General features: G+C 43.0%; 49 protein-coding genes and 6 tRNA genes (2 of these 55 running past the window's edge). 32 read left to right on the top strand and 23 right to left on the bottom strand.

What is annotated here, in order from left to right; genetic code table 11:
* From tssF to R7Z49_RS04415, 9 genes are all read left to right on the top strand, one after another.
* On the top strand, window positions 1-822 hold the 3' end of the coding sequence (gene tssF, locus R7Z49_RS04455; protein ID WP_017820213.1) for a type VI secretion system baseplate subunit TssF. Its footprint begins 1,002 nt before the window's first position; 822 of the gene's 1,824 nt are visible here — the last part of the coding sequence; its start codon lies beyond the left edge, outside the window; it ends in the stop codon at window positions 820-822.
* On the top strand, window positions 819-1,784 hold the full coding sequence (gene tssG, locus R7Z49_RS04450) for a type VI secretion system baseplate subunit TssG (protein WP_005375963.1): 966 nt from the start codon (window positions 819-821) through the stop codon (window positions 1,782-1,784). Before tssF ends, tssG begins: the two co-directional genes overlap by 4 nt.
* A 10-nt stretch (window positions 1,785-1,794) precedes the next feature.
* Window positions 1,795-4,362 (top strand): type VI secretion system ATPase TssH, encoded by a 2,568-nt coding sequence (gene tssH, locus R7Z49_RS04445; RefSeq protein WP_017820212.1) that lies wholly within the window; start codon window positions 1,795-1,797, stop codon window positions 4,360-4,362.
* Between the two features lie 208 nt (window positions 4,363-4,570).
* Complete coding sequence (locus R7Z49_RS04440; RefSeq protein WP_005375967.1) at window positions 4,571-5,050, top strand: Hcp family type VI secretion system effector; 480 nt, start codon at window positions 4,571-4,573, stop codon at window positions 5,048-5,050.
* 49 nt (window positions 5,051-5,099) lie between these two features.
* Entirely contained in the window at window positions 5,100-6,935 is a 1,836-nt protein-coding gene (gene tssI / locus R7Z49_RS04435; protein WP_186585264.1) for a type VI secretion system tip protein TssI/VgrG, read from the top strand.
* An 11-nt stretch (window positions 6,936-6,946) separates the two neighbouring features.
* Entirely contained in the window at window positions 6,947-7,237 is a 291-nt protein-coding gene (locus R7Z49_RS04430; protein WP_005375969.1) for a PAAR domain-containing protein, read from the top strand.
* Window positions 7,238-8,077 (top strand): hypothetical protein, encoded by an 840-nt coding sequence (locus R7Z49_RS04425; RefSeq protein WP_054578967.1) that lies wholly within the window; start codon window positions 7,238-7,240, stop codon window positions 8,075-8,077. It abuts the gene before it with no gap.
* Between the two features lie 358 nt (window positions 8,078-8,435).
* Window positions 8,436-9,569: an exonuclease SbcCD subunit D gene (locus tag R7Z49_RS04420; protein WP_186585265.1), complete on the top strand. Its 1,134-nt coding sequence runs from the start codon at window positions 8,436-8,438 to the stop codon at window positions 9,567-9,569.
* Between the two features lie 9 nt (window positions 9,570-9,578).
* On the top strand, window positions 9,579-12,635 hold the full coding sequence (locus R7Z49_RS04415) for an AAA family ATPase (protein WP_115386666.1): 3,057 nt from the start codon (window positions 9,579-9,581) through the stop codon (window positions 12,633-12,635).
* A gap of 58 nt (window positions 12,636-12,693) precedes the next feature.
* Here R7Z49_RS04415 and R7Z49_RS04410 read toward each other — a convergent pair whose 3' ends face one another.
* A complete protein-coding gene (locus R7Z49_RS04410) occupies window positions 12,694-13,074 on the bottom strand; it encodes a cystatin domain-containing protein (RefSeq protein WP_005387498.1) in 381 nt (126 codons plus the stop codon).
* A 307-nt stretch (window positions 13,075-13,381) separates the two neighbouring features.
* Between R7Z49_RS04410 and R7Z49_RS04405 the strand changes: the two genes are divergently transcribed.
* Window positions 13,382-13,915 (top strand): lipocalin family protein, encoded by a 534-nt coding sequence (locus R7Z49_RS04405; protein ID WP_017820207.1) that lies wholly within the window; start codon window positions 13,382-13,384, stop codon window positions 13,913-13,915.
* Between the two features lie 207 nt (window positions 13,916-14,122).
* On the opposite strand, the gene R7Z49_RS04400 is transcribed toward R7Z49_RS04405, so the two are convergent.
* The 5 genes from R7Z49_RS04400 to R7Z49_RS04380 all read right to left on the bottom strand — a co-directional run bounded on the left by R7Z49_RS04400 (window position 14,123) and on the right by R7Z49_RS04380 (window position 18,915).
* Window positions 14,123-15,118, bottom strand: coding sequence for a succinylglutamate desuccinylase/aspartoacylase family protein (locus R7Z49_RS04400; RefSeq protein ID WP_258641607.1), 996 nt, complete (start codon window positions 15,116-15,118; stop codon window positions 14,123-14,125).
* 110 nt (window positions 15,119-15,228) lie between these two features.
* Window positions 15,229-16,761, bottom strand: a complete 1,533-nt coding sequence (yfcC, locus tag R7Z49_RS04395) for a putative basic amino acid antiporter YfcC (RefSeq protein ID WP_005387492.1) — start codon at window positions 16,759-16,761, stop codon at window positions 15,229-15,231.
* A 212-nt stretch (window positions 16,762-16,973) separates the two neighbouring features.
* Window positions 16,974-17,294 carry a c-type cytochrome gene (locus R7Z49_RS04390; RefSeq protein ID WP_017633643.1) on the bottom strand — a complete coding sequence of 107 codons (321 nt, stop codon included), beginning with the start codon at window positions 17,292-17,294 and terminating at the stop codon, window positions 16,974-16,976.
* Window positions 17,295-17,372: 78 nt separating this feature from the next.
* Window positions 17,373-18,377 carry a low-specificity L-threonine aldolase gene (ltaE, locus tag R7Z49_RS04385; RefSeq protein WP_025767724.1) on the bottom strand — a complete coding sequence of 335 codons (1,005 nt, stop codon included), beginning with the start codon at window positions 18,375-18,377 and terminating at the stop codon, window positions 17,373-17,375.
* A gap of 22 nt (window positions 18,378-18,399) precedes the next feature.
* Window positions 18,400-18,915 carry an NUDIX hydrolase gene (locus R7Z49_RS04380; protein ID WP_005375979.1) on the bottom strand — a complete coding sequence of 172 codons (516 nt, stop codon included), beginning with the start codon at window positions 18,913-18,915 and terminating at the stop codon, window positions 18,400-18,402.
* A gap of 269 nt (window positions 18,916-19,184) precedes the next feature.
* On the opposite strand from R7Z49_RS04380, the gene R7Z49_RS04375 reads away from it, so the two are divergent.
* The 6 genes from R7Z49_RS04375 (at window position 19,185) to dld (ending at window position 25,932) form a co-directional block, all read left to right on the top strand.
* Window positions 19,185-20,846, top strand: coding sequence for an ATPase RavA domain-containing protein (locus tag R7Z49_RS04375; RefSeq protein WP_005375980.1), 1,662 nt, complete (start codon window positions 19,185-19,187; stop codon window positions 20,844-20,846).
* 9 nt (window positions 20,847-20,855) lie between these two features.
* Window positions 20,856-22,310 carry an ATPase RavA stimulator ViaA gene (gene viaA, locus R7Z49_RS04370; protein ID WP_005375981.1) on the top strand — a complete coding sequence of 485 codons (1,455 nt, stop codon included), beginning with the start codon at window positions 20,856-20,858 and terminating at the stop codon, window positions 22,308-22,310.
* Window positions 22,311-22,514: 204 nt separating this feature from the next.
* A tRNA-Cys gene (locus tag R7Z49_RS04365) sits at window positions 22,515-22,588 on the top strand.
* Between the two features lie 37 nt (window positions 22,589-22,625).
* Window positions 22,626-22,701 (top strand) — tRNA-Gly (locus R7Z49_RS04360).
* 239 nt (window positions 22,702-22,940) lie between these two features.
* A complete protein-coding gene (locus tag R7Z49_RS04355; protein ID WP_017633645.1) occupies window positions 22,941-23,843 on the top strand; it encodes a LysR family transcriptional regulator in 903 nt (300 codons plus the stop codon).
* Window positions 23,844-24,225: 382 nt separating this feature from the next.
* On the top strand, window positions 24,226-25,932 hold the full coding sequence (gene dld, locus R7Z49_RS04350) for a D-lactate dehydrogenase (protein WP_318111380.1): 1,707 nt from the start codon (window positions 24,226-24,228) through the stop codon (window positions 25,930-25,932).
* 140 nt (window positions 25,933-26,072) lie between these two features.
* Here dld and R7Z49_RS04345 read toward each other — a convergent pair whose 3' ends face one another.
* The 4 genes from R7Z49_RS04345 to R7Z49_RS04330 form a co-directional block, all read right to left on the bottom strand.
* Window positions 26,073-26,381 (bottom strand): AzlD family protein, encoded by a 309-nt coding sequence (locus R7Z49_RS04345; protein WP_005375985.1) that lies wholly within the window; start codon window positions 26,379-26,381, stop codon window positions 26,073-26,075.
* Window positions 26,378-27,109, bottom strand: coding sequence for an AzlC family ABC transporter permease (locus R7Z49_RS04340; protein ID WP_005375986.1), 732 nt, complete (start codon window positions 27,107-27,109; stop codon window positions 26,378-26,380). The genes R7Z49_RS04345 and R7Z49_RS04340 overlap by 4 nt, the downstream gene beginning before the upstream one ends.
* Window positions 27,110-27,420: 311 nt before the next feature.
* A complete protein-coding gene (gene alr / locus R7Z49_RS04335) occupies window positions 27,421-28,650 on the bottom strand; it encodes an alanine racemase (protein ID WP_005375987.1) in 1,230 nt (409 codons plus the stop codon).
* Window positions 28,651-28,851: 201 nt separating this feature from the next.
* A complete protein-coding gene (locus R7Z49_RS04330; RefSeq protein ID WP_005375988.1) occupies window positions 28,852-30,483 on the bottom strand; it encodes a methyl-accepting chemotaxis protein in 1,632 nt (543 codons plus the stop codon).
* A 549-nt stretch (window positions 30,484-31,032) separates the two neighbouring features.
* On the opposite strand from R7Z49_RS04330, the gene R7Z49_RS04325 reads away from it, so the two are divergent.
* From R7Z49_RS04325 to R7Z49_RS04310, 4 genes are all read left to right on the top strand, one after another.
* Window positions 31,033-31,119: transfer RNA gene (locus R7Z49_RS04325), tRNA-Leu, on the top strand.
* Window positions 31,120-31,155: 36 nt separating this feature from the next.
* Window positions 31,156-31,229, top strand: a tRNA-Cys gene (locus R7Z49_RS04320).
* 307 nt (window positions 31,230-31,536) lie between these two features.
* A complete protein-coding gene (gene amyS / locus R7Z49_RS04315) occupies window positions 31,537-33,060 on the top strand; it encodes an alpha-amylase (RefSeq protein ID WP_262638439.1) in 1,524 nt (507 codons plus the stop codon).
* Window positions 33,061-33,190: 130 nt separating this feature from the next.
* Window positions 33,191-33,445, top strand: a complete 255-nt coding sequence (locus R7Z49_RS04310) for a hypothetical protein (protein ID WP_005375990.1) — start codon at window positions 33,191-33,193, stop codon at window positions 33,443-33,445.
* Between the two features lie 74 nt (window positions 33,446-33,519).
* Here the strand turns inward: R7Z49_RS04310 and R7Z49_RS04305 are convergent, their stop codons facing one another.
* Window positions 33,520-34,308 carry a lipase family protein gene (locus R7Z49_RS04305; protein WP_005375991.1) on the bottom strand — a complete coding sequence of 263 codons (789 nt, stop codon included), beginning with the start codon at window positions 34,306-34,308 and terminating at the stop codon, window positions 33,520-33,522.
* Window positions 34,309-34,377: 69 nt separating this feature from the next.
* The gene (locus R7Z49_RS04300) at window positions 34,378-35,355 is read right to left on the bottom strand and encodes a CHAD domain-containing protein (RefSeq protein WP_250155741.1); all 978 of its coding nucleotides are present in this window, start codon (window positions 35,353-35,355) and stop codon (window positions 34,378-34,380) included.
* A gap of 253 nt (window positions 35,356-35,608) precedes the next feature.
* Between R7Z49_RS04300 and R7Z49_RS04295 the strand changes: the two genes are divergently transcribed.
* Together R7Z49_RS04295 and R7Z49_RS04290 are read left to right on the top strand one after the other, a co-directional pair.
* Window positions 35,609-35,695: transfer RNA gene (locus tag R7Z49_RS04295), tRNA-Leu, on the top strand.
* A gap of 36 nt (window positions 35,696-35,731) precedes the next feature.
* Window positions 35,732-35,805 (top strand) — tRNA-Cys (locus R7Z49_RS04290).
* Window positions 35,806-35,810: 5 nt separating this feature from the next.
* On the opposite strand, the gene R7Z49_RS04285 is transcribed toward R7Z49_RS04290, so the two are convergent.
* The 5 genes from R7Z49_RS04285 to rnk all read right to left on the bottom strand — a co-directional run bounded on the left by R7Z49_RS04285 (window position 35,811) and on the right by rnk (window position 41,197).
* The gene (locus R7Z49_RS04285; RefSeq protein ID WP_005376038.1) at window positions 35,811-36,803 is read right to left on the bottom strand and encodes an LLM class flavin-dependent oxidoreductase; all 993 of its coding nucleotides are present in this window, start codon (window positions 36,801-36,803) and stop codon (window positions 35,811-35,813) included.
* 235 nt (window positions 36,804-37,038) lie between these two features.
* Window positions 37,039-38,244 carry a GGDEF domain-containing protein gene (locus R7Z49_RS04280; RefSeq protein ID WP_226977227.1) on the bottom strand — a complete coding sequence of 402 codons (1,206 nt, stop codon included), beginning with the start codon at window positions 38,242-38,244 and terminating at the stop codon, window positions 37,039-37,041.
* A 133-nt stretch (window positions 38,245-38,377) separates the two neighbouring features.
* Window positions 38,378-39,364: an ABC transporter substrate-binding protein gene (locus R7Z49_RS04275; protein WP_005376042.1), complete on the bottom strand. Its 987-nt coding sequence runs from the start codon at window positions 39,362-39,364 to the stop codon at window positions 38,378-38,380.
* Window positions 39,365-39,591: 227 nt separating this feature from the next.
* Complete coding sequence (locus tag R7Z49_RS04270) at window positions 39,592-40,551, bottom strand: GGDEF domain-containing protein (RefSeq protein WP_025767735.1); 960 nt, start codon at window positions 40,549-40,551, stop codon at window positions 39,592-39,594.
* A gap of 238 nt (window positions 40,552-40,789) precedes the next feature.
* On the bottom strand, window positions 40,790-41,197 hold the full coding sequence (rnk, locus tag R7Z49_RS04265) for a nucleoside diphosphate kinase regulator (protein WP_005390213.1): 408 nt from the start codon (window positions 41,195-41,197) through the stop codon (window positions 40,790-40,792).
* Window positions 41,198-41,724: 527 nt separating this feature from the next.
* Here rnk and nirB point away from each other — a divergent pair.
* The 4 genes from nirB (at window position 41,725) to cobA (ending at window position 46,604) form a co-directional block, all read left to right on the top strand.
* Window positions 41,725-44,289 carry a nitrite reductase large subunit NirB gene (gene nirB / locus R7Z49_RS04260; protein WP_318111377.1) on the top strand — a complete coding sequence of 855 codons (2,565 nt, stop codon included), beginning with the start codon at window positions 41,725-41,727 and terminating at the stop codon, window positions 44,287-44,289.
* Window positions 44,290-44,302: 13 nt separating this feature from the next.
* The gene (gene nirD / locus R7Z49_RS04255) at window positions 44,303-44,626 is read left to right on the top strand and encodes a nitrite reductase small subunit NirD (protein WP_005387969.1); all 324 of its coding nucleotides are present in this window, start codon (window positions 44,303-44,305) and stop codon (window positions 44,624-44,626) included.
* Between the two features lie 194 nt (window positions 44,627-44,820).
* Window positions 44,821-45,672 (top strand): formate/nitrite transporter family protein, encoded by an 852-nt coding sequence (locus tag R7Z49_RS04250; RefSeq protein ID WP_033907034.1) that lies wholly within the window; start codon window positions 44,821-44,823, stop codon window positions 45,670-45,672.
* Window positions 45,673-45,845: 173 nt separating this feature from the next.
* A complete protein-coding gene (gene cobA, locus R7Z49_RS04245; protein WP_054575960.1) occupies window positions 45,846-46,604 on the top strand; it encodes a uroporphyrinogen-III C-methyltransferase in 759 nt (252 codons plus the stop codon).
* Between the two features lie 16 nt (window positions 46,605-46,620).
* On the opposite strand, the gene R7Z49_RS04240 is transcribed toward cobA, so the two are convergent.
* Window positions 46,621-47,061, bottom strand: coding sequence for a DUF4174 domain-containing protein (locus tag R7Z49_RS04240; RefSeq protein WP_017820187.1), 441 nt, complete (start codon window positions 47,059-47,061; stop codon window positions 46,621-46,623).
* 119 nt (window positions 47,062-47,180) lie between these two features.
* On the opposite strand from R7Z49_RS04240, the gene R7Z49_RS04235 reads away from it, so the two are divergent.
* Window positions 47,181-47,669, top strand: a complete 489-nt coding sequence (locus R7Z49_RS04235) for an NYN domain-containing protein (RefSeq protein ID WP_005387978.1) — start codon at window positions 47,181-47,183, stop codon at window positions 47,667-47,669.
* An 87-nt stretch (window positions 47,670-47,756) separates the two neighbouring features.
* Here R7Z49_RS04235 and R7Z49_RS04230 read toward each other — a convergent pair whose 3' ends face one another.
* Window positions 47,757-49,088 carry an anaerobic C4-dicarboxylate transporter gene (locus R7Z49_RS04230; RefSeq protein WP_005376060.1) on the bottom strand — a complete coding sequence of 444 codons (1,332 nt, stop codon included), beginning with the start codon at window positions 49,086-49,088 and terminating at the stop codon, window positions 47,757-47,759.
* Window positions 49,089-49,507: 419 nt separating this feature from the next.
* Here R7Z49_RS04230 and R7Z49_RS04225 point away from each other — a divergent pair, with 419 nt between their 5' ends.
* Window positions 49,508-50,245, top strand: coding sequence for a siderophore ferric iron reductase (locus tag R7Z49_RS04225; protein ID WP_318111376.1), 738 nt, complete (start codon window positions 49,508-49,510; stop codon window positions 50,243-50,245).
* An 89-nt stretch (window positions 50,246-50,334) separates the two neighbouring features.
* Window positions 50,335-52,506 (top strand): TonB-dependent receptor, encoded by a 2,172-nt coding sequence (locus tag R7Z49_RS04220; protein ID WP_017634648.1) that lies wholly within the window; start codon window positions 50,335-50,337, stop codon window positions 52,504-52,506.
* A 49-nt stretch (window positions 52,507-52,555) separates the two neighbouring features.
* Here the strand turns inward: R7Z49_RS04220 and R7Z49_RS04215 are convergent, their stop codons facing one another.
* Window positions 52,556-52,747, bottom strand: coding sequence for a DUF2986 domain-containing protein (locus tag R7Z49_RS04215; protein ID WP_005376066.1), 192 nt, complete (start codon window positions 52,745-52,747; stop codon window positions 52,556-52,558).
* Window positions 52,748-52,883: 136 nt separating this feature from the next.
* Between R7Z49_RS04215 and R7Z49_RS04210 the strand changes: the two genes are divergently transcribed.
* Both R7Z49_RS04210 and R7Z49_RS04205 read left to right on the top strand, forming a co-directional pair.
* Complete coding sequence (locus R7Z49_RS04210; protein ID WP_025767743.1) at window positions 52,884-53,393, top strand: GNAT family N-acetyltransferase; 510 nt, start codon at window positions 52,884-52,886, stop codon at window positions 53,391-53,393.
* Between the two features lie 14 nt (window positions 53,394-53,407).
* Window positions 53,408-53,797, top strand: coding sequence for a nitrous oxide-stimulated promoter family protein (locus R7Z49_RS04205; RefSeq protein ID WP_025767744.1), 390 nt, complete (start codon window positions 53,408-53,410; stop codon window positions 53,795-53,797).
* Window positions 53,798-53,846: 49 nt separating this feature from the next.
* On the opposite strand, the gene R7Z49_RS04200 is transcribed toward R7Z49_RS04205, so the two are convergent.
* Both R7Z49_RS04200 and trxC read right to left on the bottom strand, forming a co-directional pair.
* Window positions 53,847-55,007 carry an MFS transporter gene (locus tag R7Z49_RS04200; RefSeq protein WP_017634647.1) on the bottom strand — a complete coding sequence of 387 codons (1,161 nt, stop codon included), beginning with the start codon at window positions 55,005-55,007 and terminating at the stop codon, window positions 53,847-53,849.
* Between the two features lie 176 nt (window positions 55,008-55,183).
* On the bottom strand, window positions 55,184-55,618 hold the full coding sequence (gene trxC, locus R7Z49_RS04195) for a thioredoxin TrxC (RefSeq protein WP_005387991.1): 435 nt from the start codon (window positions 55,616-55,618) through the stop codon (window positions 55,184-55,186).
* A gap of 162 nt (window positions 55,619-55,780) precedes the next feature.
* Here trxC and R7Z49_RS04190 point away from each other — a divergent pair, with 162 nt between their 5' ends.
* Window positions 55,781-56,875 (top strand): ketoacyl-ACP synthase III, encoded by a 1,095-nt coding sequence (locus tag R7Z49_RS04190; RefSeq protein WP_053349917.1) that lies wholly within the window; start codon window positions 55,781-55,783, stop codon window positions 56,873-56,875.
* An 86-nt stretch (window positions 56,876-56,961) separates the two neighbouring features.
* Here the strand turns inward: R7Z49_RS04190 and R7Z49_RS04185 are convergent, their stop codons facing one another.
* A protein-coding gene (locus tag R7Z49_RS04185) for a DUF1501 domain-containing protein (RefSeq protein WP_132936433.1) crosses the window boundary here: on the bottom strand, window positions 56,962-57,671 show its 3' portion. It continues 616 nt past the right edge of the window; only the last 710 of its 1,326 coding nucleotides appear in the window; the start codon falls outside the window, past its right edge; its stop codon occupies window positions 56,962-56,964.

Genomic DNA, 57,671 nt, shown 5'->3' with positions numbered 1-57,671 from the left:
TACCAAGAATCTGAAAGTAATGAGGTTGTCTCAATTTCTGACGTAACGTTGAGAAACTGGAACAAAACGTACCACAATTTGCCATGTTATCACGCTGGTGAGCACACGCATTATACAAACACTAGTGAGATTTATTGGTTGATGAGACGTGAGGATAAGAACTGGGCTGGTGGGTATGATGAGCCAGGTAGAGAAACTTACATTTCTTTTGTTGATAAAAAACATCAATTGTTCAGCCCGGATAGCCGGGAAAACTGGTTAATGTACGTGGAAGCTGAGTGCTGTAACCGCAACTTAGCGCAGAAACTTCCATTTGGAGGTGGGCTGCCGCAAGTATCTTTACCGGAGGTAAATGACAATTTCGAATCTGTTCGTTGTTTAGTTTCTTTATCAGAAACTATTCGGCCAGAAATGGATGAAAGCACACGATGGCAGTTAACTAAGCTTTTAACTTTAAACCATTTTACCGAGGAAGATGGTTTAGCAACTTTGAAGCAGACCCTTAATCTCTATGCATTTTCTGGGACAGCAGAAACGAAAGCGGTAATCGATGCTTTAACTAAGTTAGAGTTTGAGCCTACTACAGGAAGAATTAGTCAGAAAGGCAAAGTTGGATTTGCGCACGGTATAAAAATTATTTTGACGGTTTCTGATCAAATTTTACCTAAAGAGCAGATCTTTCTCTTAGGTAGTGTTTTATCTGTTTACTTCTCGCAATATGCTGAAATTAACATTTTTACGCAGTTAGAAATAAGAATTAAGTCCACGGGAAAGTCTTTCCACCTATGGCCCGCATTAACTGGCGATAAGGTGTTGCTATGAGCGCGGAACAATTTTATCGAGAATTAAAGCAACATCCATTGTTTGAAGCGATTCATCTTATTGAACACGAAGTTCTGCAAGCAGAGGCGCAAATAGGAACAGATGCGTTACCGAAGCATGAAAAGCTAAACTTAAAGGTTAATCCATCATTAGGTTTTGAAAATGCTCAGCTTTGTGAACTGAAAAATATAGATGACAGCAAGTTAGAGATTGAGACCAATTTAATAGGCCTAACGGGTGAGCAAGGTGTGCTTCCCCAGCACTATAGTGAATTAGCTTTACATCGCCAAAAAGAAGGCGATACGGCTATGGTGGACTTCTACGATATTTTCAATCATCGCTTATTATCTCTTTATTATCGATGTTGGCAACTGAGTCAGCTGACTGTTCAGTCTCGTGCGCATGCGCAGGGCGCGCGTTCGCCGTTAGAAAGCTGTAAATCGGCATTAACTGGGAAAGGGAGTTCACTGTCCCGGCACTATGGTGGTGTGTTTGCTTCACCAGTGAGAAGTAAAGGTGGACTGAAAAGTATTCTTGAATGTTTATCTGGATGCCAAGTAAAAGTTCATGAATTTCAAGGACAATGGTTACACCTTACGAAAGAAGAGCAAACACGCCTTGCATCCCGAACTATGCCTGAAGGGCAGTTTGCTCAACTTGGTTTAGGAGCGTCTTTGGGTTCGAAAGCATGGAACATCAACGCGGGGACAACAATAGAATTTCTGCCAAAAGATAAACAGCTAGTTAGTAAATTGCTTCCTAACCAACCCAATATAGCAATCATTAAGAACGCTGCTTATGAGTTGATTGGAAAACATAAACAACTGAAGTGGCAGCTCACCACCAAACATAGTTTGCTACCACAAGCTTGTTTATCGAAACAGCAGGGGCAGTTAGGTATTGGTTCTGTGCTTAAAAAACACGAACGTACAAAAGATCGAACTATAACAATTACTATTTAAAGGAAATGTAATGGCTTCACTCTCACTTTCAGCGTTGGTCGAAAGATTGTCTCCTCAGGCTAAGGAAACACTTGAACAGGCAGCTGCGATGGCAAGCTCCCGAACTCATCACAGTATTGAAATGTCTCACTGGTTAATGATGATTATCCGCCATCCTGACGATATTTACTCTGAAGTTTTTGACGAATTTGATGTCGATAAAATCAAGGTTGAAACCGATATTCAAAAGGCATTAGAAAAATACAAAACAGGATGCCAGTCGGTGCCTGGGCTATCAGCTCATACGGTGACTGTTATGCAAAATGCCTTGTTGTCTGCAACCATTGAATTCAATCAAGAACAGTTGGGGTGCATCCATCTTTTATTTGCCTACTTGTCTGATGATACGTTAGTCAACATGGCTGGTTCGATTAGTCCTGAACTAAACAAGATAGAACCATCTCGCTTATTGAACTTTAAAGAAAGTAATGCGCCTCAATCAAGATCGAATGACTTAGCGCAGTCAAACGCGAATTCCGCCTTGAATCAATTTACAACAGACCTTACTGAGCAAGCTAGGGAAGGTAAAATAGATCCGGTGATTGGTAGAGATAATGAAATTCGCCTAATGATCGATATTTTATTAAGACGCCGACAAAACAACCCGATTCTTACGGGAGAAGCTGGTGTTGGAAAAACAGCCGTTGTTGAAGGTTTGGCGCAAAAGATCATTGATGGCGATGTACCTCCCGCTCTGCAAAATGTGGCAATTAAGTCTCTGGATTTGGCGTTACTGCAAGCCGGCGCAGGCATGAAAGGTGAGTTTGAAAACAGGCTTAAGAACCTTGTTAAGGAAGTAAACGACGCTCCACAGCCTATTATATTGTTCATTGATGAAGCTCATGGCCTAATTGGCGGTGGTGGGCAAGCGGGCCAAGGTGATGCGGCGAATATTCTGAAGCCAGCATTAGCGAGAGGTGAACTCAGAACGATCGCAGCAACAACGTGGGCAGAGTATAAAAAGTATTTTGAAAAAGATGCAGCTTTAACTAGGCGTTTTCAAGTCGTAAAGGTTGATGAGCCTGCCCCTGAACTCGCGATCGAAATGTTACGAGGCTTACTTGATGTAATGGCACAACACCACGATGTTCATATCACTAACCAAGCTCTCAATGCAGCGGTCCAACTGTCAGCTCGATACATTAATGGTCGTCAACTGCCAGATAAAGCGGTTTCTGTTTTGGATACGGCCTGTTCTCGAGTTGCGTTAAGTCAGTCATCTACACCGGGAGGCCTAGATGCGAAAAGAAACAAACTTAAAGCAAAGCAAGCTGAGTATGAGCATCTTAGCCAAGAGAGTCGGCTAGGAGCATCTCTTGATGTGCAGCTGCAAGGTGTCCGAAAAGAGATTGATGCGCTATCTAATGACATTATTGAATTAGAAGTACTTTGGGAAAAAGAAAAAGAATGGGTAAATGAAGCTAAGTCACTTAGAACCCAAATAATCCAGGAGGGTTCTGAAACTGCTAGAGACAAGTTACAAGAGCTTGAAAATAACCTTTCCGCTAACTCACAGCCCTTAGTTTTTTCGCATGTAAATGAAGCGCTAATCGCAGAAGTTATTTCGGATTGGACCGGTATACCGCTAGGTAAACTTCAGGATGATGAAATCCAAGCAGTATTGGGTTTGAAAGAAAGTTTGTGTAAGCGAGTTGTCGGGCAGGATCACGCTTTAGAGCTCATGTCTGAAGTGATAAAAACCGCGAGTGCGCAGCTCACGGATGAGACACGACCAAATGGTGTATTTCTCCTAACCGGACCAAGCGGAGTGGGTAAAACCGAATCGGCTTTGGCGATTGCAGAGAAAGTCTATGGTAGTGAAGAAAATGTCACGACTATCAATATGTCGGAATTTAAGGAAGAGCATAAAGTCTCATTGCTATTAGGTTCTCCTCCTGGTTATGTCGGTTATGGAGAAGGAGGTGTACTGACTGAAGCTGTTAGACGTAAACCTTATAGTGTAATTCTCCTCGATGAAATGGAAAAAGCGCACCCTGGTGTTCAAGATATTTTTTATCAGGTGTTTGATAAAGGCTCAATTAAAGACGGTGAAGGTCGAGATATAGACTTTAAAAACACTATTATTATTATGACCGCGAACACAGGGACCGAAACGACGATGTCTTTGTATTCTGATCCTGATTTATCTCCTGAGCCGTCAGCACTAAAAGATGCTTTACGCGATGATTTGTTGGTCGACTTTAAACCTGCATTTTTAGGGCGTGTGAACGTATTACCTTATTTGCCTCTATCAAGAAAAGTATTGATAGAAATAACAAAATTAAAGTTGGATAAAATTACGACTCGTATTCGTAAGCACTATAACGCTGACCTGTTTTTTGATGAGGAACTAATTAATGATATTGTAGACAATAGCAATGAGTCTGGCAGTGGTGCGCGTGTGGTACAAACAACCATAGAAAATACATTGCTTCCGAAGATTTCTCATGAAATATTGCATGCAATTCTTAATGATAAGACGTTTGATGAAATTATTGTTAAAGGTACAACTAGTGGACTTGATGTCTCAATAGTTTAACATCCTTTACACTCTCAATAATAATTGGGAGTTGGTTCATATTAACTATTATTTTTTATAAAAAACGCTTAAATTAAATCTTATTTAAAGATATAACAGGGCGTATTTAAAATGAAGTTTTTGATACATTAATCACTAATTATCACCAAACGTCAGATAATTAAATTACTACGATATATGTCAATTAATAATGCTATAGGAGATTAGCATGCAGTCTAATACGTATCTTAAATACGCAGATATTAAGGGTGAGGCAACAGCCGAGCAATACAAAGATTTGATTACACTACTATCTGTAGATTGGAGTGTAGGTCGTGAGATCTCATCATACACTGGTACAGCGATGGACCGTGAAGCGAGCGCTACTCGTCTATATGATTTGACTATCACTAAACTTCAAGACCGTTCTTCTCCTGACTTATTTAAAGAAGCGACGATTGGTAAAGGTAAACCAGCGGTTTTCCATATTACTAAGCAGGGTGAGAAGGTTGAAGAGATCATGAAGATCGAACTGACTGATGCGATGATTTCTAACTACTCAGTTTCTATCCAAGACGATCGTCCAGTTGAAACTATCACAATTTCTTACACAGAAATGATGATGACAGTGACTCCTACTGACGATAAGAACAACACTTCTGCTCCATTGGTATACGGCTACAGCGGTGTTAAAGGTCAACAAATGTAATTTTCATGCGGGGGAGTATTCCTCCGCATTTTTTTGAAAGAAGTATTTAATGAAAAGAGCAACTCAAGATAACAATTTCATCCGAATTTCTTCCCCATTCGGTAAAGATGCCATCATACTAAACTCGTTTGAGTATAAAGAAGAGATCTCAGAACTTTTTTCATTGCGTGCTAAAGCTTACTTTAATGATCAACGAAGTGAGTTAAACGAAATTATTGGTAAGGAAGTTACCATTACCCTTGAAAATAATGAGGATGTTTCTTCAAATCCTCGTTATATGCATGGTTACGTTTCTGCTGCAAGATTAGAAGGGAAAAGGGTTTCTAATACACATAAAGGCGAAAATTATAAAAACATAGAATTATTAATAGAGCCTAAATTACGTTTCGCTGAATATCGAAAAAATTGCAGAATATTTCAGCATAAAGATATAAAGGAAATTATCTCTGAAGTACTATCGGAGCATAGTGTTGCCTTTAGTTTTGAGCTAACCAAGTCCTATCCTAAATACACGTACAAAGTACAATATGAAGAATCAGATCTTGAATTTGTTCGACGTCTGTTATCGGAAGAGGGGCTATCATTTTTTTTTACACATACTAAGTCTGCCCATACGCTCAATATTTTTGATGACATCAGTTTTTATAAGCCGGGTACTGAGTTTTTAGTCGATTTTGATACAGGTACGGCGAAATCTAGCCACATTTCTTCTTGGCATGAAACGCAAATTCTGACTACTAAAGCGAGTCAAAAGTCAGGCTATAACATGCTCAAGCCTTCTTCGAATCCTAAAAATACTGCAAAGGGTGAAAGTGATTTTTTTACAGTGCCTGAAAGCGAGTATTTTGAATACATGGGTGAAATGGAGAGCAATGATCAATACGCACTGAGAAACACGCATGCAATAGAAGCACTACAGCAAAATGCATATTTGTGTCGTGGCGAGGCTACGTGCAGAACATTCAGCGTAGGCAAGTGCTTCAAGTTTAAAAAACATGAAGATAAATCTCGAGTTGGCAAAGAATATGTACTGTCTTCTGTTTTTTTGTCTGCTGCTGTTTATAACCAGACTGGTCAAGGTGGCACCGGTGCGCAAGGTGTCAAAGTCTCGTTTAGTTGTGTTGACTCAAAGACAATCCTTCGTCCTTCAGTTAACTATCCGAAACCTCAGATGAAAGGTTTGCAAACTGCAATAGTTACGGGGAACAAAGATGGTGAAATTTACATAGACAAACATGGCCGTATCAAAGTTCAGTTTCACTGGGACCGTGTTGGTAAATACGATGTAAATAGTTCATGTTGGATTCGTGTTGCGCAAAATATCGCAGGTAACGGATGGGGGTCGGTGTTTCACCCTAGAGTCGGACAAGAGGTCATCGTCGAGTTTGTCAACGGAGACCCTGATCAACCAATCGTTACGGGGTCACTATATAACGGTAGTCAACTCCCTCCTTACGCTTTACCAGAGCAAAGTTCTCAGAGTGGTTATAAATCACGCTCTGTACAAAAAGGTACATCCAATTTTAATGAGTTGCGCTTCGATGATAAGCCTGGTGAAGAGCACATTTATCTTCATGCTGAAAAACTGTTCCAAATGCTAGTTGAAGACTGTGTTGATATCGCCGTTGAAAACAGTAAAACCGAAAAAGTGACCAATGATGTTAATCAAGAGGTTGGTCAGAACGCGAGCTTGAAAGTAGGTAAAAACTTTTCGAATGAAACGGGTGAAGTACTGTCTTTTAATGCAGGAAAGAGCGTCGAGATCAAAGTAGGTGGTGCTTCTATTCAGATGTCTAGCTCTGGAGAAATCAATATCAAAGGTAATAAAATATCCATTAACGGCTCAGCTATTGCTCTTAAAGCTGGGCAAATTTCATTGAACTAAGGTGATTTAAAGTGGGTAAACCAGCCGCAATTTTGGGCAGCTTTCATCTTTGCCCTAAAAAAACAGGAAAGATACCGCATGTCGGTGGTCCCGTCGTTGTTGGTTCACCAAACGTAACGATTGGCGGGATACCTGCGGCAAGACAAGGCGACAAGCTTATTTGTATCGGTCCTCCGGATAGTATCTCAGCAGGTTCTTCTAGCGTAACAATCAACGGTAAACCAGCCGCAAGAGTCGGCGATTCAACGTCTCATGGTGGCAAAATTCTATCTGGTATGCCTACGGTTTTAATCGGAGGCTAGATGCCACTCGCATTTCAAACGCATCTTCTATCCTTTAATGGCCGTTCACACACCGTTCGCGAGATAGCTGATGATTCTTTTAGATTGTCCGAGGAAATCCGACCCCCTGACTTTGCTCAATCAATAGATGAGCATATATTAAGCCTCGTGCGCTCTGAGCGCGAGAGTCTTGAGCAAGTTGATATCAAAGGGAATCTCTGTGTTCTTTTACCATCTTCGGTAGACAAAAGCTTGCTTAAAGCATTGATAAGCGAGCTTTCTATTTTCGTTGGCCAAACTGTCAATACTGAAATTTACTTTTATCCTTATGGCCAAGCTGCATTTTTGATGGCACTAAATCGGATAAATCGTGAAGTTAATGAAACGCAAGCGACTTGGATACTGGCTATAGAGGTTACGAGCGATGTAGAAGGGCATGTCAAACCTCAAAGCTCTATCATTTTAACCAAGTGTTTTTTTCGACATTCAGGTCTTGTGCCTGATGTTGTTCGAATTGATTTAGATGCCAAACAACAACGCATCGCCGTGGACAAGGTGTTTAAGCAATTAGGAGTAAGTTGTGAACATCCACTCAGTCAATTGTATTTATCCGTTAATGAGGAAGAGCCGCAATGGTTAAACTCAATGCAATTCTTGTCTCCGTGGGTGACCGATCAAACTCAGTATCAATTTGTTGATATAAAACTTGGCGGATTGGGTGCATGTGGCGGAGTTTTAAAAGCGTTAGTGATTGATGAGCTTCAAAGAAGCAGCCCCTGCCCAGACTTTCACGTTTTGCAAGCCGACATCGAGCCAGATGGCTATGCGGTAGGAGTAATATACAATTGGCGTAGCGAATAGGTCTGGCTATTGCTTTTCCTTCTAGTAGCTGAGGTTTTAGTGATGCAAATGTTATGGGGGATTGACTCGAAACTGGCCCTTTAATGATGTTTGGAGAATGACTAGGCGCAGCTTGCTTTTCAAAATAGCTTTGCTCACCGCGTTTTTACAGTGTTCTTCTCGCTTTCTGATTAAATAGCCAGCCATAGAACACAAACCACATGAAAAGCTGTTCGACTCAAGATATCCTTACCGATATAAAATAACTTGAGTTTTGGCTTGTTCGAGATCCCACCCGTGACGCATTCCTTTTTATAAACGGTACATGGACTCTGACAGAAGCAAGCCTACTCATAGAATTGGCGGAAAGTGAATTCGAATGAAGTTTATCCACACCTCAGATTGGCATCTTGGTCGACAATTCCACAACGTATCACTACTCGAAGATCAACAAGCAGTACTCGAACAACTGATTAACTATATTGAACGCAACCCCGTCGATGCAGTTGTAGTGGCGGGAGATATCTATGACCGTTCGGTGCCACCAACGGTTGCAATAGAACTGTTAGATCGAGTCGTGAAACGCATTTGTACCGAGTTAGAAACACCAATGATATTTATATCTGGCAACCATGATGGTGCAGAAAGGCTAGGTTTCGGCTCAGAGCAAATGAAAAATGCAGGTCTCCATATTGTTAGCAACTTTGAAGATATGCTCACTCCCATCATCATAAAAACGGACTCTGCGGACGAGGTCGCGTTTTATGGTATGCCTTATAACGACCCTGAACAGGTCAGGTTTGCCTACAAAGCCTCGGTATCCACTCATGATGAGGCTCATCAATTGCTTGTTGAGCAAATTAAAGAGCGCTTTATCTCTAAGCAAAAGCGCGTGCTCGTGAGTCACTGTTTTGTTGATGGGGCTATCGAGTCAGACTCTGAACGACCATTATCTATTGGTGGTTCTGATCGCGTGAGTCATGAACACTTCTTAGATTTTGACTACGTCGCACTTGGTCATTTGCATCAGCCTCAAAAGAAAGGCGCAGAGCATATCCGTTACTCTGGCTCTCTCATGAAGTATAGCTTTGGTGAACAGAACCAGAGAAAAGGTTTCACGTTAGTTGAACTGGACAAGAAAGGATTCGTTTCTGCAAAGCATATTGATCTTACGGCTCCTCATGAAATGCGTATTGTAGAGGGCGAGCTGGATAAAGTTATTGAGCAAGGGAAAACAGACCCCAAGAATGAAGATTATTTGTTAGTTCGTTTGATGGATAAACATGCGATTTTAAACCCAATGGAAAAACTTCGTTCAGTGTATCCAAACGTTTTACACCTTGAGAAACCTGGCATGTTAATTGGGGTAGAGCAGGAAATGGCGCAAGCAAAGTTGGCGCGAAGCGAAATTGATATGTTCGGAGATTTTTTTATTGAGGCGCAAGATAGCCAGTTGTCTAAAGAGCAAAAGCAAGCTGTTACTGACATTATTAAGCAATTATCACAGCAATAGGGACCAAAGATGAAACCAATTAAACTAACCATGCAAGCCTTTGGTCCGTTTGCAAAAACTGAAATCATTCATTTTGAGAAGCTTGGCAGTAACCCTCTATTTTTGATTAATGGTCCTACAGGTTCCGGTAAAACGTCGATCTTAGATGCCATTTGCTTCGCCCTTTATGGTGAAACCACAGGTAATGAGCGACAAGGTATTCAGATGCGGTGTGACTTATCCGCGCAAGACTTACCAACCGAAGTAGTTCTCGAATTTTCGTTACACGGCAAACAATACCGAGTTGTTCGATCCCCTGAGCAGGAAGCGCCCAAGGCCCGTGGTGAAGGGATGACGATTAAAAAGCACACTGCGGCTCTTTATGAACTCGGTGAGACTGAAACGCTTATCACCAGCAAGACGACTCAGGTTAAAACTGAAGTTAGCAATATTATTGGCTTGAATGAAACTCAATTTCGTCAAGTTATGGTGTTGCCTCAAGGAAAATTCCGAGAACTGTTGCTTGCTAGCTCTAAAGAGCGTGAAGAAATTTTTGGCCAGCTCTTTCAAACTGACATATATAAAAAAATTGAGTACGCGCTCAAAGATAAAGCGAGTGCAATTAGTAAAGCGAAAGGCGAATTTGATAATCAAATTCGAGGTGCTTTACAAGTTGCAGAAGCGAGTTCTGAACAAGAACTATTACAACAACTGGAACAAGTAACTAAGCAATTAGAGTCTGATAAAAAGAATGAGCAAGCAGCGTTAGATAAGCTCAATACTGCTAAATCTGAATTGCAAAAAGCGGAAACCTTGAATGGAGAGTTTTCGAAACGAGAGCAAGCAGAAAGCGCACTCAAGCTGCATCTAGAACACGCAGATTCGATAAAAGCTCGTCAACAGCAATTAGAAAACGCTAAAAATGCCAATAAGATAGAGTTGCCCTACATCTCATTACAAAATGCAAAAGCTCAAACGCAAGAGCTTAGGCAAAAAATCGTAGCTTTGGAAGAGAGTCTCGAAAAAGCTAATGTCGTTGCGAGAGAACAAGAAAACTTGCAGCAAAGTGCAAAAGAGGCAGCGGCAAAGGTCCCGCAGTTAACGCAACTGCAGTATCAGCTTGAAAGTATGAAAAACAAGTTGGTCGAGAAAGACAATTTGGAAAGTAAAATAACGGCGGGTTATCAACAAAAACAACAATTTGAAGCAACGTTAAAACAGTACATAGAACTAAAAGATAAGTTAACGTTACAGGCCCAGCAGGGACAGAAGGAGCTAGAGAAAGCACGAGTTGATGTTGCGCTTATTGGCAGCATCGATGCGGAAATAAAACAAAAACAACGGCTGTTACAGGATCTACAAAAGCTGCATGATCTTACTTTAGAGCTCTCTAAACTCAATGCGCTAACTGTAGGCAAGCAGCAGTCACTACACGAAGCCAGTCAGCGCTATATGCAGCGTCAACAAGCCGCTGATACGATAGAGCTTAAGTGGCACAACGCTCAAGCGGCAGTATTAGCGCAGCGACTAAAAGCAGGTGAAGCATGCCCGGTGTGTGGTAGCGAAACGCATCCTAACCCCGCAACGTTTGTTGAAGAAGCCGTTACAAAAGAGCAAGTTCAGGCGGCTAGAGCTAAAGAGCGAGAAGCTCAAACCTTGTTGAACCAACTAAGCAATCAGCTAGAACAACATAACGTTGTCATTAGTCAGTATCAGAATCAGTGTAACCAGTTGAAAGAGGAGTTGGGTGAGTATGCTACATCTGAGATCTCGACGGTTCAAAATGATTTGCAAGCGATCAATGCTCAACTCCTACGTCTACAAGCTATTGATATTGAAAAGCTAGAAAAGAACGTTGAACAGCTTAATCAACGCTGCGTCGTGGGTGAAAATAAAATTCATGAGCTGCAGAATAAAATGGCGGCAAATGAATCAACCGTTAAAGCGAACCAAGAACAATTGGCTCAATTACAAGCTTCTATTGACCCAAAATACAGTTCCGCTGACTTGCTTGAACGTGAAATTTTGCTGACAAAAGAGCAAATTCTGAGTTTGAACACAGGCTTAGAAAAGGCGCAAACCGCTTTGCAGCAAGCGATATTGGAGAAATCAAATGCGGAAAGTCACTTAGCGACGAACAAGCAGTGGTTATCTGAGTCAGAGCAAAAACTTAGCCAAGCAGAATTAGCGTGGAATGAGGCACTACAGGCGAGTAAATTTGAGGATGAAAGCCATTATCTAAGTAGTCGAGTGGGAGATGATGAACTTCAAGCCTGGCAGCAAGAAATAGACAGCTTCAAACAGGCACAAACCAAGCTTGAGCAAACACTACATGATTTAAATCATGCATTGAAAGATCTTGAAAGGCCTAATTTAGAGTCGTTTAACGATAGGTTAACCACTCTGCAGGCGCAATATATTGAAGTAAGGAATCAACTTGATACCACACGCTCAATATTTGAACGTCTTGAAAAGGTTCGTAAAGATATTGCCGTGTTGCATGAGAAAAATAGTAAGTTAGAAGAAGAATACAAAGTCTTTGGTACGTTGTACGACGTTGCTAGCGGTAAAACAGGCAGCAGGGTTAGCCTACATCGCTTTGTTCTTGGTGTACTGTTGGATGATGTGCTGATTCAGGCCTCTCAACGCTTAAGCCTTATGAGTAAAGGGCGCTATATTCTTGCTCGAAAAACAGAGGGCTTCAAAGGCGCTGCGGGTCGCGGCTTAGATTTAATGGTTGAAGATGGCTACACAGGAAAAACGCGTGATGTTGCGACACTTTCCGGCGGTGAATCATTTATGGCAGCGCTTGCTCTGGCACTTGGTTTGTCGGATGTTGTGCAATCCTATAGTGGCGGTATTCGTTTAGACACTTTATTTATTGATGAGGGCTTCGGTAGTTTAGACCCAGAGTCTTTAGATCTTGCTATTCAAACGCTAGTGGACCTGCAACAGACTGGGCGCATGATCGGTGTTATTTCTCACGTTTCTGAGTTGAAAGAACAAATGGCGCAGAGGATTGATGTAGAACCATCAAGACTTGGTTCAACGGTGTCGATTAAATCTCAATGTCGCTTCGCTGTCTAATTCAGTGACTACTGTTAGATCAAAAAGCCCCTAATGTTGGGGCTTTCTGACTAAGTCGCTACTGTTCGCAAAAGTGGCCTTCTTTTGGCGATTGGGTAATCGCATATTCGCCATCGAGGTTGCGATAAACAATCGTGTTCCAAACAGAGCCATCATCCAATTCAAACTCAATAGCATAGTTGACGCCACTAACGATTTGCGCGTGAACATTCAGTATTTGTTTAAACGACGCTATTGTGTCCATTTTCTTTAAAACAAAGGCCATTGCCTTTTGTGCATCAGGGGTCGCGTTAAACTCATTCCACCCACCTGGCATGTTTCCTTGTGCATTACATACATCTGCCGAGGTCGTTAATTGTGTCGTTTCGCTCGGCTTTTCCTGCTGACAACCTGCAAGTAACACCAAAAGTGCACAAACTGACACTGTTTTTAATTTCATAACAATAACCTCTGTCTATAACGCAACGTATTATAGGAGGGTGATATGCCTACGAATGTCTATGTTGTGCAAAGTTTCTATATGCATAGGGTTAAATGCTGACAAAATATACAAGCATGGTCAGCTTGTAAGTCAAAAATAGAGCAATCTTGTTAACGATTTGCTGAGATGACGAGGTTTCGGTGTTCAGCGCGCTATTGATGATGAAGAATTGTGATGTGTCCCTATTAGGGCGATGGTGCGGCTTAGTGATCGATTTGTTATCTTCTAGAGTAAAATCAATCACTAATTAAAATTTAGGTGTTGTATGAAATCGATAAAAATATTTTTACTTTTGTCACTTGCAACTTTATTTGGTTGTACCTCGAAGCCGGATGGGGTGGAACCCGTGAATAATTTCGATTTAGAGCCATATCTAGGTAAGTGGTACGAAATTGCACGCCTAGACCATTCATTTGAGCGAGGCTTATCCAACGTTACCGCTGAGTATCAGGTTCGCGAGGATGGTGGGGTTAAGGTGATAAACCGTGGATATTCCGAAGAAGAGCGACAGTGGTCAGAAGCTGAAGGCAAAGCTTATTTTGTTGAAGATAAAACGGTTGGACACTTAAAGGTTTCCTTTTTTGGGCCAATATACTCTTCTTACATTGTTTTTGAGCTAGGTGAAAACTATGACTATGCGTTTGTTTCCGGTTACAACCACGACTATTTGTGGCTACTGTCTAGAACGCCTAACGTTGATGAGAAAGTAGTGGAGCGCTTTAAGTACGTAGCTAAAGAGAAAGGTTTCGCTATAGACGAGCTCATTTTTGTTGAACAAGAGAAACAAAGACAGCTTTAAGTTCATCAGCGTGGCTGAAAAAGCGGACAGAGGGGAAGCTTCCTAATTAAGAGCTCAGTTTGTCATTTCGCTTAACAGTAATTTGTTACCGCGTAACTCAATGTGGTCAAAATGGATATAGCCCCATCATTTGTGATTACTCGTGATGGGGCTTATATAAATTTGAGTGAGCGTCGAAAGGTTGATCTATCAACAAACGGTTATGGTTTACTTAATCAAACGAACGATCAGGGAACCTGGTGCTCGAATAGATTCAACATTGTGGCTAAGTACTGTGCCGCTTGTTGGGGCGGTGTAGCGTTTAATCTCAGCGCCAAAGCTGTCGTATTGAATCGCAAGAAGTTGGCCTTGCTCGACAAAATTCATCAAACTGACATGAGGCAGTACAAAGCCGCCGTGTGTCGCTTTCACACTGATGATTTCGTTTCCTTCCAAGCATGACGTAATAGGGTCCATATCACCTTCAACAATGTTATGCTTTTTCAGCACATTAAAAATGCCTGTTACAGTTCGACTGATAAGTTCTTGCTCGGTATATCGCCCCATACCTACTTCAACAGTAATACTTGGGACACCATGGTTATTCCAGACCGTTTCAAGGACGCCAGCATCTCCAGGATCATTTAAAATCGCATCAGGATTAATGAGGCGAGCCATTTCTAATGATTGCTCGATTCGGAAATCTGCAAACACGTAAAGTGGATAGGCCGCACCACTGGTTTGAGTGTGAAGGTCAATGGCTAAATCAGCATTTGGCTTGAGCAAATCATTCCACAATGCATATAAGTAACGTTGGGCCTCATTGCCGTTTTGGTCACCAGGAAAAAAGCGGTTTAAGTTTGCAGGAGACGCATCAGGGTCTGCGGAATAGAAATCGCGGCTGTGGTTTAGCATACCAGGCATGTTAATGGTTGGAACAATAGTGACAGTACCAGCGACTTCAGTGCCGATGAGCTCTCGAGCAGTTTTCTGCGCTGCTAACACACCATTGTACTCATCACCATGAACCCCTGCGGTAATCATGATCTTCTTGCCAGGTTTTTCACCTTTGAACACTAGCACAGGTAGGTGTTGCCACTGAGAGAGAGCATTCGTTGCGATGCGAAACCAAAACTTATGCTCGCCCGAATTTAGGTCTGCTACATTGAGAGACTGAATCACTTGATGACCTTGAATCACGTCATCGAGAAATTGTGTTGCCATTAAAGTTACCACTCCAAAACCATAAGCTAATCTAAAACCTTAGCGTCGTCATACCATGAATATTAATAAGGCGAGAACATGTCTCGCCTTAATTACCAATTGGTTTCGTTTTACGCAAAACCCATAATATGAGCTGCGATAACGACGATACTTGATAGGGTAAAGAGTAATAGAATAAATCGCCAGCAGAATTTTGCCCAGTCACCCCAGTCGATACGGCAGACACCAAGCGTTGCCATGAGAGATGCCGAAGTAGGGACGATAACGTTAGTAAAGCCATCGCCAAGTTGGAATGACAAAACTGCCACTTGGCGCGTAACTCCTGCAATGTCTGCCAGAGGGGCCAGTAGAGGCATCGTCAGTGCCGCTTGTCCAGAGCCCGAAGTGACGAAGAAGTTGAAGATAGATTGGAATACATACATTAACCATGCCGCAGCCACGTCAGGAAGCCCGCTAATCACGCCGCCAGCACTGTTTAGAATTGAGTTCAGTACACTCGCTTCATCAGTTGTACCACCACCAAGGATCAACAATACACCTTTTGCACAACCCACTAATAGGGCAGGTGCAAGCATAATAGCTGCACCTTCTTTAAATGCATCAGCTGCGCAGTTTAGCGTCATACCGTTTAGGCGGAAAATCGTACCGATGATCGCGACAACAAAGCCCATAGTGAAAAATTGAGACGCGATTTCTGGGATGTACCATGCGTTAGCGACTACGCCCCAAACAACCCACACCGTGGTCGCAATAACCGTAAGGATAACGAGTGTGTCACCTAGGTTCCAACGAGAATCTTGATTGCCAAGCTCTTGCTGACGGAAATACTGGTCTGTGCGATGGCTGTAAGAAAGTTTAGGATTTGACTTCACACGAGCGGCGTAGATCATTGTGAAAGCGATACCGATTAACGTAAAGCCAGCCCATAACCCCATGCGTACTGTCATGCCGGATAAAACAGGTACACCCGCAATGCCTTGCGCAATAGCTACGGAAAAAGGGTTCATCCAAGAAGTAGCGAAGCCAATTTGAGTCGCAACATAGGTAACCATTACCGTAGTGATACCATCATAACCAAGGCGAACCATAAGCGGCGCGATAATAATCGCAAACGCTACGGCTTCTTCACCCATACCAAATACCGCACCGCCTAGCGAGAACAGCAAAAATAGCACTGGAATGAATAGCGCTTCGTTACCTTTGGTCTTATCGATAAGGCGCAGGATACCGTTATCGATTGTGCCTGTGCGCATTACAACGCCGAAAGCACCGCCGATAACCAACATGAACATAATCACGCCGATTGCGCTGCCCCATTTAGAGCCAGAAACTAGCCCTTCGAAAGGGAAGTTCATCAGACCAATGCCACCACCAGAAGCAAACAGGCCAACCTTGTTGTAAACCAGTTCACCGTTTTCGTCGGTTGCATAAGAGAAAGAAGAAGGATCGATAACTGTGCGAGTTTTTTCTGCACCGTCGACCATGTAGGTCACCTGTTGGCTATCAAAATGACCAGCAGGAATTAAGTAGGTAAGAATCGCAGCAAGAATACCAACAATGAAGATCAAAATGAGGGTATCTGGCATCTGCCACGACTTAGGGGTAGCAACCGAGTCTGCTGGTTGCGCATGTGTGTGAGACATAACTTACTTCACGTCAAATTCAATAAAGCATGAAATATCGATAAAATAGAATAAAAAGTCAATATTAATGCTTATGTTGAACTATAAATTCATCAAATATTTGAAGTGAAGTTAATTTGATTGTTTTGTGGTCAAATGTTGGGTTAATGTTTCAATATGTGTTGAGTTTGGATGATTCACGAGCTTTCATAGTACATCTACAGGTGATCTAATCACTTGATTTCTGTCTGTTCTGCATAAAAAGCAGCGACATCACGAAGGTCTTCATCATTTAACATTTTTAACTGTGCTGCCATCATTTCTGCAAGTGGCCCTTTACGCTCACCGGCTTGATAAGATTTCATTGCATTGTAAAGGTACTGAGCATTTTGACCAGCAAGGCTTGGATAGGTGTTGTTCGTTGCGATGCCTGTAACACCGTGACAATAGACACAGCTAGGTGATTTGATTTTACCTTTATCAGCATCACCAAACGGCTCGGCATGGATAGCGGAAGAGAAAATAAAAGAGATTAGAAGTACAAATCTGAGCATGGAGGTTATCTATTCGCTAAAAATCATGCCGATACAATAAAGCTTCCCCTTAGGGGAAGCTCAATGATCAAAATCAAATTAAAGTAGAGATTTTATACTTGATAAGAAAGTGTCGATGTCTTTCGCTGAAATATCTTTATGAGTTACAAAACGAATTGGATTTCCAGGGGTTATCGTGATGTTTTGTTCCTTTAGTTTCGCAGCGATACTTACTATGTCCACTTGAGGATCAAGCTTCGCGAACACGATGTTCGTTTGAACAAATTCAGGGTTGACTGAAAAACCAGGCAGTTCTGCTAAACCTTCCGCTAAGGTTTTTGCGTTGATGTGATCTTGTTTTAGCTGTTCCACTTGTTCGGTAAGGGCAAGTTTGCCTGCTGCGGCAAGAATACCCGCTTGACGCATACCACCGCCGACCATCTTTCTTAAGCGACGTGCTTTTGCGATGTAGTCTTTGCTACCAAGTAGTAGCGAGCCAACAGGGGCAGCCAGACCTTTCGACAGACAGATCGTCATTGAATCAAAGTACTGACCGATCTCTTTTACCGGAACATCAAGTGCAACGGCTGCGTTAAAAACGCGAGCGCCATCTAGATGCATCTGCAAGTTATGTTTATTCACGAAGTCACGTGCTTCTGCTAAGTAAGACAGAGGTAGTACTTTACCATTAATTGTGTTTTCCAAGCTGAGAAGCTTAGTGCGAGCAAAGTGATAATCATCTGGTTTAATCGCAGCAGCCAGTTTATCAAATGGTAGCGTGCCATCTGGGTTATTTTCGACTGGTTGAGGTTGAATTGATCCCAAAACCGCCGCGCCACCAGCTTCGTATTTGTAGTTATGTGCTTGTTGCCCACATAGATATTCATCTCCCCGCTCGCAATGCGCCATTAAACCGAGCAGATTGGCTTGAGTGCCTGAAGTGGTAAACAAAGCTGCTTCGAAACCAGCAAGCTGCGCAGCAAATTTTTCAAGCTCATTGACCGTAGGGTCATCACCATAAACATCATCCCCAACGGGGGCCTTAAACATGGCTTCTCGCATGGCTTGGGTGGGCTGTGTAACGGTATCTGATCGAAAATCCATGAATGTCTCCTTGGTCAAAGTCCTAAATATATCCGCAAAGGCGCGCTTTGCTTAAGCAAGCGATCGTTTTGGCATCGGTGATCGTGCCATCGACTATCTTTTCTTCGAGTTGCTTGATTGACAAGGTGACGACCTCAATCACTTCGTCTTCATCGCACTCGTAACGGTTTGTTTTGTTGAGCTTTTCGGCAACAAATAGATACTGTATCTCATCACAAAATCCGGCAAGAGGGGTGACTTGGCCGAGAGACGTGAATTTCTCTGCGCTAAACCCAGTTTCTTCCTCTAACTCTCTTTTGGCGCAGCAGAGTGGCTCTTCGTTGCCTTCTCTGGTACCAGCAGGAAGTTCCAATAGCCATTTATTAAGTGAAGGCCGAAATTGGTGGACAAGGACAATGTGACCCTCCGCTGTAATAGGGAGAATCACCGCAGCACCCGGATGATGGATTGTGGTGTGCGTAATTGCCTGTCCTGTAGGAAGCACAACGTCTTCTTCAATCAGAGAAATTTGCTTCCATTTATGAATTATCTTGCTCATGCAGTTATAAACCCTAGCTGTTACCGCATTTTTGACGTTTTTCGACATTAACCACAAATGGTGGGAAACAAAAGCAAAAAATACTGCAACACGACGAAAGCGTTTGCACTTTAAGTGAGCAATGTCTCATAAATGGAAACTTTGATTGCTTCGTCAAGAAGGGGAAAAGCATCTGCTATAAGGGGAATTCGACAAAATACATTTGTAACAAAGTTATAACAAGTGTATAAAAATGTTAACGCAATACCACTTCAGCAGCCGGAGAACGTATGACACAAACCTTATTTACCTCAAATGCCGAAAAAGCGCTTCTCTCAGAACGCATCAATAAATTGGCGAAAGCGTTAACGGATGGCGTTTATGAGCGTGAACATACGATCAAGCTCTGCCTTCTTGCTGCACTTGCTGGTGAAAGTGTTTTTCTTTTAGGTCCCCCTGGTATTGCAAAAAGCTTAATTGCCAAACGACTCATCCAAGCGTTCGATAACAGCAGTTACTTCGAATACCTGATGACGCGCTTCTCAACCCCTGAAGAGGTGTTTGGGCCACTGAGTATCCAAGAGCTAAAAGACAACGGCCGTTATGTTCGCTTAACTAAAGGGTATTTGCCAACTGCACAAGTCGTATTTTTGGATGAAATCTGGAAGGCGGGCCCTGCAATTCTTAATACATTGCTGACAGTGGTTAATGAGAAAACATTCAAAAATGGCAGCGATATCGAGCGTGTGCCAATGCGCTTGTTGGTATCGGCTTCCAATGAATTACCCGATGAAGATAGTGGATTGGATGCGCTCTACGACCGCATGTTGGTGCGTGTGTTTGTGAATCGAATTCAGAATAAACAAAACTTTAAGTCGATGTTGACTGTGGGCACATCGCAAGAGGCACAAGTACCAGAAGGCCTAGCGATAACTGATGAAGAATATCATCAATGGCAACAACAGCTCGACAAATTGACGTTAACCGACAATGCATTCGAAAAGCTTTTCCAGCTTAAAACGATGTTAGAAAGCAAAGTTGAAGCTCAGTTTGGTGATGTGGCCAATACCGATATGTATGTCTCTGACCGCCGCTGGAAGAAAGCCGTGAAGTTGTTAAAAGCGAGCGCGTTTTTTAATGGTCGCGATGAAATAAATCCGCTTGACCTTTTACTGCTGCAAGATTGTTTATGGAACAGTCCTGAATCGCGAGATGTGGTACGTGAAGTGGTTCAAGAGTTCGCCTTAAAACATGCATTTGATCAACAAGACGCGGAGCAGGAAATCGAGTACTGCCGTGAGTCTTTGGTTGATGTCCAACATGAACTAGAAGATGCCTACCGCATGACGTTAACGTCTGAAGCGGCCACGGGTATTTTGCGTAAAGAAACCATGCGCTTTGATACCTCTAAAGCCAAGATGTACAAAGTTGGCGCAGCCGTTAACTTAGTTAAATTGGTTGTCTTGCAAAGCAACATGTCGGTTTCAGAATCAGAAAAAGGTGATAGCCGCTGGGTTTATGTACCCAAAGATGAGTTAGATCGAGTCATTAAAGAGGGAAGCGGTGATGTGTATGGTTACGTCAATCAAAACACCAACATGTGCCGTTTACGATTTGATGTTGACGCGGCGAATAACCTAGTTATCCGTGATATCGCGAACCGAGGCATTTTGGTTAGCCTAGTGACTCAAGAGGGCTTGGATGTAGAGCTTTACCAAAAGTGGTTAACGCAGAGCGAAAAAGCCGTAAATCAGCTTAGTGAGGCAGAACACCATATGCGCAAGGTGAAAGCGAACTTTCATGATGCGCTTCCGCATAGCTTTGTTGATCCTGAACTACCCCGCCTTATGGAGTCGAGTCTACAACAGGTCAGTCAGAGACTTGAATCAATCCAAGCAGAAAGTGAAAAAGTTATCCAACGCTTTAAAAACTTAAATCAGTTTTTCTCATAAGGAGACGACATGCTAGGTGCAGACGGACTTAACCTCGCGCTGATGGTGGCCGACTCCGGCATCATCGATAGCGCAGTTAATGATTTGATGGCTCGTTCACAAGTCATGATGATGGCAGAAAACCGAGGTGTTAAATCTTCGGTCAAAGGTCACTTGTTAAAGTGGCGAGGCAGCGTCAAAAAACGGATCACCAAGGTATGTGAGACAGAGCGTTTCCAACAAGAGCTGTCTTTATATCAAGAGGTTATTCATTGGGATGAAGAGGCGTTTTTTGAAAACATCGAAGATGTGATTAAAAAGCTGGAATGGCACTCTGCGTTTTACATGCAAGCTCGCCGAATGATGGAAAAGAACAAAGGGATGAATAACCCTATGTTCCCTCATTACTTTTGTGATCAATGGTACAAAAGCCTCACCGATGCTATAAAACAAGCGCAAGTAAGCGAGCTTGAAGCCAATAAAGAAAAGGTGCTGAATGACCTGTATCAACGTATGGAAACCATGCGTAATATGGATAAAGTCACGGAGTCGGGTGACGCTGAAAGTGTAGGGCGCCTGTGGGATATGGCATCTGCCAAGTTGAGTAAAACAGACTTAACGGTGATGAAACGCCATGCTGAGTTTCTGAAGAAGCACCAAGGCTTGCAAGAAATTGCGGAGCAACTCGGTCGTATGGCGGGGCAAGTAAATGATCCTGAACTAAATCGTGCGCCCACTGAAGAACTTCAATTGGTCGAAGAGAAAAGTGATGAGGCGACGGATGATATTGTCGGTATTCACGAAAGCGATGATCTAAATAAGCTACTTCCCAACGAAACGATGTTTTTGGCGTATCCTGAACTTGAAGTTGTGTTCTATAAACACTTAGTTGATAAACGGCTCATGAACTATCGTACACAAGGCAAATCGCGCACGTTACGTAAAGTTAAAGCTCACCGACCTGACCATAAAGCGGTAGATATCGAAAAAGGCCCCTTCATTGTTTGTGTGGACGCGTCCGGTTCCATGAGTGGCTTTCCTGAGCAATGCGCCAAAGCCATGGCTTATGCTCTGATGCAAATCGCACTAGCGGAGCAACGTGATTGCTATGTCATTATTTTTTCTACGGAACACATTACCTACGAACTAACCAAACAAGATGGTCTGCGCGAGGCGGCGGACTTTCTAACTTATAGCTTCCATGGTGGTACAGACTTAGAGCCAACTTTGATTAAATCTATCGACTTGATGAGCGGTGATAAATATAAAAACGCAGACATGGTAGTCATTTCCGACTTTATCGCGCCAAAACAACAAGACGAGTTACTGGCCAAAGTGGATGCGCTCAAAGCGAAGAAAAACCGTTTTCACGCGATTAGCTTATCGAAATACGGAAATCCTGCATTAATGTCGATGTTTGATCACACTTGGTCTTATCACCCTAATGTTGTGGGAAGATTGCTAAAAAGGGTCAGCAACTATTAAACGCCTTAATGTTTCATGGGACAAAACGAACTGAAAGCGAGATTTATATTGCTTCGTTTTAAGCCAATAAGATCGAACTTTGGTCGAATTGACTTAAAAGAAATCAAACGAACAGAAAATGAAATGTTTTTGTTTGACTATCTTCTCTCAATCCGTAAAGTAGCCACCAACGCAACGGGGTAGAGCCCTGAAGCGTAATAAAAAGGCGCCTTGGCAGAGTGGCTATGCAGCGGATTGCAAATCCGTGGACCTCGGTTCGACTCCGGGAGGCGCCTCCATTATTCTTTTGAGAGCGAATGGCTTTCGAGAATAAATGCGACACTAGCTCAGTTGGTAGAGCGCAACCTTGCCAAGGTTGAGGTCACGAGTTCGAACCTCGTGTGTCGCTCCAAATTATTCAGATATGGCCATGGCGGTATCTCGATGCCAAGTGCATCAACTTAAAACCAGCGAAAGCTGGTTTTTTTGTATCTGAAGACTGATAAATTCACACCATCTCTTTTTCATTACCTGTGAGCTTAGCAACCCCATCTCTGTCACGAGTTTCTGATATTAAGTGTGACCCGATGTTTCGCACCTCAGCCAATTTCAGTTTACAATACGGGCTTCCAAAGGATTTGACGAAGACGCATGAGAAATACCGACGATTACATCATTTTTTATCACTTGATCGAGCAAGGTTCATTCAGTGCTGCCGCGAGACATATGTCACTGACCAAATCGGTCGTCAGTAAACGGATTGCCAAGCTTGAACAAGAGCTTGGTGTACAGCTTCTCTACCGAACAACGCGAACGCTAACGTTGACTGAAGCAGGACGAGCGTTTTTTACTCATGCAAAAGCGGTTTATCAAGCGGTGGCAACGGCGGAAGAATCCATTGTGGGTTTAGGTAAAAACTTATCTGGAAACATTAAAATTTCGGTGCCTACTATCTCTGGTGAATTAATTCTTCCTCAAGTGATTAATGAATTTAATCAGAAATACCCAGACATCAATATCGATATGGATCTAGATAATCGTTTCGTCGATATCGTGAATGAACGTTTTGATTTGGCAATTAGAACGGGTGTGTTGCCAGATTCTAGTCTGATTGCAAGAAAGCTGGTGGATGCAAATTGGATCATTTGCGCGTCACCCCAATACCTAGCTAAACATGGCATACCTAAACAACCTCAAGCCTTGGCTAAACACAATTGTTTAGTCTATTCCTACCAAGAAACCGGAGCGCATGAGTGGGCGTTTAAAGATGGAGACGAGGTATATCAAATCACCGTCGACGGTAACCTCTGTACTAACAATTCTTCTGTATTGAGAAATGTGGCGCTGTTAGGGCAGGGAATCATCTATGTGCCGCGTGTATTGGTTTATGAAGACTTAAAGCAAGGCAGTCTGATTCAGTTATTTAAAGACGAAACAGCCAAATGTTTGGGTATTTATGCGGTGTACCCTTACACTCGTCAGCAACCAGAAAAAATTAAGATCTTTATCGATCATCTATACACAAGCTTTCAAAGTCAAAACCATCGATTTTAAGCCAATAACTCAACACCGATCGTTATGTTGGTGTTGAGCTTATGTTTCCATCTTCATTTCTAAGAGTCCTCTTAAATTTAGGAGCTTACGCTTCTCCTCGTTTTCTTCACTAATATTGATAACAAGATACCCCGCACAACTGTTAACAAATGGTTTTGCTATTGTTTCTTTTAAGAAACGGTCTGTTTCTTACGTTAAATTTCTCAAATGTGAAAGATAAGTAACAGAAAAATAAAGAATTATTTTGTTTGTTGTTTATTGATTACGTATTGTTCGTCCGCCTGACATAGACGCAGAGAAATGGACTGCTTATAGTGGCTCAAACGCCATGCCTGCCGCTAAGCGGTGTTGTGAGCGAAGTACAATAACTAGAGATACGGATATGAAACAAAAGCAGCTGATTGAAGAATTTAAAACCATCGTGGGGGAAGAAAATGTTCTAACCGACGAGGTTAAAACGAAATATTACCGCTCGGGGTTTCGTTCGGGTAGTGGTAATGCGCTTGCTATCGTGTTTCCTAACACTCTTCTAGAACAATGGAAGATTATTAAACAGTGTGTTGAAGCAAACTGCATCATTATCATGCAGGCGGCTAAAACAGGTTTAACAGAGGGCTCAGCTCCGAGTGGTAATGATTATGATCGCGATGTGGTTGTGATCAATATTACCAAAATCAAGAAGATTCACTTATTAGATGGTGGTAAGCAGGCGGTTTGCTTGCCTGGTGCGAGCTTACACTCTTTGGAAAAAGAGCTGAAGGCAGTGAATCGAGCACCGCATTCTATCATCGGTTCTTCATCGCTAGGTGCCACTGTGGTCGGTGGTATCGCTAATAACTCAGGCGGTGCGCTAGTTAAGCGTGGTCCTGCTTATACGGAACTGGCGATCTACGCGCAGGTCGATAAGCAAGGCCAGTTACATTTGGTGAACCACCTTGGTATTGAAGGATTAGGTGAAACGCCAGAAGAAATTCTAACAAATCTGCAAGAAGGGAACTTTGACCCAGCGAAGATAATTCATGATGAGCGAATGGCATCAGACAAGGAATACGATGAACGTGTTCGAGACGTGACTTCTGACATTCCTTCTCGCTTTAATGCCGATGAACGCCGATTATTTGAAGCCAGTGGCTGCGCTGGCAAGTTGGGTGTTTTTGCCGTTCGGGTTGACAGCTACCCAGTACCCGAAAAAGAGCAGGTTTTTTACCTTGGCACCAATGACCCTGCGAAACTAACGAAGTTGCGAAAAGACTTCTTATCTACGTTTGATAACTTGCCTGAGATGGGAGAATACTTGCATCGAGATATCTTCAACATGGCAGAGAAGTACGGCAAGGATGTGTTCTTATCAATCGACTTGTTAGGCACAGATAAGCTGCCAAAAATGTTTGCACTCAAAGCTAAGGTAGAAAACTTCTTAGAGCGCATCCCGTTTGTCAGTAAATATCTGCCAGACACCATTTTGTACTACGCGAGCAAGTTGTTCCCACAACACTTACCAGAGCGAATGCTGGATTTCCGTGACAAGTATGAGCATCACCTGGTATTGAAAATGAGTGATGGTGGTATTGCTGAAGCACAAAAATACCTCAAAGAAGTTTGGGCTGTTGAAGACGACTGTGATTTCTTCGAGTGTACGCCGGAAGAGGGTAAAAAAGCTTATTTACATCGCTTTGCAGCAGCAGGTGCAGCAATTCGTTACGAGACGATTCACCGAAAAGACGTAGAAGACATCGTTGCACTTGATATTGCATTGCGACGCAATGATGAAGAGTGGCTAGAAACTTTGCCTGAAGAGGTGAGTAAGCACCTTGTTCAAGCGCTCTATTATGGTCACTTTATGTGTTACGTCTTCCATCAAGATTACATTTTCAAAAAAGGGACTGACACGAAGTTGATGAAAAAGCTGATGCTAGAGCACCTCAATAGCCGTGGTGCCAAATACCCAGCAGAACATAATGTGGGTCACTTGTATGAAGCCGAAAACTCGTTGCAGAAGTTTTACCACGAATTAGACCCAACCAATACCTTTAACCCTGGTATTGGTAAAATGGACAAATATAAGCGCAATTGTAACTGCTGTGCGTAATGTGCTGTCTCACTATGATTAATAATCGTTGTTCATCGTTCAAATGATGAGCATAAGATAAGCCCTGATGACACTTGTGACATCAGGGCTTTGTGTTTTGGGTCTTTTATTGATGACTGGTATCGGCGTTGAAACAGCGACTAAAGAGCACGTACCGCGGCGGCGGCGATGATGCCTGCTGCAATTGCTGGTAGAGGCTTTTTCACGATGAACATGACAACAGCAGTAGAAAACAGTGCTGCTCTAGCACCATTATCACCCTCTACTGCTAGCGGAGCTAAAAGGGCAACCAGTACGGAGCCTGACATCGCAGTAATGAAACGTTGAACCCGTTCGCTAATTGGAATGAATGACATAACATACACTCCGCCCCAGCGGGTTATGAGCGTGACTAACGCCATAGCGATGATGATAAGCAGTGTGCCACCTATGGTTGTTTCGATGTTCATGCTTTCTTCTCCTTCCAACAAGCACCCAATACTCCGCCAGTAATGGCGCCAACCACTACGTGGCTATTCTCTGGCAAATACCAATACGCCAACATAGAAGAGGCTGCTGCTATGGCCCAAATCGCAAAGATTCTTAAGTCTTTCGGCCCGGCCACCACCATAGACAGCAGGAAGCATCCCATAACCATATCGAGCCCGAGGCCCACCGGATCTTTGATTGCGCTACCAAAATAAATGCCGATCCAGGTGCCCACAATCCAAAAAGACCACATCGCTAAGCCGCCACCAACAAGCAAGCCAAAGCCTGGTTCTTTTCTACCAAATGCATTGAGTGCCATTGCCCAGTTAGCGTCTGATGCTACCAGCATTACACCGTAACGTTTTGTTGGTGGGAGTTGTCGTAACCATGGATAAAGTGTGGCTCCCATCAAGAGGTGACGAGCATTAATCGCAAATACAGTAATAAGTACTGGAATGAAAGGGACTTCCGCTCCCCACATTTCTAACGTGGCAAATTGTGAAGCACCGGCGAAGACCAGTGTGCTCATCAACATAGTGGGAAATACATCTAGTCCAGTCTGTACCGCAGCAACACCGAAAGCGAGGCCAAATATGACCACGAACATAGAGAGGGGTAAAAGTTGGGTGAAGCCGTTCCAGACGTCAAGCCGATTAAATTCGTGCAACTCAGTGGAGGAGCGTTGAAGATGTTGAGTATTTTCTGTCATAGAGATACCTAGCTAGCAGGCAAAGGGGCAGTGCCATACGAGTGTGTTTGTTATTCTTTTGTAAACTTCATGTTTAACATCAATTGGAGGGGCTTTCAAACTCTAAGTGCTATATAAAATTGAGCCATCCAAGCGGCTTTAAGAAACAGAGTGTTGAGAGTCGCGCTTGGTAGTGCTAAAGGAGAATAAAACAACAGAAATAGTAAGCTCTGTTTAATTGATAACATCACGAGCTAGTACAGATTAGTAAATAAGAAAGAAAGCGAGCACGAGGCTCGCTTTTTCGCTCTGTTACGAATAACTGAATAGGTTTATTTTACGTAGACACGAGGGTTCGCGCTTCCCCAAACCGTGTATAGTTCAGGGAAGATGACTTCTGCGTGTTTTTCCATCTCAGCAGCTGAAATCGTTTTGCCTTGTTGGGAGCCAAACAAAACAACTTCAGAACCAGGCTCAACATCTTTGATACCTGTAACATCTACCATTGTGGTGTTCATTGAAGCAACGCCCGCAACTTTTGCACGTTGGCCATTGATCAGAACTTCTGCCGTATTCCCCATTTTTCGTGGATAACCATCAGAGTAACCAACAGGAATGTTCGCCATTAAGCTTTCTTTGCTTGTTGTGTAGCTGCTGTCGTAACCGACTGTGCTATTTTTTGGCAGGTGGTGAACGGATGCCACGCGTGTTTTGAAAGACACGATAGAAGGGTACTCAGGGTTAGTTGGTAAGTCTCCGTATAAAACGCCACCAGGACGAACCATATCAAGCTGCGCCTCAGGAACATTAAGCGCGGTGTAAGAGTTTGCTACGTGCAGTAAAATGTTGTCGCGTTTTAGATTCGCTTCTTTAATCAGCCATGCAGAACTGTCTTTGAATGAAGCTAACTTTTGGCGCACGTCGTCTGCATTGTAGTTAGGGAAATGAGTCATGATACCAACAATATTAACGCCAGCTTGTTGAGCGATTTCTAGCGCTTCTTTCTTGCCCGCTTCTGTCGTCATATCAACACCATTACGTCCCATACCACCGTCGTTCAGAGCAAGGTGAACTTTGATTTCTTTACCAGCTTTCTCGGCTAGTTTAGACAGTGCTTTAGCTTGCTCTGCTGTGCCTATCAACTCTTCGACATTTAGGTCGATTACGGCTTCAATCTCGCCAATATCCGCTGAGCGTACACGCATAAGTTGGCCTTTAAAGCCACTGTCGCGAACAGTTTGTGCTTCGGCGTTACTTGCAACGGCAACGCAAGGAATTTGTTGCTCGATAATAGTCGGCATCAGGCCTGCGATACCATTGCCGTATGCGTCGGCTTTCATCACGGCGCAGATTTTCGTTTTGCCATCCATGTGCGATTTAAACTGCTCAATATTATCGCGGAACTGACCTAAGTTTATTTCTAGCCAAGCGTTAGCACCTTGAACTTGCTCTGCTTTTGCTGCTGTATTGCTAATTTGAAGAGGAGCGGCAGTGGCTTGCATTACAGGAACCGCGACTGCAGCAGCGATAGTCAGTGATAGTAAGGTTTTATTTAAGCGCATAAAGTCTCCGTACGCGTTTTTTGTATTGGTTATGTTATTGAGTACTTGGGGAAAGTACCTGACGAAGTAAAACGCTCCAAGTGGTGCTTTGGAGCGTTTATTAAGATAGTGATTTAATATATACCTAAATATACCTCAGTGATGACATTCAATTTAAGCAAATCGGGATTGATTTGATATCTACTAAGGTATCCACTGAGTTTAACTCAGTTTAAAGCGGCTCATTACATCTTTAAGAGAAATGGATAGCTGGCTTAGTTCGCGGCACGCCTGTGCGGTTTGCTCCGAACCTTGCGAGACCTCTTGAGATGCCAAATGTATGTTTTCAATGCTGCGGTTAAGCTCTTCCGCAACAGAGTCTTGCTGGTTACAAGCCGTGGCGATTTGGGTACCCATGTCTGAGATGTCCGAAATCGAATGCTCAATGTCGCTCATCAGCTGTTTTGATTGAATGCCTTGTTCTGCACATTCTGAGATACTGGTTCTAGAAAGTTCAGTAGCTGATTTTGCGTCTTTTGCAAGTGATTGTAGCTGCTCAATGATCGAAGTGATTTCACTCGTTGAATCTTGCGTACGGCCGGCAAGAGTTCGAACTTCGTCTGCAACGACGGCAAAGCCACGACCAGACTCACCAGCACGCGCCGCTTCAATGGCTGCATTAAGTGCAAGTAGGTTGGTTTGATCGGCAATGTCGCGGATAACATCCACGATCACGTTAATTTTATTCGATTGCTGTTCAAGCTCTGCTACGGTATCGCCTGCAGCGCCAATTACGTTTGAAACTTCTTGAATCGCGTCAACCATACCTTGGGTTTCACGAACACCGTGTTGTGTGCGTCGGTTTGCTTCGTTAGCTTGGTTCGCTGAGTCTTCAGTGTTACGAGCAACATCGGCTACGGCCGCTTTCATTTCTGTCATTGCTGTTGCGATGTGCGTAATTTGCAGCTGTTGATCTTTCATACCAGACGCAGAAATATCGGAGATTTGGTTCATCTCTTCGACAGCGCTGCTTAACTGAGTAACTGCAGCAATCACGTTATCGATAACTTGGCGTAAGTCATCTTGCATCTTAGTGGTCGCGTCTGCCAGTTCACCAAGCTCGTCATTGCCGATTGCTTTACGGTCAATGTCACTTGATAGATCACCTGTCGCGATGGCATTTGCTTGCTCAACAACAAGTTTAAGTGGGCCACAAATTAGGCGAGTCAGCACGTATGTCATGCCTACCATGATCAGTAGAATAATCACGTTACTTGCAATTGAAGAATTACTCAATCCATTTACAGAGGACAGGATGTGAGTTTTGTTGCTGTCCATAGCTTCTTTAAGGAGACGGATGAGTTCGCCTAACTCTGAGTCAACCGCTTCGAAAGCAGACAAAGAGTTCGCCAAAATAGGGTGGGCCTTGCTTTTGTCGTTAGCTAGCATCGCTTCATTGTACTGGTCCATAGTAACCAAGTACTTTTTCCATTGACGCATAAGACGCTGGTAAGTTTGCTGCTCTTCGCCAGGCCAGATAGTTTCACCGTAAGCGTTGAGCTCTCTAGTGATCTTTTCGCGTTCTCTAATATTGTTAGAAATTTTAGTTTTGACTTGGTCTGCGTCTTCATAAGTGTACGCAGCAAATTGAGCTCGGCGCCAGCGAGACAAATGATCTCGAATCGAATCGACCCTTTCCATTGCAGGAAGCGTATCATCGGTATAGTTTAAAAGCTCAGATTTGATGCTTTTGAGCTCTGTAGATAAAAACACGCCAAATGCAATGTTGACGATGGCAATGAGTAAAAACGATAGCGATATCTTTTTCGCTATAGAAAGATTCTTGATAGACATTAGTGATATACCTTGTTTTTCTTATGTTGTGTCGCCAAAGTAAACCACATCCTTATATGTGATATATGTCCATTAAATTACTGCAACTCGTGTAACGTACCATTATTTATTGATATTTTCGATAATGAATTGAGCTTTGTTTGAAAATAAAAAAAGTCAATGATTTTATAAAGGTACGACCACATTCGATATAAAGTTATCGGTAACAAAATATGATGTTCTGTACGCAGTCGTGCCAAGAGTAGGGAATCAAATTGTTACAGATGTTACAGCGGTGAAAAGATCAGCGTTCATAGCTGATAGTCGCGTGTTTACCTCGAAGCAGTTTCGGGCACTAGTATGCGTATGACTTTATAGCTAATGAAAGGGAACGGGTGCTTATTGGTCTAATTGAACGCCAAATATACTAGGCAGATCGCTTTTTAAGCACTTAAATCAAAAAGATAAAATTTATTGTTGACCAGATAAATTAATCCGTTAAAGTACGCCTCGTTCTCACGGCAAAGGTCGCTGAGACAGATGGTGTCTAACCCATCGCATGATTGCGTTGCCCTGGTGGTGGAATTGGTAGACACAAGGGATTTAAAATCCCTCGGCGTTCGCGCTGTGCCGGTTCAAGTCCGGCCCGGGGCACCATCAAAATCTTTGGTGACAGAGATAAAAAATCAGAAAGGCGCCTTGGCAGAGTGGCTATGCAGCGGATTGCAAATCCGTGGACCTCGGTTCGACTCCGGGAGGCGCCTCCACTATTTCGAAAGCCAGTCTTAAATGACTGGCTTTTTTCGTTTTTAGTCCACCTTTTCGTAACCCTTCGCGCTTTCCTAAAGTCTCCCATGTTTTGATCACCATTCAATATTTTTAACGCGCTAATCATTGATTTTATAAATGTTAGACAACTCAATAATTGTATAGTGTGATTGGTGATAGTTTCTCTTCGATTGTAATCCGAACTTTTTGTATTACAGGCAGCAACCTAGCTAGCGTCATAGTTAGTATCGCTTGGTGCGTATATGCAGAAAGGAGGATTCTAGTCCTTAACGTGAGAGAAAAATAATGAAAACATTCAACCTTAAACCTACACTTTTACCCTTAACTTTGTTGCTCAGTTCGCCTGTAATGGCGGCACAAAATGGCACCATGATGCAGTATTTCCATTGGTATGTGCCAAATGACGGTGCACTCTGGACACAAGTTGAAAACAACGCTTCGGCACTATCTGACAACGGCTTTACTGCGTTATGGTTACCGCCCGCCTATAAAGGTGCTGGTGGTAGCAACGACGTCGGTTATGGCGTTTATGATATGTACGATTTGGGAGAGTTTGATCAAAAAGGTTCGGTGCGCACCAAGTATGGCACCAAAGATCAGTACCTAAGCGCCATCAATACTGCCCATAAAAACAATATCCAGATTTATGGCGATGTGGTGTTCAACCATCGCGGCGGTGCGGATGGTAAATCCTGGGTCGACACCAAGCGAGTCGATTGGAACAACCGAAATATTGAACTTGGTGATAAATGGATTGAAGCGTGGGTAGAGTTTGATTTCCCTGGGCGCAACGATAAGTACTCAAACTTTCATTGGACGTGGTACCACTTTGATGGCGTGGACTGGGACGATGCTGGCGAAGAAAAAGCTATCTTCAAATTCAAAGGTGAGGGTAAGGCATGGGATTGGGAAGTGAGCTCGGAAAAAGGCAACTACGATTACCTTATGTACGCTGATCTAGACATGGATCACCCTGAAGTGAAGCAAGAGCTGAAAGACTGGGGTGAGTGGTATATCAACATGACTGGTGTTGATGGGTTTAGAATGGACGCGGTGAAGCACATCAAATATCAATACCTGCAAGAATGGATTGATCACCTACGTTGGAAAACAGGGAAAGAACTATTCACGGTCGGAGAGTACTGGAACTACGATGTGAATCAGCTGCATAACTTTATCACCAAAACCTCTGGCAGCATGTCTTTGTTTGATGCACCGTTACATATGAACTTTTATAATGCGTCTAAATCGGGTGGTAGCTACGATATGCGTCAAATCATGGATGGTACGCTGATGAAGGACAATCCAGTCAAAGCGGTTACCTTAGTAGAAAACCATGACACTCAGCCTTTGCAGGCGTTGGAATCAACCGTTGATTGGTGGTTCAAGCCGCTCGCTTACGCGTTTATCTTATTGCGTGAAGAAGGTTATCCATCCGTGTTTTATGCAGATTACTACGGCGCGCAGTACAGTGATAAAGGGCATGACATCAATATGGTCAAAGTGCCTTACATTGAAGAGCTAGTAACACTGCGTAAAGATTATGCGTATGGCAAACAACATTCTTATCTCGACCACTGGGACGTAATTGGTTGGACTCGAGAAGGTGATGCAGAGCATCCACATTCAATGGCCGTGATCATGAGCGATGGACCAGGCGGCTCGAAGTGGATGTATACGGGTAAACCAAGTGCTCGCTACGTAGACAAGTTGGGTATCCGAACTGAAGAAGTTTGGACTGATGCGAATGGTTGGGCTGAGTTCCCAGTAAACGGCGGATCTGTCTCGGTTTGGGTTGGCGTTGAATAATCCATTCTTGTGATTTTGATACAGAGTAGGCAATTCTTAATAAAACTTTTCAATGAATCAATGTGTTATTTGATATTCATTCTACAAATGAGTAACTTATATTTGAGCATAATCTAGAGGAAGATAAAGAATGGAATCTATTGCTGATGTATTGGTTGTGGCTATTGTGTTCGGTGCCATATTTGGGGGCGGGATAATAAAGTTAATCTTGAACCATCGTAAAGAAGTAAGAGCGTTGGAGATATCTGAACGTAATACGATGAGCCGAGAAGAACAAGATAACCTTAACAAGCAAATTGGTGACTTGAAGCGACGTGTTGAAGTGTTAGAGCGAATTGTCACAGATAACAAATATCAACTTGAAAAAGAAATTGCCTCTCTGTAGATCACCACTTAATCGTAAAGCCGGCGAAGTCCGGCTTTTTCGTGTCTGTACGTCATACCTTTCGGATGTTTAACTCAGCGTTCATCAAAAAAGTCTTTGTCGCGAATGTATTTACTCATAAAGTGATAAGAGAACGGTCGCATTAACCAACTAAATAAGGAGCGCCCAAGCCGTATGAGCGTTGGGGTGTTCTCGTATATTCTCCCGTTATATAACCATAGCATTTTGCCTACATGCCAATACAAAAAAGGTACGGGCGGCATAAAGGTCACGATGTCGATGTCGCAACAAATCCTGTATGTTTTGTGCCCCAAACGGTAGCGTTTCTTAAACGTCCAATCCCCGACAGCGGGCTGTCCGAAAGTGACCACGCGTTTAATGCTTTTTGGGTATTTTTTCTCAATATAGTCAGCAAAAACACTGCCAATCGCGCCACCTGAAGAGTGGCCAGTAATAGTGATTCTTTTTCCCCTAAGAATGAGCGGTACAACGATACCTTCGAGGCGTTCGATCACGGTCAACCCTAACCGATCTTCATTCCGGCTCGGTAAACTTTCTTGGAACAACAGATGATAGAAACCCGCGTGAATGCGATAGTTTAGTCCCAACCTTCGACAGCTTCTCGTCCACATCGCGAAGTTCAACAACCAATCACTGATACTGTGTGAGCCTTTAATCACTACGACCACTTCACTCTGTTTTTTACTCCAGAGCACGCGAATCATAATCTTACCGTGTTCATTTCTAATGACTCGTTGCCCATTAGGATCGAACCCGTATTGAGTTTGCCTGAAGACGCGAGGGTAGGCGAGATTACAAAGCACCGCATAGCGCTCGTATTGGTATCGTTTTAATGGTTTCACGTTATCTTTCTTAGTGGAGCCTAACGATTGACTGTAATTAATGAATATTAAAAATACGTGAACCTTGATTTAGAGCCGATAGAGATTCTGTGTATTGGTATCGCGAATGAAAGACTCAAACTGCCTTAAATGCGTCAAGATGGTTTGGCGAGAGAGTTCATGATGTTCGCTAAGCACGTTAATTAGCTTTTTCAAAGCCTTACGATCTTGTTTATTGAGATTTGCTGTTTCTTTGAGTTGTGCGAAAAATTCAATTTGACTTGAAGTGTCGTTAAAGTCACCGAGCTTGTCTTGCAATAGTTTTAGTTGTTTCACGTTGTTTTTGTGCTGTTGGGAAGGATAGAGCGTGGAAAATCCTTCTAACAAATAACGAAGCGCTTTGCACTTTATCCGCATCGAATGAATCACGCTGTCACGACTTTTGTCCGAGATTTTGCGTCGTGCTTTATCAACTTTTTTAAATTGAACGGAGATTTTTTGGCTTGCGAAAAGTAACGCAGGTACGTTGCTATCCACTGGTTCGTGTTGCGTACTTCGCAACATACTATTCCTGATCAAAGTGCAGTGCGTTGTGTATTCTTGTGTATCTAGCCAACGCGTAACTTTTGCTTGTTCGTAAGCACGTTCAGATTCTATAAAGCAAAAAAGTTGCTCAAGAGACGATTTGTGATTTGGGAGCATTTCAATGTATTGGTTTTTGTCCAAGATAAATACGTCCAAATCACGCAGCTTATTTGTTTTCTTCATCATTATTCTTAAATGAGGTTTCAAAATACGCTGTTCAAAAGGAGGGATCAGTTCGCGAAGTAGTGAGCATAGTGAGCGTATGCGCCTCAGTGTGACGCGATATTGGTGTGTATATTCAGGATCCAAGTCGTCGATGACTCCCTGCTCCAGAGAGCGTGCATAATCAAATTCAGTAAGGAAGAAGTGGGGCACTACGAAGTCGAGTTCGGAGTCGGCATGTAAGGGTAAGTGAAATGATGGTTTTCGAAACATGATGAGCGCTATTTTGTTCTCTGAAATACACGTTAAGTTTATACCCATACTGTTACCTTGCGCGATTTGTTGGCTCTTCATTGATATAAAATGAGAAGGTTAAAAGGCACGAAAGCAAAGCGTATTGATGATCAAATAAGCAAAATGATCGCCCTTTGTTCGTTAGAGTCGTCTTTTTAACCATTTGAATAAAAAAGACTAATTTTTTGTTGACCAGATAAATTAATCCGTTAAAGTACGCCTCGTTCTCACGGCAAAGGTCGCGAGATAGATGGTGTCTAACCCATCGCATGATTGCGTTGCCCTGGTGGTGGAATTGGTAGACACAAGGGATTTAAAATCCCTCGGCGTTCGCGCTGTGCCGGTTCAAGTCCGGCCCGGGGCACCATCAAAATCTTTGGTGACAGAGATAAAAAATCAGAAAGGCGCCTTGGCAGAGTGGCTATGCAGCGGATTGCAAATCCGTGGACCTCGGTTCGACTCCGGGAGGCGCCTCCATTCTTTTACTTGTCCATGAGTTCCGATAGTAACCTGTAGGATCTCAACTTCTCAGATTGTTCAAACACCATCGTGTTTACCATAATTTCATCTGCCCCAGTGCGTTCCAAAAGTTTCTCAATTTTCTGTCTTACATATGTTTGATCACCATGGATAGATTCACGTAATTGAGTTTCAACGTGAAGCTTTTCCTGTGCTGACCATAGTGGTGCCATACTTTTCACTGGTGCGCGAAGTTTTTCGCGATTGCCGCGAATCATTTTTAAGAATTTTTGCTTCTCTGTTGTCGCGAGAAAATCTGCATGTGACTGAGTATCCGCTACGATAACGTTGGCACAAATCATCACATAGGGTTGAGCTAAATGCTCGGATGGGACAAACTCATCTCGATAAAAGTTTAGAGCACGAGACATTGCATCTGGAGCAAAGTGTGCAGCAAATGCGAAAGGTAAGCCTCTCTTAGCTGCTAAACGTGCGCTGTATGTACTCGACCCCAGAAGCCAAATCGGCAGAGATGTGTTGTTACCTGGATAAGCCGCGACTGGTTGATTTCGAGATACGGGACCAAGAAAGAAATTAAGCTCCTCCAACAGCTCTTCAAAGTCAGGATCCATATGCTCTGGTTCCCGCCTTAATGCATGCATTGTTTGGTAGTCGGTGCCTGGTGCGCGTCCTAATCCGAGGTCAATACGACCAGGGTATAATGCCTCTAACGTTCCGAATTGCTCTGCAATAACTAGTGGTGCATGGTTAGGTAACATGATTCCACCTGATCCTAAACGGATCGAGTTCGTGTGCGCTCCAATATGACTGAGTAATACACTGGTTGCGGCACTGGCGATGTCGGGCATGTTATGGTGTTCAGCCATCCAAAACCGATGATAGCCCCAGGACTCGATTGATTGAGCTAATTCAACGGAGCGTTCGAACGTTTCGGTGAAGTTTGTTCCGTCGGACACGGGTGCCAAATCCAGAACAGATAAACGAGGAAAAGACATAGGATAGTTATAGCCTGTTAATGAATCTTAACTATCATATGGTGGTGAAAGTTGACGTTTAAAAGGGGAGGATTAACCATTCACAATGGATTATTTTTCTTCAATGCCTGGAGAGCGTTTAGCTTACGAGTTTAGCTTTTGCTATGTGATAAAAGCGGCTTTATTACTGTAAGTGGCCACAGTGGTCGATGTCGTTGAATATTCGCATGTAGAACGTTTCCACAGCTACTTTAGATTAAAACATAGGCCTCTTTAACAGCGAACTGCTGTTGTCGACAATAGTGAACGAGCTAGCTTTAGAACGTTTTGACTGATACATAGACTTGTCTGCCGCTGTTAATAATTCATGTACATTCGACCCATGCTCAGGATAGAGTGCAATACCAATGCTAGCTCCGACGCATAACTCTTTACCTTTAAAATGAATTACTTTTTCTATTTCTTGGATATAGCGTAGTGCACATGCAGACAGAGACGTACCTGTTGTGTGTGAACGATGAATAATAATAAATTCATCTCCACCAAAGCGGCCTACCATGTCTGATTCGTCGATAATACTTGATAATCTACTAGCTACAGATTTTAACACTGCATCACCTGCCTCATGGCCATGGCTATCGTTAATATCCTTAAATAAATTTAAATCTATAAAAAACAAACTAAAACTATTCTCACTGCCTCTGAAATTACGCGTAAGCTGGATCAAATGTTTTTCTATTGCTCGACGATTGTAGATATTAGTTAAGGAGTCGTGCTCAGACAAAAATACCAAACTTTCTTTTTGACGATTTAGAACTGAAGTTTGATTCTCTACTTCTTCTTTAAGTTTTGATTTTGATATTGTTGTGTGGTTTAACAATGCCGCCATTTTATTGAAGTAACAAGACAGATTTTCAAATTCCGTGAATTGATTTTCTGAAGGGATTTTATAGTCAAAATTTGACCTGCTTAATTGTTTTATTCCATTTATAAACCTTTGAAAGCTTCTCTTGAACTTTATTTTTATATAAAAGCATAATAGCATAACAACCAGAGAGATAAAAATAATACCTGCTTGAGTGTAATAATTTAAATTTTGTAGTTTTGTAGACTTATTATTAAGTATTTTTTTATAAATATATATTATTTCATTATTCATATCCTGGGATACAATGTTTATTCTGGATTGTATGACAGGATTTGATTTATTATAATTTACGACTGAATCATAATGGCGATCTTTGTCTAGTAAATGATTATTTTCGTATTGAACTAAAAAATACAGTTCGAGATTCATTTTTTTTAGGTCTTTAGTAAGGTATAAAACATCTTCATTTTGAGATAATAATTCGTTTAATTTGTTATGAGAAATCATGAATTGTGTGAAATTGTTTTTTCCCCTATTTTGAGTGTAAGCCCAAAGATAACTACTTAATGACTCTAATGATATTTGTATGTCCATTATTTGGTTTAATTGTTTCTTGGCTTTATAATCTTCTATTTTTATGAAGCTTATGTATACTATAACGCTGATACATAGTATTACGCTTAGACTGAATAGTGATGCTAAATAGTGGTTTAACGAACGATGCATTTTAATCTAGACCATCAAAATATGAATTGATATAGTTTTCTTTAAATATTTTTCTGTAATTTGGAATCTGTCCTTCTACATAGTTTTGTTTTAATGCCCAATTAGCTTCTGATTGTAATGTAAATAATAAAGAATTCGTTAAATTTAATCGAAAGTTATAATCATCCCAACTCCAAGATATTTCTTCAACTGTTGTGTTAAGTTTTTGTGATAGTATTTTCATTGTTAAATGAGGGTTTTTATCCATCCAGTTAATTGAGTGATGAAGTGACTTTATTATTTTCATTACTTCTTGATCTGATTTTTCAATGTGTATTTCTTTTGATACAAGCAAAAAGTAAAGTTTATACACGCCAATAATTCCTATGTTCTTTACTTCTTCATTTATTCTATTCTTGGCCATAAATCCGTATGGCTCCCAAGTAGATATTGCATCGACGTTTCCTTGCATTAAATGATTTATAATAACCTGCGTTGTTGATGATATTTTTTCTACTTTTTCTAAATCAATGTCATTTACCTGTAGCAACAAGTCTAAGTAATATTCGCTAGCGCTCTTTTTTATTACACCAACCTTTTTTCCTGGTAATTTATCTATACTTTCTATGCCAGACCGCTTTTTAGTTAGCAGCTTAATATCATTCGTAGAAGATGCAAAAGAAGTGATTAATGCTAAATCTTTGTATTCAAAGCTTTTAAACATCAGTACGCTTTCAGAAAAAGTGGCGTAATTAACATGGTTTTCTAGAAGTAGGTTTGAACATTCGACCCCTCCAAAGCACATGATAAGTTCGACGTTTAAATCGTTTTCTTCAAACGCACCTATGTGCTCTGCAATGATAAAAGGGGCTGACAGAGGCGTCTTAGATATACCGATTGTTGTAGGTTTGTGGATAGCATTTGATACCGTTGTTAACTTTAAATAAGCAACTACTAATGCAGAAAGAACTAAAATTATGATAACTGTAGAAATCTGTTTTGTATCCATCAAAAACAACTCCCTTCATAATAGTAGTAATTAATCTATCAGTTAAATGAGTGTAGTTGCTTATTGGGTTGATGCTAGGAGAGGAGGGGATTTATTTGTATCGTGCCAAATTTATGAGTACCTAGGGGTAATTTCGGTAACTGGCTTAGATATAAAGAATTTATCTTTAGTTAGTTCAAGTTGTAGCAAATGACTGATTTCATAACATGATGATTTATGGAGAGATATCAACTTTTTAAGTTGAAAAATTGTACTCCATTTTTGCCATTTTTCTTTATCTCATACATTGCGTGATCGGCTTTTTGATACACTTCATTAAACGGTTGCTTTCCTTTGTTAAAGAGACAAACACCGATACTCATTCCTATCGTTACTTTATGTAAGTCTTGATTTATCGCTGGAATGATTGAATCTAAGAGTTGATTGCAAAGTTGGGATATTTCCTCTCGACTTGAATGCCAGTTTAAGATAACAAATTCATCGCCTCCTATGCGTCCAACTTGAGACTTGCTTGACGCAAGCTCTGTTAAGCTATTGGCGATATTGATGAGGAGGGTGTCGCCAGTATGATGGCCTAGCTGGTCGTTAACTGCTTTAAAATTATCTATATCAACAAACACTAAAGCAGACTGCTGAGACGGTTCGGTTTGAGGTTGATGATTAAAGTTTTCCTCAATTGCTTTTCTATTTAACAATCCAGTCAATGGATCACTCGAAGCCAACTTGGCCAGTTGCTGCTCATAACGCTTTTCTTTTGTAATATCGATATGAGTACCCATCATCCGTAGTGGTTCGCCATCAGAACCATACTCGACGATGCGCCCTCGATCGTAGACCCAGCTATCACTGCCGTCTTTATGAATCATGCGATGCACTACCTCATAAAGGTCGGTCTTGCCTGCTAGGTGATCTTCAAATGCACCCACCGCAAGATCATAATCTTCAGGGTGGAGATTGTTTTTCCACGTTTCAACCGTCGCGGTTAACTCATGGGGCTGATAACCTAGCATTTTTCCCCACTGCATATTGAATATCGTCAAAGTACCTGAAGGAATATGCTGCTCCCACAAACACAGTCCATTACTGTCGAGTGCAGCATTCAACTTTTCTTGTAGTCGCGCATTCTTCCGCTTCAGCTCTTCATTTTCTTTTTCTAAGCAGGCAATTCGAGTTAGATATTCTTCCATTTTGCGCATAATTTACGTCGTTTTCGGAGCGACAATATACGAAAAATACTTTGCAATTTCTATGATTGAGCTTGGAGATATAAATATTGAATATGCGGTAAATAATAAAGAATCGGTGATGTTACTTAAGAGCAGTAAAGTAAATGCTTGGAAAACAAAGAAGGAAATAGGGGGTAAGCGAGGGGCTCTCCTGGTGCAAAGTCTTAAATGGAGGCCTTTGCACCGGGACTACTGAGGGTTAGCGGTTTAGTGCACCACAACGCTCAGGTTGGTATGTGATATCGACAATTTCAATTGTCTTCACTTGATTATTTGGCATTGGCCAGTCAAGTTTTTGGCCGACAGACAAACCGATCAGTGCGCTGCCTACGGGTGCAAAAATAGAGATATCATCACTGCTTTTCAGTTCAGAAGGGTAAACCAGTGTCTTTGTCATGGTTCTATCTTCACCTGAAAATTTAAACTCTACAGTCGAGTTCATCGTGACCACGTTATCTGGCATTTGTTCTGGCTCAAGAACTGTTGCTCGGTCGAGCTCTGCTTCTAATTCCACAAGCTCCGCTGCGATGTTTGGCATTTTATCCAACAAAGCCGTGATTCGGTTCATATCTAAGCTTGAGATGTAGATAGAATTGTTTTCTGACATTTTATGACTCCCAAATAAAAGGCCGCCTCACAAAAATGGGACGGCACTCTATATGTCAATTACGGTATCAATCATATGGACGCTATTCCATATGAACTAAACCTGATTTTAGTCTTTATAGTGCGACTTAGCTAGTAAAAAATTTTTGTTGTGAAGCTTGATTTTTCTAAATCTTTCAATCACTTCAGATATTGTTCTCTGATCACCTTGAAACGGTGAAGTCAAGTGAGTGCGTCGTTTAGAAGCAAAGCAGGATTTATCGTAGGTGTGCTCGGTTTCGATGGTCAGCCTAACTTCATAAAAGCAAAACGGTATAGTCCGTTGCTAGCATGGCTTCGGTTATCTCAGTTTGTTAAAACTACCAATATCCGTTAATAAATTACTTTTTATTTCGCAATAGTCAGATAAATACGTTCATCTACCCCTTTAGGGTAGTTTGAAATTGTAATTGATTTACATCATGTATTAATTTTCTTTCACAATTAACAATGAGCTCAGTGATAAGAACCTAACCCTTAGGAATTATAATGAGCAAGTTGAAGCTAGTAGTCATCGGTAACGGTATGGTAGGGCACCGTTATATTGAAGACTTAGTCGAGAAAGCTGATATGTCTAATATGGACATTACGGTTTTCTGTGAAGAACCTCGTGTCGCATACGACCGTGTGCACCTTTCCTCTTACTTTTCTCACCATACTGCAGATGAACTTTCTTTAGTGAAAGAAGGCTTCTACGAGAAACACGGTATTAACATGCTGATCGGCGAACGCGCGATTAACATCAACCGTGAAAACCGCATTGTTTACTCAAGCACTGGCCGAGAAGTTCAATACGACAAGCTGATTCTTGCTACTGGCTCATTCCCATTTGTTCCACCTATCAAAGGTCACGAAAGCAAAGACTGTTTTGTTTACCGTACTATCGAAGATCTTAAAGCGATCGAAGCGTGTGCGAAGAAGAGCAAATCAGGCGTTGTTGTCGGTGGTGGTCTGCTAGGCCTTGAAGCAGCAGGCGCACTGAAAGCACTGGGTGTAGAAACGCACGTTGTTGAGTTCGCGCCAAAGCTAATGGCTGAGCAACTTGACCTGGCTGGTGGTAACCAACTTCGTCAAAAGATCGAGCGTATGGGCGTGAACGTTCACACCAGCAAAAACACGCTTGAGATTGCGGCAGAAGGCACAAACGCACGCAACGTTATGCGTTTTGCTGACGGTTCAGAGCTAGAAACAGACTTCATCGTATTCTCTGCAGGTATTCGCCCACAAGACAAACTAGCACGCCAAATGGAGCTAGAAGTGGCACCTCGTGGCGGTGTTGCTATCAACGACCATTGTCAGACTTCTGATGAGAACATCTACGCTATCGGTGAGTGTGCGTCTTGGAACGAAATGTTCTACGGCCTTGTTGCTCCTGGCTACAAGATGGCGACCGTTGCTGTTGACCACCTACTAGGTAACACAGAAAGCAAATTCGAAGGCGCTGACATGTCTGCGAAGCTGAAACTTCTTGGCGTGAAAGTAGGCTCTATCGGTGACGCGAACGGTCGTACTGAAGGGTGTAAGAGTTACGTTTACCAGAACGAAGAGCAAGAAGTTTACAAACGTCTTGTCGTTTCTGAAGACAACAAGAAACTGCTTGGCGCGGTTATGGTTGGCGATACGTCTGACTACGGCGACCTGCTTCAACTTATGTTGAACGAAATCGACCTACCAGAACACCCGGATGCGTTGATCCTTCCTGCACACGCAGGCGCTGAGAAACCAGCACTAGGTGCAGACGCTCTACCAGAAAGCGCAGTGATCTGTTCTTGTTTCGACGTGACAAAAGGCAAGGTCGCACAAGCGGTCGCTAATGGTCACCACACGTTGGGCGACATCAAAGCCGTGACGGGCGCGGGTACAGGCTGTGGTGGTTGTATTCCTCTAGTGACCTCTGTTCTAAATGCTGAGCTTGCTAAATCTGGTATCGAAGTGAAGAACGACGTGTGTGAGCACTTTGCATACTCACGCCAAGAGCTGTTCCACCTAATCCGCATTGAAGAGATCAAAACGTTTGATGAGCTTCTAGAGAAATACGGCAAAGGTTACGGCTGTGAAGTTTGTAAACCACTGGCTGGTTCTATCTTGGCTTCTTGCTGGGGTGAGCACATTCTTAAGCCACAACTGGTTAAGCTGCACGACACGAACGATAACTTCCTAGGTAACATCCAAAAAGACGGTACTTACTCTGTTATCCCACGTATGGCGGGTGGCGAAGTAACACCTCAAGCACTGAGTGCACTAGCGAACGTTGCAGCAGAATACAACCTATACACCAAAGTAACCGGTGCTCAACGTATTGGTCTGTTTGGTGCTCAAAAAGACGATCTTCCAGAGATCTGGCGCAAGCTTATCGACGCTGGTTTCGAAACAGGTCAAGCGTACGCAAAAGCACTTCGTATGGCGAAGACATGTGTGGGCTCAACTTGGTGTCGTTACGGCGTTCAAGACTCTGTTGGTCTGGGTTCTTACATCGAGAACCGTTACAAAGGCATTCGTACACCTCATAAGATGAAGTTCGGTGTTTCTGGTTGTACTCGTGAGTGTGCGGAAGCACAAGGTAAAGACCTTGGCATCATCGCGACTGACGCAGGTTGGAACATGTACGTATGTGGTAACGGCGGCATGAAACCTCGTCACGCAGACCTACTTGCAAGTGACCTAGATAAAGAAACACTAATCAAGTACATCGACCTCTTCATGATGTTCTACATCCGTACTGCTGCGCCACTACAACGCACATCAGTTTGGATGGAAAACATGGAAGGTGGCGTTGACTACCTACGCGAAGTGATTGTTAACGACAAGCTTGGTATCAACGCTCAACTAGAGGCAGACGTAGCGAAGCTTGTAGACGAGTACGAGTGTGAGTGGACTGCGACCATCAACGACGAATCACAACTGACTCGTTTCGCGCACTTCATCAACTCTGACAAGCGCGATGAAAACGTCGTGTTTGTACAAGAGCGTGAACAGCACCGCCCAGCAACCTTCACGGAAAAACACCCTGAAGCGAAAGGCGACATCCTACACGTAGCGATCACTGAAGCATAAGGGAAGGTTGATTATGTCATTTGAAAAGATTTGCCAAATCAGCGACATCGTACCGGGCACGGGTGTTTGTGCACTGGTTGATGGTCAGCAAGTTGCGGTATTCCGCCCAACACAAGCAGAAGAAGTGCTGGCGATCAGCAACACAGACCCGTTCTTCCAATCAAACGTGCTTTCTCGCGGTTTGATCTGTGAGCACCAAGGCGAGCTTTGGGTGGCTAGCCCACTTAAGAAGCAACGCTTTAACCTGACAACAGGTGCGTGCATGGAAGACGAGCGTTTTAGCGTGAAAGCGTACAAAACCCGCGTAACAAACGGCGAAGTAGAAATCTCTGCGTAAGCTTGGTTTTCATTCCCTCCTCTTAGGGGAGGGAATGAACTGAAACCTAGATTTAATAGACAAAGGCTTTCCAAGCATCAACTCAGGGGAACAGGGAAGCGAGGTGTTGTAGACAGCGTTCAGGTGTCAACGGGAAGCCTTTCTCTATTAAATCTTTAACTTTTTAACTTTCAATTTTGGATAAGGACACATTCATGTCTACTGATTTTAAGCCTGCAGAATTCGTGCAAACCATGATCAATGTTGGTGAAGCGAAAACCAATACAAGCACGCGAGATCTTCTGCTTCGCGGTACGATGGCTGGCGTTATTCTTTCGCTTGCGGTGGTGGTTGCTATTACCGCGATTGTACAAACGGGTATCGGCCTTGTAGGTGCACTTGTTTTCCCCGTTGGTTTCGTAATTCTAAGTGTGATGGGTTATGACCTAGTAACCGGTGTTTTTGGTCTAGCGCCTCTGGCTAAGTTTGCGAACCGTCCGGGCATCACTTGGGGTCGTATCTTCCGTTGTTGGGGTCTTGTAGGCTTGGGTAACCTTATCGGTTCTCTGATCGTTGCTTACCTAGTGGCTATCTCTCTAACAGGTAACTTCTCTCTAGAACTGAACGCAGTAGCGAAGAAATTTGTCGCTGTTTCTACCGCGCGTAGCCTTGGTTTTGAAAACATGGGTATGGACGGATGGATCACGTGTTTCGTACGCGGCATCTTCTGTAACCTAATGGTGTGTCTTGGCGTTATCGGCAACATGACAGCACGTTCAGTGTCTGGTCGTGTAGCAATGATGTGGTTCCCAATCTTCATCTTCTTTGCGCTAGTATTTGAACACACCGTAGTAAACATGTTCCTATTCCCACTAGGTATGATTCTAGGTGCGGATTTTGGTATCGCGACTTGGTTGAACTTCAACCTTATTCCAACCATTCTAGGTAATATTGTCGGTGGTCTCGTAATGACTTGTATTCCACTGTACCTAACTCACGCAAAAACAGCGCCTTCTATCAACGTAGTTGAAGAAGAAGTAAAAACAGAGCCTGCAATCGCAAAATAAACCGCTTTTATCTGGCCCTACCTATGGTAGGTAGGGCTGTTCAACTCATTTAACTTTCGATAAGTATTGTATTGATTTAACTATAAAAAGTAATAACTCCTTGGGGTGATTTTAACCTTGAGTTAATGACTTGAGTGTTACTTTTTATGTCCAAATTTTCGATAGGCGTTGATATGACAACTGTTAACTCATCTTTAAACAGCGGCTTTGTTTCTCTTGTTGGTGCAGGTCCAGGTGATCCTGATTTGCTCACAGTAAAAGGCTTAAAAGCCATTCAAGCGGCTGAAGTTGTGGTGTACGACCGATTGGTGTCGAAAGACATTCTTGAATTGGCTCACGCATCAGCAGAGATGATCTACGTAGGTAAAAAATTAGACTTTCACTGTGTGCCTCAAGATCAAATCAACCAAATCTTGGTGCAGAAAGCGCAAGAAGGTAAACGCGTTGTGCGCCTAAAAGGTGGGGACTCATTTATCTTTGGCCGTGGTGGTGAAGAGCTAGAAGAGCTAGCCGAATTTGGCATCAAATACGAAGTGGTTCCTGGTATTACGGCGGCGGCGGGTGCAACGGCATACGCTGGTATTCCATTAACGCACCGTGACTATGCTCAAAGTGTTCAATTTATCACTGGTCATGTACAAAAAGATGGGCGTGAGATTGAATGGCATTCACTAGCGCAATCCAACAACACACTTGTGTTCTATATGGGGTTGAAGCAAAGCGGCCATATTATGGATAAGCTGATCACTCATGGGTTAGATCCTGAGATGTCATGCGCCATTATTGAAAACGGTACGCGCCCAGAGCAGCGCGTGTTCCAAGGAAAGTTGAACGAGCTATCGATCATGGCAGAGCAAGCCGTGAGCCCAGCATTGATTGTGGTTGGCAGCGTGACTCAACTTCACAACAAGTTGGATTGGTTCGCAAAGTAATACTGCCCAGAAGTGACTATATTTTACAGGGGCTTTGTTGCCTCTGCATTTCTTGCTTACGCATAGGCATTTGATCAATGAGGTTGTTGATAAACGGCCAGTCTGTTTCTGCGCCCCAACGGTGCTTTTCTAGACCATCTTTACCAAGCAAAATAGCAGTATGAGAACCTTTTTCGACCGCATAAAGACGAGCTAGCATTTTTAGGTCGAACTCTTCTTTAAGCCAAGCAGGAAAGGTATAACCTTGTTCTGTAATGACCAGTGTGACGACATCTCTGTCTTCCAACTCACACTCATTCATAAGTGTTTCTAGCAAGAATTGTTTGACGTATTCATCATTTTCCGGCGCAAAGTAGAGCACACTTCTATGTGGCCAGTATTTGGAGTGCGCTGGATAACCAAATGCTGTCGATGACAAGATACAAGAAAGCAGTATCACTAGTAACTTTCCGCCCATGACAGTTCCCCTAGAAACCCAAATAACTTTTTATACGTTAAGTTTAGTGGAATTGGCTCATTGTGCTTTTTCCAAAACTGGCATAGGGTAGGCAGCAAATAAATTGAGCGTAGAAATAGATGAGTTCGGAAAGCAAACAAAAAATCGCCATTTTGGTTGATGTACAGAATGTGTATTACACCTGTCGCGAAGCGTATCGAAGCAATTTTGATTACAACCAGTTTTGGTATGTCGCCACACAAGGGAAAGAGGTGGTAAGTGCTCGTGCTTATGCCATCGCGAGTAACGATCCAAAACAACGTCAGTTTCATCACATTTTACGCGGTGTTGGATTTGAGGTGATGCTTAAACCCTACATCCAGCGTCGTGATGGCAGCTCGAAAGGCGATTGGGATGTGGGTATTACTCTCGATGCAATTGAAATTGCTCCCGAAGTTGAGGAAGTGATTCTAGTTTCGGGAGATGGAGACTTTAGTCTGCTAGTAGAGAGAATTCAGCAGCGCTTCAATAAAACGGTGACCGTTTATGGTGTACCTAAACTTACATCTCAAACTCTGATTGATTGTGCCGACAATTTTGTCGCGATTGATGACGATTTCTTGCTGTAGTTAATAGTGCAATAAAGAAAGGCGAGTCACTCAGGCTGTACGAAAACGTACAATGACTCGCCTCTAATTTATCGTTGATTTGGCTAGTTACGAAGGAATGATCATTTGCCCTAGCAAGTAACCCAAGCAACACGCACCAATCACGCCGATTAAGCCCACAGACATGAATGAGTGGTTGAAGTACCACTTACCAATCTTAGTTGTGCCCGAGGTATCGAAGTTCACAGTCGCGATATCTGAAGGGTAGTTGGGAATAAAGAAGTAGCCATATACCGCTGGCATCAAGCCGATAAGCAGCGCAGGTTCCAAACCTAAGCCGAGACCAACAGGTAGCATCATGCGAGCCGTTGCAGCTTGAGAGTTCACCACAACCGACACGATGAATAACGCAAGCGCGAATGTCCAAGGGTAGTTGGTTACCATCTCTACGATGCCGGATTTAAATTGAGGCATAGCGTACTGGAAGTAGGTATCTGACATCCATGCAATACCGAAGATAGCAATCGCCGCCACCATACCAGATTTAAATACCACCCCATTTGGTACGTCACGCGGGTCAGTTTTGGTCGCAAGCAAAATGATACCGCCGAAGCAGAGCATCATCATTTGAATCACAACCGCCATGCTGATTGGCTTCGAGCCATCTACGATGGTACGAATGTCTGGCCACATCGCGATAACGACGATAACCAAGATCGATGCAATGAACAGCAATACAGAGTTACGAGCACTTGTTGGTAGTACTTCATCAAGAGACGTTGCAGTTGTGTTGAGGATTTTTTCTCTCCACACAGGATCTTTCAAACGCTCTTGGTATTCTTCATCGTCGTCTAGTTCTTTACCACGCTTTAGGCTGTAAAGTGACATCAACAACGTACCGAATAAGGTTGCAGGTACAGTAACGAGCAGAATTGAGAGCAGAGTGATCTCGTGTTGAATATCAGAGAGTTGCGCCAAGTAGTAAACTACGGCCGCTGAAATTGGCGAGGCTGTGATTGCGATTTGAGAGGCGACAGAAGCGGCAGCCATAGGACGCTCTGGACGAATGCCGTTTTTAAGCGCAACGTCGCCAATGATTGGCATGATAGAGTAAACCGCGTGACCTGTACCAAGTAGGAAGGTCATAAAGTAAGTCACGAACGGAGCAATAAGGGTGACGCGTTTTGGGTTCTTACGAAGCACACGCTCGGCAACTTGCAGCATGTATTTCAAACCGCCAGCGGCTTCAAGAATGGAAGCACATGTTACCACCGCTAAAATGATCAACATGACGGTGACAGGAGGAGAGGTTGGCGGCATCTTAAAGATGAAGACTTCAATCACCAAGCCAATTCCGGATACGACCCCAAGGCCTATACCACCATAACGTGAGCCGATATACAGCATCACGAGCAAAAATAGAAACTCAAGATACAACATGTGGATTTCCTTATTCAAAACAGAGGGCTACATAGCCAAATTACCTCTTTGTATTGTCTCGATATTCAGAAAGAAAATACTTCATGTTGTTCACAATCCGCTGGATAAGAAACAGCAATATTCAATTATTGGCAATAACTCACGCTACACAGGTGAACTGTTAACACAGTTTTATCAGGGTGTTTTTATGCTGTGTATTTTTGCGATCATGTGAGCGTTAAATGCGAAGAGGTTTAAGAGTTTGTTGCTATTCATCGCATACGTAACCAGACCTTACAGTTTCACAGAACGCGGAAATACAGTCATAGCTAACCCTAAGAGTGTTTCTTTGTTATGAAAACGCAAAGGATAATAGTTTGCATTGCGATTAGTGCTTGGGTATAAAGGTGTCAGAATGAATACAACTACAATAAGCCATCATGTCTGAGCAATTTTTCCCGCAACTGTTTCAAACTTCGAGTGAGATAACACCTTACCTACACGGTGATATCGGCGAGATAGGGCAAGAAGCTATCCATATCGAAAATGATATCAACCCGATCATCCAAGGCCTTTACCAGCAAATCTCGGAGGCTCATCCGGAAGCGGGAAAAGCATATTGGTTGACAAGAACGTGGGATTTACTTTGTTGGCAGCCAGTTTATGTCGCATTCATCTCTATTTACGGTTACCACACGTTGCCAAACATTCGCGAGATAGCGCAGCACCTCAAACCTTGTTTTGTTTCTGGGTACCGATTCTCCGACGAAGCGCATATACATGGCGAGCCAGAGGCGTTGATAAAAGAGGCGGGGCGTCAAATCCGAGAACTGTTCGACTTCTATCAACAAGAGATGAGTCAATGGACACGCATTCGTCCTGGCTTCACCCATCAATTGATGTCGGACGGAATCATGGCTTGTTTAATTCGTCTCCAACAGCGCTTTCCGCAAATGACTAACTCGACACTTCAGGAGCATGCGGTCTTGTGGCTAAGCGCAATGGGTTTGGATGTTGATAATAGCCGCTCACTTCATGAGACGGAATCTGATCAGCCGCTAAAGTTAGTAAGAAAAAGTTGTTGTTTAGTCTATAAGTGTGAAGGCAGAAAGCTTTGTGCAGATTGTCCTCGTTTAGAGGAAAATCGACAGCTTATGAGCAAGAAGGTTCTTAATTAACATTTATTTAACTTGTGTAACAGTGCTCGATTTGAGAGTGAGAATAAGTATCATTGCATGCTCTTGTTGACAACAAAAAGATAAATACAATGATGAAAAGGACGTTTTCTTTCAATCTCATCGTACTTGCGATGAGCAGTGGATACGCAGTTAGCTCAATAGCAGCAGAAGATCTTCAACAAACATCGACTCCGAGCGATGAGCAATTGGTTGTTGTAGGCAGTGTGATGCCGAAATCGATCTCCGATATTCCAGGAACGGTTTGGTTTGTTGGCCAAGAAGAGATTGCTCAGCAATATCGTGCGGGCAAGACACTGGGTGATATTCTTTCTGCAACCATCCCTTCTTTAGACGTCGGCACCGGTGGTCGAACTAACTATGGTCAGAACCTTCGCGGTAGAGCAATGTTGGTAATGATTGATGGTGTCTCGTTACAGTCTTCTCGCCCGATTAGTCGTCAGTTAGATGCAATAGACCCATTCAACATCGAGCGAATTGAAGTACTATCTGGTGCAACCTCCATTTATGGTGCAGGCGCTACTGGTGGTGTTATTAACATTATCACCAAGAAAGCGTACTCGGATGACTTGTCGTTTGAATCCTACGTGAGTGGCACTACAGGCTTTAATAGCAGCGATGACTTTGATTACAAACTCGCTCAGTCTATCTCGGGTGGTAATGAGCGAATTACCGCTAGAGGTTCGGTTGTGTACACCGAGACACAAGGTGCATTTGACGCAAATGGCGACATTGTCACCCCAGACATTTCACAGGGCTCTTTGCAGTATAATTCAACGCTCGATGTTATGGGATCGACCGAGATTCAAATCTCCGATGCCAGCAAGTTAAACCTTGTCGCACAATACTATGACAGCCAGCAAGATTCGCCATACGGTTTGTACATTGTTAACAATAAATTTGTTGATGTACGAGAGGGGTTCGATTCCGACCGTGAACATGGTACAGAGCGAGTTCTCTTAAGTGCGAACTACGCTCACGACAGCGTATTCGGTCATCAACTGATAGGCGAGTTATCTTACCGTAGTGAAGACCAAACCTTTACTCCTTATTACCAAAGTGCCTCTCAACAAAAAACAGAAGTTTTTGCTGGGCGCTTAGCGTTAGCTAAAAGCTGGGAGTCATTCAAACTTGTTTATGGTGTCGATGCGTACTTAGACCGTTTTGAAAGTAACCAGGCTCTGTTCGATCCAACCATTGCGAACAGCTCTGGGAACTTAATTAATCGAACCTATGCCGAAGTGGGGCGTTACCCAGATGTTGATGTGGCGTCTTACGCAATGTTTGTCCAAGGGGATTACCAAATCAATCAAGATTGGTCAGTACAAGCAGGCTACCGCTACCAATACATGGACAATAAGATTGATGATTTTGTTGCCTATAGTATACAAAAGAAGATCGCATCGGGTAATGGTGTATCAGCGGATGCGGTACCAGGTGGCAGCACTGACTACTCTGTGAGCTTATTTAATTTGGGCACCATTTATCAGCTTAACGATGAATCTCAGCTTTGGGCGAACTTCTCTCAAGGTTTCGAACTCGCTGATCCTGCAAAGTACTACGGCCAAGGTAGCTACGATGCCGCGGATGCAAATGGTCACTACGCGTTGAACAATAGCATTAACGTATCTGACTCAAAAATGTCGGGCATCAAAACGGACAGCTATGAAATTGGTTACCGATTAGATACGGATACTGTCGCACTGCAAGCGGCGGGTTACTACTCGGTGTCGGATAACTCAATCAAGTATGACAAGAAGACGCTCCTAATCACCAATGTTGATGACGAGCAACGTGTATACGGTGCCGAAGCAAACATTAACTACTGGGTAAACCGTGATATTTTGTTAGGTGCATCAGGTCACTATGTGGTTTCTGAGCTGAAAACCAACGGTAAGTGGGAAGATCTAAGTGCGGGTAAAGCAAGTACATCAAAAGCGAACGCGTGGGCGGCTTACTATCAGGATGGCTATTCACTACGTCTACAAAGCCAGACGATGTTTGATTACGAAGATGACGCAAACAACAAACTAGATGGATACACTACGTTTGATCTTCTTGGTAACGTAACACTACCTATCGGGCAGTTAGGTTTTGGTATTCAAAACCTATTTGACGAAGACTACACAACCGCTTGGGGACAACGTGCGCAGATTCTTTATGCAGCACACTACGATGCAGCAGCGTACGACTACAAAGGAAGAGGTCGCACATTCACACTGAACTACAGTGTTGAATACTAAAGCTAACTCGCTCCAAATATCAAAAAAGCCGCTTGAAGCGGCTTTTCTTTTAGGCTTGATCTGTCTGCGCTGTGTCTACAACGTTTTCCGTGTGTTCTGAAGCTTGGTTTTGTTCTTCAGCTTCCATTTTCGCGCGTTCAGCTTTGGAGATATAACGCGGCTTATTGCTCTTATGTAGCTTAGCGTTATGCTTCTTCTGCTTCGCTTTCAAGATCTGATTGATTTTCTTCTTGCGGTTCATGGTGGTGGTCCTTTAATTTAGCGAGGCAGGATAGTTACTTTTTTATCAAGTTACAACTAAATAAGCGCCGGTATCGGTCGCAAAATTCAAGTACGTTCCTATGTCCAATCATCTATCGCGTTTTAATGGAGCCCAAATGAAAACACTGTACACCGAACGTTTGATACTGCGTCTTGTGAGTGTAAATGATGCACCATTTATACTAGAACTTTATAACCGCCCAGACTTCTACCGTTTTGTCGGAGACAAACAAATTCGTACCGAATATGAAGCGGCGCGTTACATAAAAGAAAACATGCTACGCATGCAAAAAATTAGAGGCGTGAGTTTACTCGTTGTAGAGAAGAAAGAAGATGGACAACCCATCGGGATTTGTGGGTTGGTTAAACGTGACACATTACAACACTATGATCTCGGATATGGATTTTTACCTTCCGCTTATGGCTTCGGCTACGGAACGGAGTCTGCAACCGCAGTGCTGGAATACGCTAGAGAGGAAATGAAACTCGATAATTTGGTTGCCATCACCAACAATGACAATATTCGTAGTATAAGTTTGCTCAAAAAACTGGGCTTTGAGTTTGAACGAGTTGAGCAGCAATATGATAATGGCCGCACGTTAGAACTTTACACAATGATGTTGTGATTTTTGGATAGCGCATGAGCGATATTTTACTTGGCAAACTCGCCACTGAATTTAAGACAGTAAAAGCCATGGTAGAGGTTTACTGTCATGACCATCATGGAACAAAACGTGACTTATGCTCAGAATGTCATGAGCTGCTTGAATACGCAGAAGTGCGCCTCGACCGCTGTCCTTATGGAGAGAATAAACCGACGTGTAATAAATGTCCGATTCACTGCTACAAACCAGAGCCGAAAGAACAAATGCGTTTGGTCATGCGTTACTCTGGCCCCAGAATGTTACTGAAACATCCCATCTTGGCGGTTCGTCATTTGCTTCATGAAAAGCGAATGGTACCGGAAAAGCCTGCAGCGAACGCGTCAAACCGTCACAAGCGTTTATCTAAACAAAAATGCGAAGAATAAAAAAACGAGGGCGACATGCCCTCGTTTTCGTTGAGTAGAAGCGGCGTGGTTAGAGGCCAGCGGCCATACGCTGCTTGGTTTTGCTCGCAGCAAGTAGCATGTATACGCCAGTCGCAACCAAAGCGGCAAACAAGTAGCCTAGCAAGCCGTGTTCTTGGCCCATAAATTTATCAGCGACAACAGGACCAGCAACAGAGCCGATGCTGTAGCTAAACAGCATGACTTGTGTCGCAGAGACAATAAAGCGTTCATCAAGTCCTTCGCAACCTAAGTTGATTGCAATCGGGTACAAGGCAAAAGTAGCTGCACCTAAAAAGAATAATGCAGCAGCCAATACCACGGCTGACGAGGAAATAAAGGTCATACCGATCGAAAAAATACCCAAAATACAGAAAAACGCCATTAGCACTGTGCGGCTCATGTATTTGTTTAACGCGGTCACCATTGGTTGAACTAGCATGCCACCTAGAATCACTAGCGCCATCAATGTACCAATGTCTTGATGGCTAATTTTACGGTTAGTTAACTCAACTGGCATTAATCCGTAGATCGCGCCTAAGGTCAAACCTGAAACAACACAACCAATAATTGCTGCATGGTTTAGTTTGGCAATTTGCTTAAATGATAAAGCGGTTGATTCATGGCTGTTTGGCTGCTCACACTCAATGAACATTAGCACCAGCATCGCCATTAAGATCAACGTCGTGATCGCAATAAACGGAACGCCGCCACTTACGCCAAGCACGCCAATACCAAACTGGCCTAATGCTGAACCACCATAAAGCGATAGCATGTACAAGCTCAAACGTCTCGCACGCGATGCTTCGTCTCCAGACATTAGCCAAGATTCAACAATGACAAAAACACCAGCAACCGCGATACCCGCAATAAAGCGAGCGGCAAGCCACATCAATCCGTTAGCAAACACGGGTAGTGTGACGATAGTTAGCGAAAATACGGCCAAGCAACCAATAAACGCGTTACGGTGACCAACTTGACGTACGATACGTTCAATAAAAATAGCACCGGTTAATAAGCCGCCATAAAACACACTCGCCAACCAACTCGCGTAATCTGCTGAGATGTTGTATTCACCGAGCATGAGAGGGATCAAGCTCATTAAATAGCCCGAAGCCACCGCATAAAGAGACAGTGCGACGACTGGAACTGTAACTCGTGGTGATGCTGCAGGAACGACTGTGTTTTCCACTGTTTTGCGCCTATAAGTTAAATGAAATCTAAGGGTTATTCGGCGCGAATATGAGGCTAATAGTTAGGCAAGTAAAATGATAAATTTAAGTCGTTTCGATAAATAATATTTGTTAACTAGATAGGTTGATAAGTTGCATAAAAACGCCAACCTACAAACAAGGTTGGCGTGGAAGATTATTTAGTAAGTGCTTGATTTAACCATTGATCGAATTGAGTTTTAGGTAACGCACCATTGATCATATCAACGCGTTGACCATTCTTGAAAACCATAATGGTAGGAATACTGCGAATACCAAATTGCGTCGCAAGTTGTTGTTGAGCTTCGGTATCAATCTTAACAAAACGAGCCGTTCCGGCTTGCTCATGAGCAACATCAGAGAAAACAGGAGCAAAACCAACGCACGGGTTGCACCATGGGGCCCAAAAATCTACTACAACAGGCATATCACTTTGTAATAGAGCAGAAAAGTTATCTTGTGTACCTTCGATAGGCGAGCCGTCTAAAAGTGCACTTTTACATTTACCGCAAGTTGCAGATTCGGCAACGCGCTCATTAGGGACACGATTTAGACCGCCGCACGAAGGGCAGCGAGTTTTAAACGATGACATGACTTCTTCCTTTATTACGTATTGATGAAAACATGACTTACCAGTCAGCCTCATTATTTGTATACTTATTTTTTAACCTGCCGAAATAACGCAGCGCAGGTTTGTATTTGAGCCTAAGGTTCTAAGAAATTTTATTAAAATACAACAATAAATAGGTCTGCGATGACAAATTACTACGCTGAAATTACAGGTTGGGGGAAATGTGTTCCGCCAGCCGTGCTCTCTAACGATGATCTTAGCACTTTCCTCGATACTTCCGATGAGTGGATTCGTACCCGCACTGGTATCGAAAACCGCCGTATTAGTCATGTAAACACGTCAGACATGGCGACCGTTGCTGCTAAACATGCATTAGCTCGAGCAGGCGTCGATGCAACAGACGTGGATTTAATCATTGTGGCGACTTGTTCACCAGATTCATTGATTCCAAATATCGCGTCTAAGGTACAGCAGAACCTAGGTATTCGTGCAGCCGCTGCCTTTGACTTAAATGCCGCATGTACGGGATTTGTCTATGGCCTAGAAACGGGCACACGTTTGATTCAATCAGGTAACTATCGTAACGCGATCATTATTGGTGCGGAAAGATTGTCTTTCTACATCGATTGGGCAATGCGAGATACCGCTGTTCTATTTGGTGATGGTGCGGGCGCCGTTGTGTTATCAAGAACGGAAAAAGAAACGGGTTTACTACAGTCTCAAATCGGTTGTGACGCAAAAGGCCGAGATATTCTGTCCGTACCAAAGTTTGGTACTTGTATGGATCGCTTTGCGGAAGACAACGGTTACTGGGATTTCAACTTTGTAGGACAAGAAATTTTCAAACGTGCAGTAAAAGGCATGGGGCTAGCTGCGAAAACCGTACTGAAAGCATCACAGTTAACGACGGAACAAATCGATGTTGTGATTCCGCATCAAGCGAATATTCGTATTATTCAAACCTTGTGTGACCTGTCTGGAATTCCACACGACAAAGCGTTTGTTAACATTCAAAACTATGGCAATACTTCAGCTGCGACGGTGCCAATTGCATTGTGTGAAGCGGTAGAGCAAGGTCGAGTTAACCCAGGTGATAATATGCTTCTTGCTGCATTTGGTGCAGGTTTGACATGGGGTGCGGCAGTATTGAAATGGGGTGACCGCGTAACGCCAGTTTCTGAAAGTGATGCGGTTCTGCCTGAGTGTGAGCAATCCGCGTTAGAATTACTTGAGCGTGCCATTAAGCTGTGTAACGAACGCCGTCGCGACGAGGTGTAACGGACACTCTGCAAACATAAGATGAGTAAGGGAGCGCGAGGCTCCCTTATTTGATGATGCGTTCTACAGCTAACCTGAAAAATATCTTAAGCCATAAAGCCCAGGTTTGAATGAGTAAAATTACGGATGTTCGGGAAGACGTATTCCAGTGCAGCGTTATCACTCACGCCCATCCACTGTGCTAGTGTTGAACCAACTTGATCAGCGGCAATTTTGGGTATGAGTCGGCCTTGAGAGTAATCATCGTTTCCGCCCAGTATTAGTTCCGGCCATGTACCGATAGGTTGTTTCCCATTTACCGCGCCTCCAATTAATAGTTGATGGCCACCCCAGCCATGATCGGTACCATTTCCGTTGCTCATCATCCGTCGACCGAAGTCAGACATAGTGAAAGAGGTAACTTGCTTGTTTAGCCCTAACCGTTCGACCGCACGATACATTGCTAAAAGGTTTGTCGCGAGATCCTCAAGTAACACTGGATGACGTGCCAATTGCGAATCGTGTAGGTCATACCCAGAGTGTTTAACGAAAAAGACTTGTCGTTGCTGCTTCAGGACATCTTGGCTTGCTATCAATTTGTACACGGTTTGCATCTGCTTGCCGAGCGTCGATGACGTAAACAGCGGCTCGTCAGCAATGTGGTTGAGTTGCTCGCTCAGTACACTACTCATTACCATCGACTCATCAACCATCAAATTAAAATGACCATTAAATGGATTGTCAGTTTGATGAGAGAGAAGGCGGTCATAGATACCTTTGTATAAAGGGCTATCAATCGCGGTAAGCTGAACTGCGC

The sequence above is a fragment of the Vibrio sp. 1562 genome (assembly GCF_033340155.1).
GTDB lineage: Bacteria > Pseudomonadota > Gammaproteobacteria > Enterobacterales > Vibrionaceae > Vibrio > Vibrio alginolyticus.
This window is presented reverse-complemented; position numbering and strand designations above follow the sequence as displayed.

What these genes read in the sequence shown, in the direction of transcription:
- tssG (WP_005375963.1), top strand. Translation starts at nt 819, where the DNA reads ATGAGCGCGGAACAATTTTATCGAGAATTAAAGCAACATCCATTGTTT.
- tssH (WP_017820212.1), top strand. Translation starts at nt 1,795, where the DNA reads ATGGCTTCACTCTCACTTTCAGCGTTGGTCGAAAGATTGTCTCCTCAG.
- R7Z49_RS04440 (WP_005375967.1), top strand. Translation starts at nt 4,571, where the DNA reads ATGCAGTCTAATACGTATCTTAAATACGCAGATATTAAGGGTGAGGCA.
- tssI (WP_186585264.1), top strand. Translation starts at nt 5,100, where the DNA reads ATGAAAAGAGCAACTCAAGATAACAATTTCATCCGAATTTCTTCCCCA.
- R7Z49_RS04425 (WP_054578967.1), top strand. Translation starts at nt 7,238, where the DNA reads ATGCCACTCGCATTTCAAACGCATCTTCTATCCTTTAATGGCCGTTCA.
- R7Z49_RS04420 (WP_186585265.1), top strand. Translation starts at nt 8,436, where the DNA reads ATGAAGTTTATCCACACCTCAGATTGGCATCTTGGTCGACAATTCCAC.
- R7Z49_RS04415 (WP_115386666.1), top strand. Translation starts at nt 9,579, where the DNA reads ATGAAACCAATTAAACTAACCATGCAAGCCTTTGGTCCGTTTGCAAAA.
- R7Z49_RS04410 (WP_005387498.1), bottom strand. Translation starts at nt 13,074, where the DNA reads ATGAAATTAAAAACAGTGTCAGTTTGTGCACTTTTGGTGTTACTTGCA.
- R7Z49_RS04405 (WP_017820207.1), top strand. Translation starts at nt 13,382, where the DNA reads ATGAAATCGATAAAAATATTTTTACTTTTGTCACTTGCAACTTTATTT.
- R7Z49_RS04400 (WP_258641607.1), bottom strand. Translation starts at nt 15,118, where the DNA reads ATGGCAACACAATTTCTCGATGACGTGATTCAAGGTCATCAAGTGATT.
- yfcC (WP_005387492.1), bottom strand. Translation starts at nt 16,761, where the DNA reads ATGTCTCACACACATGCGCAACCAGCAGACTCGGTTGCTACCCCTAAG.
- R7Z49_RS04390 (WP_017633643.1), bottom strand. Translation starts at nt 17,294, where the DNA reads ATGCTCAGATTTGTACTTCTAATCTCTTTTATTTTCTCTTCCGCTATC.
- ltaE (WP_025767724.1), bottom strand. Translation starts at nt 18,377, where the DNA reads ATGGATTTTCGATCAGATACCGTTACACAGCCCACCCAAGCCATGCGA.
- R7Z49_RS04380 (WP_005375979.1), bottom strand. Translation starts at nt 18,915, where the DNA reads ATGAGCAAGATAATTCATAAATGGAAGCAAATTTCTCTGATTGAAGAA.
- R7Z49_RS04375 (WP_005375980.1), top strand. Translation starts at nt 19,185, where the DNA reads ATGACACAAACCTTATTTACCTCAAATGCCGAAAAAGCGCTTCTCTCA.
- viaA (WP_005375981.1), top strand. Translation starts at nt 20,856, where the DNA reads ATGCTAGGTGCAGACGGACTTAACCTCGCGCTGATGGTGGCCGACTCC.
- R7Z49_RS04355 (WP_017633645.1), top strand. Translation starts at nt 22,941, where the DNA reads ATGAGAAATACCGACGATTACATCATTTTTTATCACTTGATCGAGCAA.
- dld (WP_318111380.1), top strand. Translation starts at nt 24,226, where the DNA reads ATGAAACAAAAGCAGCTGATTGAAGAATTTAAAACCATCGTGGGGGAA.
- R7Z49_RS04345 (WP_005375985.1), bottom strand. Translation starts at nt 26,381, where the DNA reads ATGAACATCGAAACAACCATAGGTGGCACACTGCTTATCATCATCGCT.
- R7Z49_RS04340 (WP_005375986.1), bottom strand. Translation starts at nt 27,109, where the DNA reads ATGACAGAAAATACTCAACATCTTCAACGCTCCTCCACTGAGTTGCAC.
- alr (WP_005375987.1), bottom strand. Translation starts at nt 28,650, where the DNA reads ATGCGCTTAAATAAAACCTTACTATCACTGACTATCGCTGCTGCAGTC.
- R7Z49_RS04330 (WP_005375988.1), bottom strand. Translation starts at nt 30,483, where the DNA reads ATGTCTATCAAGAATCTTTCTATAGCGAAAAAGATATCGCTATCGTTT.
- amyS (WP_262638439.1), top strand. Translation starts at nt 31,537, where the DNA reads ATGAAAACATTCAACCTTAAACCTACACTTTTACCCTTAACTTTGTTG.
- R7Z49_RS04310 (WP_005375990.1), top strand. Translation starts at nt 33,191, where the DNA reads ATGGAATCTATTGCTGATGTATTGGTTGTGGCTATTGTGTTCGGTGCC.
- R7Z49_RS04300 (WP_250155741.1), bottom strand. Translation starts at nt 35,355, where the DNA reads ATGGGTATAAACTTAACGTGTATTTCAGAGAACAAAATAGCGCTCATC.
- R7Z49_RS04285 (WP_005376038.1), bottom strand. Translation starts at nt 36,803, where the DNA reads ATGTCTTTTCCTCGTTTATCTGTTCTGGATTTGGCACCCGTGTCCGAC.
- R7Z49_RS04280 (WP_226977227.1), bottom strand. Translation starts at nt 38,244, where the DNA reads ATGGACATACAAATATCATTAGAGTCATTAAGTAGTTATCTTTGGGCT.
- R7Z49_RS04275 (WP_005376042.1), bottom strand. Translation starts at nt 39,364, where the DNA reads ATGGATACAAAACAGATTTCTACAGTTATCATAATTTTAGTTCTTTCT.
- R7Z49_RS04270 (WP_025767735.1), bottom strand. Translation starts at nt 40,551, where the DNA reads ATGGAAGAATATCTAACTCGAATTGCCTGCTTAGAAAAAGAAAATGAA.
- rnk (WP_005390213.1), bottom strand. Translation starts at nt 41,197, where the DNA reads ATGTCAGAAAACAATTCTATCTACATCTCAAGCTTAGATATGAACCGA.
- nirB (WP_318111377.1), top strand. Translation starts at nt 41,725, where the DNA reads ATGAGCAAGTTGAAGCTAGTAGTCATCGGTAACGGTATGGTAGGGCAC.
- nirD (WP_005387969.1), top strand. Translation starts at nt 44,303, where the DNA reads ATGTCATTTGAAAAGATTTGCCAAATCAGCGACATCGTACCGGGCACG.
- R7Z49_RS04250 (WP_033907034.1), top strand. Translation starts at nt 44,821, where the DNA reads ATGTCTACTGATTTTAAGCCTGCAGAATTCGTGCAAACCATGATCAAT.
- cobA (WP_054575960.1), top strand. Translation starts at nt 45,846, where the DNA reads ATGACAACTGTTAACTCATCTTTAAACAGCGGCTTTGTTTCTCTTGTT.
- R7Z49_RS04240 (WP_017820187.1), bottom strand. Translation starts at nt 47,061, where the DNA reads ATGGGCGGAAAGTTACTAGTGATACTGCTTTCTTGTATCTTGTCATCG.
- R7Z49_RS04235 (WP_005387978.1), top strand. Translation starts at nt 47,181, where the DNA reads ATGAGTTCGGAAAGCAAACAAAAAATCGCCATTTTGGTTGATGTACAG.
- R7Z49_RS04230 (WP_005376060.1), bottom strand. Translation starts at nt 49,088, where the DNA reads ATGTTGTATCTTGAGTTTCTATTTTTGCTCGTGATGCTGTATATCGGC.
- R7Z49_RS04225 (WP_318111376.1), top strand. Translation starts at nt 49,508, where the DNA reads ATGTCTGAGCAATTTTTCCCGCAACTGTTTCAAACTTCGAGTGAGATA.
- R7Z49_RS04220 (WP_017634648.1), top strand. Translation starts at nt 50,335, where the DNA reads ATGATGAAAAGGACGTTTTCTTTCAATCTCATCGTACTTGCGATGAGC.
- R7Z49_RS04215 (WP_005376066.1), bottom strand. Translation starts at nt 52,747, where the DNA reads ATGAACCGCAAGAAGAAAATCAATCAGATCTTGAAAGCGAAGCAGAAG.
- R7Z49_RS04210 (WP_025767743.1), top strand. Translation starts at nt 52,884, where the DNA reads ATGAAAACACTGTACACCGAACGTTTGATACTGCGTCTTGTGAGTGTA.
- R7Z49_RS04205 (WP_025767744.1), top strand. Translation starts at nt 53,408, where the DNA reads ATGAGCGATATTTTACTTGGCAAACTCGCCACTGAATTTAAGACAGTA.
- trxC (WP_005387991.1), bottom strand. Translation starts at nt 55,618, where the DNA reads ATGTCATCGTTTAAAACTCGCTGCCCTTCGTGCGGCGGTCTAAATCGT.
- R7Z49_RS04190 (WP_053349917.1), top strand. Translation starts at nt 55,781, where the DNA reads ATGACAAATTACTACGCTGAAATTACAGGTTGGGGGAAATGTGTTCCG.